Origin of the sequence: Ensifer adhaerens (assembly GCF_001270265.1) — a bacterium.
In the GTDB taxonomy this organism is placed as follows: domain Bacteria; phylum Pseudomonadota; class Alphaproteobacteria; order Rhizobiales; family Rhizobiaceae; genus Ensifer; species Ensifer adhaerens_B.
This window is the reverse complement of record NZ_LGAP01000010.1, coordinates 113,797-171,467: the sequence shown is the minus strand read 5'-3', so window position 1 is coordinate 171,467 and position 57,671 is coordinate 113,797. Positions and strand designations below refer to the sequence as shown.

The window sequence follows — 57,671 nt, the reverse complement described above, 5'->3', positions numbered from 1 at the left end:
GCCGAAAACATGGTCGGCATATCACGCCTCGTCTTCGGCCGCCGCGAACACGCCGTCATGCTGGAGCCGCGCGACGAAGGCATTATTCTCTGGACGCTGCGCTATGGCGACGAAGTGCGACCGGAGGCGGAATACTTCTCGGACATCAAAGCGGAGAAACCAGATCTCAGCCTCATGCCGTTGATGCGGCAGCTCATCAAACAGCACACGAAGAAGTGGTCGCCTGATCTCATCACCGATCCGGTTCAGGATCGGCTGCTCGAGCTCATCGCCCTCAAGAAGAAGTCGATCAAGAAGTCGGCTAGGGCCAAGGCAAAGGAAACGCCCGTCGGCGAGAAGGACAACGTCGTCGACCTCATGGCGGCGCTGAAAAAGAGCCTTGAGGCAAAGAAGCGCGCGCCTTAACTGCGGGAACAATACCGCGCTTTAACGATTATATTAGTGCACGCGCAAAAGCGATCCAGATGATGATCCGTCGGGATCGTGTGCAAGGATGGCCTCCGCCAAGGAGGTCATCCTTTTCGTTGCGCGTCCTGACGACGCTCGAAGGAGCAAGCCCTCCATGAGCACGATTGCTCCCACGCTCAGCTGAAAATGGAACTTCTGCGGGAAATCCCGCCAGTGGTAGGACCTTGGTCCGACACGGACCGGCAAAGGTCGTAGGTGCGTTGTCGAATCTCACGCCGCATGCATACTCGGGCAGGCAACGCGCCTACGGAACAACGGCCCGCCCCGCCGCCGTGAGCGCGAGTGGTCCCAGAGCGAGGCCCCCAAGCCCCAATCCCGCACCGCTCTGGGACCCGCCTGCCGTTGCAACTGACCTCTTTCGATACGCTGGAGGCTGTTTCTTTTCAGACCTTCCCCATGATGATGAACACGATCCGCCAGATCGCTTCGGCAAGACTCACTCCGAGCGCCATGGCGGCAATGCCTGCGACCCCGAGCGCGCTGTAGAGACTGCGCGCGGAGCCACTTCCGGCACGGTCGCCCAGCGGGCGGCCTCTCGAATTTAAACACAGATGCTCACCTGCCCGGCCTGACCAGCGACCTCGCGATATCGATGATGTCGTCGCGGGCTGCCGTTGGATCGCCCTTGCTCCAGGCGACCCCGAGCGATACCGAGACCGGCTGAAACCAGTGACACTAGATCAATTTCATTGTTTCATTGAAACAGTGAAATGATCTAACTCTTTGAAACTACGCAATTCCGGGCGGAAAACCGTTTCACACTTTTCCTGGAATTGCTCTAAAGAGAAGGTGTCGTCAGCGACCGCTAAGGTGCTCAAGCTTGGCTACTACCGGCTGTCGAGACGACTGGCTGGTCAAAATGATCCGTCGTAGCGCCGACGACATCAGTGATATCGGTAATTGCGGCGCAAAAGGCGGGAAACGCTCAACGTACGACGGTGCAAAAGGCCTTTCTGATGTCAGAGCCCCCGCAACCTTCAGCTCTGCTTGACAGGTTGCAGTTCCGGCGAAAGGCAAAAGAGTCTACTTCGTCCGGCTCGTGTTCGCACAACGCGGATTGCCTGCATTTCCGCATTGGACCATATACTGCCACTAACACAGCGGCTCAGTTTCCGGAGAATCGATGACCACCTTACGTACTGAAGCTTCCGAACCCCAGACGGACACGCGCAACTTCCTTGTCCTCCTCCTCGGCTGCGTCGGTGTCGTCTATGGCGACATCGGAACGAGCCCGCTCTACGCGTTTCGCGAGGCACTGCGCCCCTTCTCGGCTGACGGCGTACATCATGACGAGGTGATTGGCCTTATTTCCCTGATGGTCTGGACGCTGACGATCATCGTCACGTTCAAATACGTGCTCTTCCTGCTGCGCGCTGACAACGACGGGGAAGGCGGAACGCTGTCACTTCTCGCGCTCCTGATGAAGAAGACGGGCAGTTTCATGCCCGTGCTCTTCTTCGCGGGACTGATCGGGGCGGCGCTGTTCATCGGTGACGCGATGATCACCCCTGCCCTGTCGGTCATGTCGGCACTCGAAGGCATGAAGCTGGTAACTCCCGCCTTCTCCGGTTATGTGCTGCCGCTGTCTGCCGCCATCATGGTCGCGCTTTTCGCCGTTCAGTCGAAAGGCACCCAAGCGGTCGCCAGGTTCTTCGGGCCAATCACGGTGGTGTGGTTCCTCGCCATGGCGTGGGGCGGTCTCATCCACATTGGCGACGACTGGACGATCCTGCAGGCTCTCAATCCGATCAACGCGCTCTGGTTCATCACGCATGCGGGCTGGGCAGGCTTGGTCGTGCTCGGCGCGGTGTTCCTGACGGTCACAGGAGCGGAAGCGCTCTACGCCGACCTCGGCCACTTCGGACGGAAGCCAATCAGTACGGCGTGGTTCGCGCTCGTGTTCCCCGCATTGGCGCTCAACTACCTCGGCCAGGGAGCCCTCGTGCTCAGCCATCCGGACGCGGTGGAGAACCCCTTCTACCTGCTCTACCCCGACTGGGCTCTGCTGCCGATGGTGATCCTCGCCACCATGGCGACCATCATCGCGAGCCAGGCCGTCATCACGGGCGCGTTCTCGCTGGCCCGACAGGCTGTCCATCTCGGCTTCCTGCCGCGCCTGCTGATCAAGTTCACCTCCGAGACCACCACCGGACAAATCTACGTGCCCGCCGTGAACGTCATGCTGTTTGTCGGCGTGATCGTGCTGATCTTCTCGTTCGGAGACTCGGAGTCTCTCGCCACCGCCTATGGTATATCGGTGACAGGCGCGATGGTCGTGACAACGGTCATGGCTTTCCAGTTCCTCCGTTCTGTCTGGGGTTATTCCACGCTTCTGGCGGGTCTGCTTATATTGCCACTGCTGGTCATCGAGAGCGTCTTCCTGCTCGCCAACCTGCTGAAGATCCATGACGGCGGCTGGGTGCCGATCGCACTGGCGCTGGCCATCATGCTCATCATGTGGACCTGGACCCGCGGATCCCGCGTGCTCCGTGAGAAGACGGCGCGCCATGACATCCCGCTGGAGACGTTCATCCGTTCCATAGAGAAATCGACGCATGCACCCCAGATGGTCCGAGGGACGGCGGTCTTCCTGACAGGCGCGGGCGATAAGACTCCGGCAGTCCTCCTCCACAACATCAAGCACAATCACGTCCTTCACGAACACAACGTCATCCTTACAGTCCGCACCTCCGAGCACCCGTACGTCGCAGAGGAAGACCGAGTATCGCTGACAAGGCTTTCGGACAGGTTCGCAAGGCTGGAGCTCTGCTTCGGCTTCATGGACGAACCGAACGTTTCCAAGGCGCTCTCGCTCTGCAAGAAGGCAGGCTTTAAGTTCGAGATCATGCAGACCTCATTCTATCTCGGGCGCAGAACCCTCATCAGCGATCCGAACTCTGGCCTGCCCCGCTGGCAGGATCATCTCTATATCGCGCTCGCAGGACTCGGTATCGATCCGTCGTCGTATTTCAAGCTTCCCGCCAACAGGGTCGTCGAGATCGGCGAGCAAGTCACGATCTGACCGAGCGCCAGCGCCGAGATTTCTTCTGGCTGGCCCGACGCTCGCTTGACACGCATCACCAACTTCGGAATCCCAAATGACAGTCGTCGCCTCCTATTTATATCGTGCCGGCAAACGCGCCGTAGAGGTGCCGCTTACCGCCGAGCCGTTCCACGCCCAGGAAGGTGAGTTCGTCTGGATCGGGGTTAGTGATCCCACCCCGGACGAAATGACCAGTCTCCAGGAGATGTTCGGGCTTCATGCCCTGGCGGTCGAGGACGCACTGAACGGCATGCAGGTTCCCAAGGTCGACATCTATGGCGACCAATTGTTCGTCGTCATCAAGACTGCCCACCTGGAAGGCGAGAAGATCGCCTACGGCGAAACCTGCATGTTCGTGGGGAAGCACCACCTGATCTCCGTGCGCCATGGTTCTGCCCGTTCCCACAAGGAATTGCGTCAGCAACTCGAGCAGTCGCCGCAGCTGCTTGAACACGGACCCGATTATGTCCTCCACGGCATCATCGACTTCGTTGTCGACGGCTACCTGCCGATGGTCGAGACGCTTGAGGACAAGATCCTGGAGCTGGAAAAGCACGTGCTCATGTCCTTACTGCAGCCTGAGCAGATCAGGCGCGTCTTCCGTATGCGCCGTCATGTCATCCGATTCCAGCGCGTCCTGGGGCCGATGGGCGAAGTAGTGGGAAAGCTGAGCCACCTCGATCTCCCCTGCATTGACGACAACGCAAAACCCTTCTTCAAGGACGTCCATGACCATATCAGGCGCGTGGAGGGCTTGGTCAGCGGCCTTCGCGAGATAATGACGTCCGTCTTCGAAGCCTCGAACCTGCTCGAGCAGCAGCGCCAAGGGACCATCACCCGGCAGCTTGCCGCATGGGCGGCGATCCTCGCCGTGCCGACTGCGATTGCGGGCATCTACGGGATGAACTTCGAACATATGCCCGAGCTTGGAACGCGCTACGGCTACTTTGCCGTCCTCGGCGTCATCGCCACTCTTTGCGGCATCCTCTATTGGCGGTTCAAGAAGTCCGGCTGGCTCTAGGTGCTGAGATTGAGCGATACAATGTCCTTGTGGGCGTTGTTGTCGCAGACCGGCTTCGCCGAGCATGCCTCGGAAATACTGATGGTTGCAAAACCAGGCACTTCCCTATGCGTGTGGGGCAAATGCTTTTGCTCCATTTTGAACGGCTTAGTCGGCGCGGTCGACGTGTGCAGCCGTCGTCGGCCTTGCAAACAACGCGAGATTTCCATCGCAAATTGTAACTGGGCCACCACCTTAAACGAATTGTTTCCTATCGGCTGCAAGAATTAGATGCATGCGGCCACCGCGCGCGCATTGCGAAGCCGTGAATCGTTGGACCTAACTCATTGTATAATCTGCTTGCGATCATCCTGAAGAAGCGAATGGACCTCAAGTTCAAGACATCAGCCGATTTTCGCGCGCGGATTGTCGAGTTTCCCGGCCTCTGGATGTCAGCACCAGAAATCACCGCCTTGCGGCAAGATCTCCGGGCGGTTGCACGCCGGTCGGTTCCGGATGGAAGCCTGGATTACGGTGTCTTCTCGGACAGCGAGGATGTGCTTAATCGAACGATCGTCACGCTCGTCTACCGGATATCCGACGGACAGCCGATCGCGTTCAATGCGTTACCGGTGATAGGCCTCTCCCTATCGGGCAAGCCCGCCGACGTTCTCCACCTGGGACTTGTAATGGTCGATCCCGCGGTGCGCAGTCAGGGTCTGTCCTGGGTCCTCTACGGCCTTACCTGTTTCCTTCTCTTCCTGCGCAACCAGCTCCGCCCGCTGTGGATTTCCAACGTCACGCAGGTTCCGGCCGTCGCCGGCATGGTGGCCGAGACCTTCAGCAACGTTTTTCCGGCACCGACGCGTGGCGCACGACGCTCCTTGCGCCAGCATTTGATCGCAACCGAAATCATGGCGTCGCACCGTCATGTGTTCGGTGTCGGACCTGAGGCCGGCTTCGATGCAGACCGCTTCGTCATCACCAATGCCTATACCGGCGGTTCGGACAACCTGAAGAAGACGTTCGAGGTAGCGCCGAAACTCCGCAAGGAGGAGTACAACGATTTCTGCGCCGCCCAGCTCGACTATGAACGCGGCGACGACCTCATTCAGATCGGTCAACTCGATCTGAATGCCGCGCAGCGCTATCTCCTCGAAAGCGTGCCGCGCAACGCCCTTGGGAGGCTCGCGGTCGCGAGCTTCGTCATCCTCATGCAACGACTGATCCTACCGGTGCTGCATTGGGCCGACGGCAGGCGGCAATGGGGCATATTGAGGCCCTCCATCCGATGAGCGAAATGTCCTTCTACGAGACCTTCACGACGCGCAACATCGGCTTCGTCAGCGAAGCGGAACAGGAGCGCCTTTCAAAAGCGACGGTTTTCGTCTGCGGAACCGGCGGGATGGGCGGCGCCTGTATCCAGGCGCTCGTCCGCGCTGGCATCGGCCGCCTCGTGCTGGCCGACATCGATCGTTTCGAAACGTCCAACCTCAATCGCCAGGTCTTCTGCTTTGCCGATACAATAGGGCAAATGAAGGCAGAGGCGACCCGCGACCTGTGCCTCAAGATCAACCCTGGTCTGGCGGTAACCGTCTTCGGCCCGGAGTGGACGGACCACGTGGAGGATCTGGTCGCCGATGCGGACGTGCTGGTCAACGGGACGGACGATCTCGGCGCAAGTCTGCTTCTTTACCGGACGGCGCGAAAGCAAGGCACGACAATGATCGATGCCTATGCCTCCCCCCTACCCTCCGTCTACGTCACCCGTCCGAAGGACCCGATGCCGGAAGAGCGGCTGCGCTACCCGACGATGCAAACCGCCTGGCACGCCTTGACGACCGCCCAGCGGGCCGCTGCCTTCCAATGCGAGGCGGAATACGTGATGGTCCATTCGTCGTCCCGGCACTACATCGATCTGTCGCTCGCCGGCGAGGTGGTCGCCGGCAAGCGCAGCCGCATGTCCTTCGCTCCAATGGTGATCACCACGGGTATGCTGATGGCCTATGAAGGGATCCATGCGATCCTCGGCACGCCGCACGGCGCCGACCACCGCGGATGGTTTTTCAATCCGCATGCGGGTCGCGTCGAGCATCCACGCAATCCACTCGTTGCGGCGGTATTGCGCCCGATCGTGCGCCGCTATCTCTCGCAGATGACCGCTGCGGCGTCATAGCGGGCACACGGATCATGGCCCCTTCCCTCATCGCTGACAGTTTTGTCTCGCTCGCCGCCCTCGGCGGCTTGCTGATCCTGATCGGCGCCATTCGCGACTTCGACGCAGCAAGTCCGCTCACCCGCCGCTTCCTTTTCGGACTGCACGTGCTTTCCCTGTTGATGGTGAGCCGTGTCCTTTCCTGGTGGACGGGGCTTTTCATCTTCGAAGCTGCAACGGTAATGGCCGCCGGTCTGGTACCGCTGGCAACGGTCATCCTTGCCGAGGGCCTCCTCCGGCGCCATGCGCCGAAGGTAACGAAATGGATTGTCGCAGGCGGAGCCGCCACCTTCATTGTTCTTGCTCTGGTACCAGCCATCTTCGCCGAGCCCTGGCGCTCGGTCATGTTGTTTGCCTATCAGTTCGTAAGTTTCGCGCTCGCCGCGCACATGGCGGTTACGCGCGATCGGGCGAGCCTGTCGAAGGCTGAGAACCAAGCCGTCGACCGGGTGGCGCTGTCGCTGCTTCTGATCCTGCCGCTCTTCGTGACGGATTTCCGGTCGCCTTACATCGACATGCCGGTGCGGCTGGGTGGAGTCGCCGTCCTCTTCCTGTGCTGGCTGTTGATCAGCCTGGGTCAGCGTACCGTCAGCCATAGGGACACGCTCGCCTCCTTTGTCATCCTGCTCTCCGTCGCGCTTGTCGGGGCAGTCGCAATCGGCATCGAGAATGGGCTTGGCACTGCCGCCCTGGTGCGGACCGCAACCGTTGTCGTCTGCGCTTCGCTGCTCGGGGTCATTTGGAAGGACGGCATCACTCTGAGGGCCGAACAGCGTCGACAGAGCCTCATCCGCCATCTGGCTGAGGACCGGATCGATGACCCACTGGGCTTCCTGCGGGAGCTGCAGAACCACCCACTCGTTGAAGGCGCACTGCAGCTCGGGGAGCCGGAACTCGTCGATTTTGACCTACCTGCCCTCAAGGCACTCTTCATCGATCAACCGCTCCTGCGAACCGCACAGATCCAAGGCTTGACGGAAACCGATTCCGAACAGCTTGCCTGGCTGCTGGAGAAATACGAGGCAACGCATGTGATGCTCGTATCGCTTCACCCCTTCCGGTTGGTCGCCCTTAACATGCCCTCCGTCTCAGCAACGCCGGGTGCGGAGACGGAACTGAAGGTCGTCCAGCGCATGGCCCTTCTCATTTCGCAGAGGAGCGCAGGTCATGATTGAGATTCGCGAAGGCGACTTGGAAGCCTTCTTCTCGGCTCCCTTCGAGATCTACGGCGAGAGGGCGCCCTATGTCTCGCCGATGTTTGGCGACCTGAAACGGTTCCTGTCTGCCGGACAGAACCCGCTTTTCGACACGGCCGCAGACTTCGCCTTCTTCACCGCCCATGAAGGTGCGACGGTGCGTGGGCGGATCACGGCGCACGTCCATCGCGCCTCGAATGCCAGGTTCGGCCTGGCGCAGGGCTATTTCGGCTATTTCGATTGCACCGATGACGACCGCGTTGCAGCCGCCCTGCTCGAACAGGCGGAGGATTGGGCAAGAGCGCGGGGATTCACGGAACTGCTCGGCAATTTCAACCTGACCGCCATGCAGCAGGTCGGCATCATGACCGGCGGTTTCGAGAACGCACCCTATACCGACCAGATATGGGGCCCACCCTATCTCCCGCAACTCCTGGAGGCGCGAGGCTATTCGGCGACCTTCCCGATGACCACTTTCGAGATCGATGTCGGGACAGCGACAACAGGCGGGCTGCTGGCAAAGGGGCAGATGCAAGCCCTCCACGATGACGGATTTCGCTTCTCACCGATCCGTCGCGCCACGCTCGGCCAACGCCTGGAAGATTCGCGATTGATCCTCAATGAAAGCTTCTCGGACAATCCGATGTTCGTGCCCGTCACCCGCGCGGAGTACGAGTTTCAGGCCAAGGAGATGAAGTGGATCATGGACCCGCGCATTTCGGCTGTGGTCGAGAAAGATGGCGCGCCGGTCGGCTCGGTGATTGCCATCCCTGATGTCAACCCGATGCTGAAAGCGATGGGGTCGCGGCTGGGATTGAGTGCCCCCTGGCATCTCCTAAAGCACCGCCTGCAACGCCGGCGGGCCGTCGTCATCTTCCAGGGGGTGAAGCCGGAGCATCAGGGGCGCGGCCTCAATCCGCTCATGCTCGCCCACGTGCTCGGTCAAATGCGACAGGCCGGATATGAAACCGCCGGCGGCACGTGGATCGCCGACGCGAACGCGGCGAGCCTGCGGCAGGCCGAAAGAGCCGGCGCCCGCCCTTTGCACCGGCTGCACCTCTTCGGGAAAACCCTATGAAACGGATCGACGCTGCAGCCCTGGCCGATCTCGCCGCCTTAGCGAACCGCGCGCCATCCGTCCACAACACCCAGCCGGCCCGCTGGGCGTTGGACGATGAGGGGCGCATCCTGCTGGTCGCGGACCTGTCACGGCAACTGCTGATCGGCGATCCAAGCGGGCGCGACCTCGGTCTTTCCTGTGGCGCGTCGCTCGAAGGCATGGTGATGGCGCTTGCCGCACGAGGAACCGGCGCCGTGGTCGAGGACCTCTGGAACGACGATATCCGTTCGTGGCGGCACGGTTACCGGCTGGTGGCACGCCTCACCCCTGAGGGGGGCACGACTGCACCGGAACTCGGCGACTGGGTTGAAAAGCGCTTTACCTGGCGTGGACCTTTTGGGCCAGCGCCACCAGAGGCGATCGCTGCCGTCGAACGCTGGGCGGCAGATGCCGACGACGTCACCCGCGTCCATCGGCAAGACGACCTTTCCTTCCTTGCCACGCTCAACGATCAGGCAAGCCTCTCGATCATGCGGGATCCTGCCTTCCGCGACGAACTGGTCGCATGGATGCGCCTGTCGCCCTCGCATCCCGCTTACCGCTTCGACGGTCTCAATCTGGAGGCACTGCGCATGGGGCGGTTTGAGGGTGCCGTGGCCGGGCGCGTGCTTGGCTCACCACTTTTCGACCTCGCGGACAGGGTCGGGCTCGGCAAGGCTCTTGTGGCAGAAGCTGCAAAAACAATGACGGCGACGGCTTGTCTTTTCTTTCACCGGCCGGCTGAAGAGACACCGGTTGCGTCCGGGCGGGCCTTCTACCGTTTCTGGCTGGGCTTCACCCGCTTTGGCTTCGCAGCTTGGCCAATGGCGGCACTCGCCGATACCCCCTGGACCGCCGACATGCTGACGCAACGCTTCACGCTGCCTGTAGGTCACCGCCTTATCAATGTGCTGCGCGTCGGCCCTGCACCTTCCATCCTTCCCAAATTCCGCTTGCCGCCGCCTGTGCTTGTCGTAAACGCGAAGCCGGACTGAGCCGGCTCCGCCCGTTTCGCCTCAAGCCGCCTCTTGAGCTTTAGCCTGCTCGGCCAGCAGCCGATGAGCGCTGACGAAGTCGACCTTGCCGGAACCGAGCACAGGCACGGGCCCCACCTTCACCTCGGAGGGAACCATCATGTCCATGGCGCCCTTGCTCTTTGCAAAGCTCATGAAGGTGCTGCGCGTCGCGTCCGGCGCATCGGTCAGCATGACCAGTCGCTCGCCCTTCTTGGTGTCGGGAAGCGAGACGACGACCGTCAGGTTGCTGGGCCAGAGCTCGCCTGCCAGTGCCTCGACCGCCGCAAGCGAAACCATCTCGCCGCCGATCTTGGCAAAACGCTTGGCGCGTCCGCGAATGAAGATGAAGCCGTCTTCGTCGACCGTGACGATATCGCCGGTGTCGTGCCAGCCATCCGGCGTCGGCTCGAGTACGCCTGGGTTCTCCGCCCTCAGATAGCCGGCCATGACGTTCGCGCCACGAACGAACAGTCGCCCGCCGTCGATGACACCCGGCACGGGCTCCAGCCGGTACTCCATGCCGGGCATGATCTTGCCGACACTGCCCGCTTTGTTGAACATCGGCGTGTTGAGCGAGATGACCGGTGCGGCCTCGGTCACGCCATAGCCTTCGAGGATGCGCACGCCGAACTTCTCCATATAGAGAGCGCGTGTGGCAGCCTTGACCGGCTCGGCGCCGGCAAAGCAGTAGCGGATGGAACGGAAGTCGTAAGGATGAGCCGTGCGCGCATAGCCGTTCAGGAACGTGTCGGTACCAAAGATGATCGTGGCATTGGATGCGTAGATCAGCTCCGGAACGATGCGGTAATGCAGCGGCGAAGGATAGAAATAGACGGGCACCCCGGAAACGAGCGGCAGGATGGTGCCAGCCGTCAGGCCGAACGAATGGAACACCGGCAGGATGTTGAACACCTTGTCACCGGAATGGAAATCGATGCGTGAGGCAGCCTGGGCGGCATTGGAAAGGATGTTGCGGTGCGTCAGCACCACGCCTTTCGGCGTGCCTTCCGAGCCGGAGGTAAAAAGGATTACGGCTGGGTCGTCCGCGTTGCGTCGCGCCAGCGGCTTTCCTTTACGCAGGAGGCCCAGGAGCTTGTCGGCAAGCCCAATCGTCTGGCGCAGGTCATCAAGCCAGACGATCTCCACCGTCCTGGACAGTTCTTCGACCACCGGACCGAGCTTGGCCTGGGCCACGAAAGCGCGCGAGGTCAGGACGTGGCGCACCTTTGCCGCTTTGCAGGCTGCAAGGATGTTGGCCGCCCCGGCCGTGAAGTTCAACATGGCCGGTACCTTGCCCGCAGACATCACGCCGAGGATCGTTGCCACTGAGCCGTTGGCGTTGGGCAGCAGCACGCCGAGCGTCCTGGTCTCGGGGAACAGCGCCTGGAATTTCGCTCCGAGCACCGCCGTTCCGGTCAAGAGCTTGCCGTAGGAAAGCGAGCCCGTCAGAGGGTCCTGCACGGCAAGCCGGCGGAAGCCACGCTCGTGGGCCGTTTGGATCACTTTCGCAAGCACGGTCACATCTGTATCCGTCGTGCGGAACATCAGCATCGACATGATCTGGTAGAGCTCGGCTCCCGCAGCGATACGGCGCTTGCGGCCCTTCAGTCCCTCAGGCACGGAGAGGCGGACGGGTTCCAGGATGGTAACCTTCACCTTCGGGAACAGGCGACGGCGGACATGAAGGGAAGAAAGGCGCGAGAAGTAGCTTTTCTCCAACCCGTCGATCCGGACCGGAACGACCATCGAGCCGGTCTTGTCGGCGACCATGGCTGCACCGTCATAGACCTTCATCAGCGCGCCGGTGACCGTGATGCGGCCTTCCGGGAAGATGACGAGCGGATCACCGCCATTGACGGTCTTGATGAGGGTGCGCGTTGCCATCGGCTTCGAGGGATCAAGCGGCAGGAAGTTGCACATCTTCAGGAAGGGCTTCACCCACCAGGCCTTGGCAATGGCGTAGTCGACCGCGAAGGTCGGCTCCTCGTCGGTGAGTGCCAGCGCCAGTGCACCGTCGAGGAACGAGACATGGTTGAGCGCAATGATGGGCGCACGGCCCGCCTTCTTCAGATTGTCGAGGCCCTCGACCTCCAGGCGCAGGAAAGCGCGGAAAAGGATGGAGACGAAATCGCGGAAGGCATTGGTCGGCAGGGTCCGCAACATGACCCAAGCGGCGACGATATTCACCACGGCGAGGCCGAGGAAAAGCGTCGATATGGACGTGCCCGCCGCCTGCAACCCGGCGACGAGACCGCCGCCGATCGTCATGAAGCCGGCCGAGAGTACATTGGCGGCGGCGATCACACGCGAGCGCTGGTCTTCCTGAGCCCAGGCCTGCAGGGCGGCAAATGTCGGGACGACGAGGAACGCGCCGGCGATGGCCATGCCGGCGAGGTCGACAGCGATGCGAATGGTGTAGGGACCAGTGAAGAAGGCCGAGAGTGTTTCGGCTGTGCCGATTGCCTCGACATGGGCGACACTCCAGGCAAGATCAAAGCCGAACAATGCCATGATCAGCGTGCCTACGGGCGCCGGCAGGAGCACGATACGGCCGGCCGACATCCAGGCGGCAATCGCCGATCCAATGCCGACGGCAACCGCAAAGACGGCGAGATAGGCGGTAATCGCGGTTTCGCCGCCGCCCAGATGGTCCTTCACCAACGGCGGCAGCAGCGACAATACGATGGCGCCGGCCAGCCAGAACCAGGAGGCCATCAGGGCCGAACGCCAAAGGCGGGTATCACCGCGAAGCGCGTTGACGAGGCGGCCGGTCGATTTGAAGATGTTGCGCTCGACGACAAGCTGCGGTGCCTTTGCGCCGACGCGGGGAATGAAGCGGCTCGACATCCAACATGCAAGCGCGAGCCCGAGCATCATCGGCCCGAAGAGCCACGGATTGACGCCTTCCGCGGCGGCGAGCCCCGCCACGATCGTCCCGGCGAGGATGGCGATGAAGGTCGCGCCCTCGATCCAGGCATTGGCGCGCGGAAGCTCCTTGCGCTCCAGATGATCAGGCAGAATGCCGTATTTGACCGGCCCGAAGAGCGCCGAGATGACGCCGAAGAGAAAGAGTGCCACCATCAACACGGTGACTGAGGATAGCGCGATGCCGACGACGGCGACGGCCGCGGCCGCGAGCTCCACCCTTTTCAGCCGTTCAGCCATGATGGCCTTGTCGAACTTGTCTGCAAGCTCGCCGCCAAGGGCGGAAAAGAGCAGGAACGGCGCCATGAAGACGGCGCCGGCAAGCGTGACGAGTGACGCCGCCTCGTTTGCCGCCATCTGGGCGAGGATGAGGAAGACGAGCGTGTTCTTCAGGAAGTTGTCGTTGAAGGCCGACAGGAATTGGGTCCAGAAGAGCGGCGCAAAGCGCCGAGATGTCATGAGATTGTCTTTCACGGAACGTCCCCCTTTTTTTGAGCGTTCTAGATGAAGATCCTTGCTTGTTCGTTCACAGGTTGTGCCTTGCGAAGCCAAGGCTAATGAGCGGTTAAACGTCGTCGCTCTTGATACCCAGCAGCAGCTTCTCGGTCTTGGCGTCGTCGATCCTGCGGATGAGCTTTTCGGCTTCCTGGTTGTCGCGCAGGGTCTTGGTGATGTTCACCGTCGTCTGCACCAACATCAGGATACCCATGGCCAGGTAACCCTTCCCCCAGAGGTCGAGCGGCATCATGTAGATGCCGAGCGCCAGCATGAAGGCAGCGAGACCGAAGCTTGCATAGGAAAAGCTGGTCCAGGCGGGCGAGTGTTTCATCAAGCTGTCGTTCATCTTCGTTGTCCTTTGAGTTGTCGGGTTTCAATTGCCAGAGGTTGCTTTGCTGCGCAGGCGCTCGAGCACCTCGTCGGCACTCGTGACGAGAGGTCGACCGCAACCGGCTGCCGCCAGTTTCTCTGCAAGCGCGGCCGGGTCTTGGTCATCTTGAAGTTCTGTCAGCGCCGCGGCCGTCAGTTCAGCCTCGCGCTGGCGGTTTTCGAGCCGTGCGAGCGTCGCCTCGGCATCGGCGAGCGTTGCAAGTTCACGGCCCGGCACTTCGCTGGTAAGGCGCTGGGTGCGATCACGCGCCATGGCAAGACGCTCGCCGCGGCGGAGCGCTGCGAGGCGCATTTCGCTCTGTCGAACGGTCTGTCTTAGCCTGTCTATTCCACCGGAGAATTCCGCCTGGACCCGGTGAGCGTTCTGCAACTCCGTCTCCAGACGGGCGATCGTAGCGGCGGCCTCGGCGGCCAGATCCTCACGGTCCCTTTTGAGTGCAGCAATCGCCCGCGTTTCGAGATCGGCGATGCGGGCGGATAACCGCTCGGCGTTTTCCTTCTCCAGCCGGTTCTGCGCGATGGCGACTGCAACCGCCTTGCGAGCGGCCTCGACACCCCGCGCGGCGTCCCGGATCTGCTGGCCTAGTATGGGAAGAGCATGCCGATTGCCGAAGGTCTCCTGCGCCTCATATGCGCCACCCCGAATGAGTGTCAGGATTTGTTTGAACATTTCTCCACCTCCCTGTATGAACAGTGTTCAATTTTCTTATTACACAAAAATGAACGACGTTCAACGTAAAAATGAACATCGTTCAAAATCGAGGTTGAAATGGGCGATAAGCGGCCGACGAAGAAAGAAGAATTGAAGGTGAGGCTGATCGCAGCCGGCACGGAGCTCATCCGCGAGCAAGGGCTCAAAGGCCTGCGCGCCCGAGATATAGCCGAGCGCGCAGGCGCGGCACTCGGCGGACTCTACACGGTTTTCGACGATCTCGACGGACTCATCCTTCACGTCAATTCCGGCACGCTCAAGCGGCTGGAAACAGCCCTGAACGCCGCATCTTCATCATCGGCCGGATTAGAGGATACCTTCCTCAATCTGTCGCTTTCCTACCTGCATTTTGCGCTTGCAGAGCGGAACCTGTGGTCTGCACTTTTCGAGCATCGGATGCCCGAGGGTGTCCCTGTTCCCGACTGGCATCTTGCTGAACACGCCTTCCTGATCGGCCTGATCGCTGCACCGCTTGCACCGCACCTGCCGGCTGCCTCCGCCGAGGACGTGGCAATCCGCGCCCGCACGTTCTTTTCGGCCGTGCACGGCGTGATCTCGGTTAGCCTGGAAGGTCGCTTCGTGGGCATAACGCCCGAATTGCTGGAACGAGAAGTTAAGGTGCTTGCCCTCCTTCTCGCGCACAACGCCAGCTGAGACCGGATCCCGCAGGATGCTCTTCCCAGCAAGACTAAATCAGCTTGGTCGCGGCACGCTACGTCAAGAAGGATCACTTTTCAGGGGGCAGAAAACCCTTCCAGGCGCGCGCCTTCAAAACGCCCGATCATAGCGAGGATCGATCCTGCATCTGGCATCAGGCAAGCGGCTGTTGCCAGTGCGTCGGCTATGGCGGCAGAAGGGGCCGAGACTGAAATCGCGCGCCAGTTTGCTGGCGCCGGCATCCCGGTCGCAGGATCGAGGATATGACCGTCTCTTCCGGCCTGATCGAAGGTTGTGCCCAGGGGAGCGGAGGTGGCGAGCGCACGCTGGCGCAACGCCAGACGCCCGCCCGTTTCCAACCGCACCGGCCATTCGCCGCCCTCCGGCCGTCCGCCGAGAGCACGGAGCTCGCCGGTGTCGATCAGGATGTCGGTCAGGCCCTCAGCATCCAGAAGCACGGCGACCCGGTCAGCGACATAACCTTGACCGATCCCGTTCAGCGTCAGCGCCATGCCTGGGTACAAAGTGATCGCTGCTGCTTCAAGCTTCACCTTGCCCCAGCCAGTATTGGCCCGCGCTCGTTCGACAGCCTTCGCATCGGGCCGCCCGCCGCTTGCGGCGGATTCGGCCCAGAGTGTCCAGAGCGGCTGTACGGTCGGATCGAACCGCCCGCCGCTCGCCCGATGCACGGCACTGGCCAGTGACAGACATTCCAGCAGCTCGAAGGGCGGAGCATCAAGATGACCATCGCGGTTTAGCCGCGAAAGTGCGCTGTGCGGGCGGTAGAGACTGAGAGTGTTTTCCAGGCGGTCGATCTCGGCCATGACGCGGGTGACGATGGCCTCGGCATCAGGATGGTCAAGCCGGATCGAGGCGCGCGCGCCAAGAGCCTGGCCGGTCCAAAAACGGGACCTCGTATTGGCGTAGGCGGCGGCGGGCACAGCCGCCAGAACTGCGGAAATGGCGATCAGGCGGCGTCGGGTCAGCATCATGGGGTCAACCTCCGGCTGGATGGGGCAGAGTGCGCAGACGGCCGAGATAATCATCGTCGTCAGTTCCATGGTCCGCGCCGGCTTCCACCGGGGTCAAAACCATGGCATCAGTAATATCGGCGAGCGCCAGCACATGGCCGCCCTCCGCGAGGGCGAAGGCCGCAGCCCCCTCCCGGCTGGAAAACGGCACGGCTTCGGGCGCGCCCATGCCACCCCGCCGGGCGGAGCCAACGACATAAAAAGCCTTGTCGGCGGCAATCCAGTTGCCGTCACCGGGCTGGTCCCATGTCGCCCCTGCAGTACCCATGTCATTGACATAGATGGCGAGGATCGGCGCGACCTGCTCGGGCCCGCGAGCGTAGGCGATGGCGTCGCGCACCTGGCTGAAGAACAGCGGCGCAGGGCTTCCTTCAAGGAAAATCTGGGCCTTGGGGCCGGGATGCTCCAGAAGGTTCATCTGGCAGTAATGGCCGAGGGTCTCGGGCGTCATGTCCTGCGGCGCGGTGCTTTGGGCGATGTCCTCCTTGCAGGCAGAAAGCAGCGCCAGCGCGGCGGCGAGCAGCACGGGGCGAAGTCGGTTCCTCATGGCGTCACCTTTCGGAAGGCGGCGACGGCAAGTGCGATGGCGGCCAGAGGCCAGATGAGGAGCGAGGCAGCCGATTGCCAGAGCGGGATCGTGCCCGCCGCCCCGCCTATGCCGCCGGCGGCAGCAACGGCTTGCGCCGCCGAGAGATTGAAGACGCGAAAGGCGTCGGCCGGATTGGCGAGCAGGGCCATTGGCAACGCCTGCGTGGTGAAGGCTCCGCCTCCGTCCGTGACGATCAGTGCCAAGAGGGCGAGATCATAGAGCACTACCGCCAACAGCCAGAGGGCTATGGCCAACCCCGCGGCCCCGGACGGCCGCCGCGCCAGTGCGGAGAGCGCATAGCCCGCACCGAGAAAGGTCGCGCCGAGCAGGACCGAGGACCAGATCAGCCGCCACAGCGATCCGAGCCCCCCGATCGCACCGGGATCGGACCAGACGGCCACCACCGCTGCCGCACCATATCCGAGCGTCGCTGCAAGACCGAGGATCGCCAGATGCGCCAGCAGTTTACCCAGTAGAACCTGCAGGCGCGAGACGGGATAAGTGAGCAGAAGCGGCAACGTGCCGCGCTCCACCTCGCCCGCCACCGCGTCGAAACTCATCAACAATGCGAGCAACGGCACCAGATAGACCGCAAGCGACGTCAACGAAGCAACGGTCACCGAGAGCCGGTCCACGCCGACATCGCCCGTCGGGGCGGAGCCGGCGGCGGCCAGAACCAGTGCGAAAAGCACCATCATGCCGGTGGCGATAGAGACCCAACGATTGCGGCAAGCGATGCGGAATTCGCACACAGCGGTGGCGAGGATGCGGCTCATTGCCCGTCCCTCCGGCTGAAATGGCTGTAAATGTCTTCGAGACTCGGCGGGATCACGTCGAGATCGACAACGGCGTTCCCGAGCGCTGCGATGCGAGCAAGGAGCGGCAGTTTTTCCGGCTGCGAGCAGTAAAGGCGCAAGAGACCATCCTCGCCCTGCGCGCCTTCGGGAAAGGCCGCCGCCAGCGCCGCCGAATGGCCGGGCGCGGCGCGAACGGAAAAAGCGACCGGAAGCGCGGCGCGGGCCCGTAGATCGGGAAGCGTGCCTTCCGCCACCAGCTCCCCGCCGGAGAGAATGAGGATGCGGTCGGTGCGGGCCTCCACCTCGGTCAGCACATGGGAGGAGAGCAGGATGGCGGTTCCCTCAGCAGCAAGCCCGTCGAGCAGGTCGTAGAAGTCCCGTCGCGACACCGGGTCGAGACCCGAGGTCGGCTCGTCCAGCACCAGGAGGCGGGGACGGCCGATCAGGGTCTGGGCTAGACCCACGCGCTGGCGCATGCCCTTGGAATAGGTGCCGATCCGCCGCCGCGCGGCATGGGTCAGGCCGACGCGGGAAAGAAGCTCCATCGCCTGGCGCGGATTTTCGCCGCGCAGCGCGAGATAGTGGCGAAGCTGCTCCTCCCCGGTCAGGGCCGGGTGGAAGGCGGCGTTTTCCGGTAGATAGGCCACCTGCGCCCGCGCGGCAGGCGAGCCCGGGGCCACACCGCAAACCGCAACCTCGCCGCTGTCGTGGGGGATGAGGCCGAGCACGATCTTCATCATCGTCGACTTGCCCGCGCCGTTATGCCCGAGCAGCGCTGCGCGCCTTCCCGGCTCCAGCGTCAGGGAGACGGACTTCAGCGCTTCCACCGATTGGAAGTGCTTAGTGAGCCGAGAGATTGTCAGGGTCGGTGTCATCATAATTTCCTTCAGTCCAGCGCCCGGCGGCCTCTGCCTCATAGGCAAGGATTTCGAGCGGGACAGGGATGGTCAGGGGCCGCATAAGCGGTGCGCTGTCGCGCACGCCGCCGGGCAGAGTGGCGGGAAAGTCCCGCTGGCTCCAGCGTACGAGTTGAACGGCGGGCGAGCCGATGAGCAGGCTTGCCGCCGGCTGCGACCAGAGGATTTGGTCCATCAGGTCGTTGGGGCGGTAGAAACTGTCGGCGATGCCGTCGCCGTTGAGGTCGAAGGCCGGATGGTCGGACCAGAAATTGCCCCGACCCTCATGGCTCCATTCCATGTTGCGGGTGCCGACATATTTCACCTGCTCGCGATTGGCCATGAAGGCATTGTCGGTCAGGACGTTCTTCTCCGAGCCGGCGGTGAAATGAATGCCGATGCCGCAGCCCTCGAACCGGTTGTCCCAGATAAGGTTCTTGTGAGCGTTGTAGATGAAGAGGCATTTCTTCGTGCCTCCGCGCACAAGATTACCGGTGACGTCGGCATTGTTGGCATAATTCAGCATCAGCCCGTGCTCGCGGTCGCCGAGACTGAGATTGTTCAGGATCTTCGCCCGGTTGGAGAACATGATGGCGAAGCCGAGATGGTTGCCGATCGAGATGTTGCCGGAGACCTCGGTGTTGCGGGTGTACATGAAGTGCACGGCAAAGCGCAGGTCGCGCATGATGTTGCCGCGATAGACACTGTCGGCGCTTGCGTTGGAAAAGATACCGTCGCGGCCGTAGCGGATGACATTGCCCTCCAGCAGCGTGCCGGGGCTGTTCCAGACATAGATGCCATTGCCGCGCTCGTTCATGCGGGGACTGCGGGTGCCGACGATCTCGTTCGCCGTGACAGTGGCGTTGCGACCGCCGTGCACGTCTATGCCGTGCATATTGTCGATAACGAGCAGTTTTTCGATGCGGGCACGGTCGGCGCCTTGAAGAATTTTCACCCCGGCATCGAGATCCTGATTCACACGGCCCGAACCGGTGACGGTGAAGCCCGTGAAGGTCACATCCGGCACGGTGATCGTCATCACGCTGCCCTCCCCGAGCCCATCCACCACCGCCCCGCGCGGGCCAGTGATGGCGAGTGGCCGGTCGATGGTGACGGAGCCGGCATAGGCCCCGTCGGTCAGTGTCAGCACATCGCCGGGCGCTGCCTCGGCGATGGCCGCTGCGAGGCTGCCCGTACCCGGCGCGACCGCGCGCTCCGCCGCCGCGAGCGGCGAGGCGAGAAGAAAGCCGATAAGGAACACGGGCAGGCGCATCGATCAGGCGCCCTTCGGTTCCACGAACATGCGGCCGCGCATTTCCATGTGCAGGGCATGGCAGAACCACTGGCAATAGTACCAATAGACGCCAGGATTGGCCGCCACGAAAGTCACCGAGCTCGTCTGCTGCGGCCCGACCTCCATCGCCACGCCGTGATTGCCCATCGTGAAGCCATGGGTGAGGTCGTCGATCTCGTCGAGATTGGTGACGATGACCGTGACCTCGTCGCCCTCCTTCACCGTAAAGCTTTCCTGGCTGAAGCTGGGCGCGACCGACGTCATGTAGACGCGAACCTTATTGCCGTCGCGGATGACGGCATCGGTCCATTCGTCGATGTTGACCTCATCAGCCTCGGCCTGTTTGCGTGTTTCGGCCCATAGCGGGTCCTTCCTATCCCAGACCGAGCGGATGTTCGGCAGGATCGAGGGGGCGACGGCGATCGCATCATGCGGTTCGGCGAAGTTCGGGCCGTCGTGCACCAGCACCATCTTGTCACCGGAAATGTCGATCAACTGATCGTTTTCCGGCTTCAGCGGACCGACATTCAGGAAGCGGTCCTTGGAGAACTTGCAAAGGCACACCAGCCAGTCATTGGAGGCGTCCAGCGTCTCGCCCATCACCGTCTTCAGGTGGCCGGGCTGGTACTGAACGTCGAGTTTGTCCTTGATCGGGTTGATCTTTTCGCCGGCATAGGCGCGGATGGCCTCCTCGATGTTCCACTTCACCACCTGGCTGTCGAGGAAGAGCGAGGTATAGGCGTTGCCGCGCCCGTCAAAAGCGGTGTGCAACGGGCCGAGGCCAAGTTCCGGTTCCGCCACCACGGCGCTGCGCGGCTCGGCATTCTCGTAGAACAGGGCATCGAACTTCGTCACATCCAGCACGGTGACGGTAGGCGAGAGCTTGCCGGCAACGCACAGATGCTTCTTGTCCGGCGCCATGTTGCAGCCGTGCGGATTGTTGGCGATCGGGATGTAGCGGGTGAAAAGGGATTTGGCCTCCTTGCGCCCGTCCACCACCTTGACGCCATTGATCTCCTCATACTGACCGGCTGCGATGGCCTTCTCGATCTCGGCAATATTGAAGACGACGACGTGGTCCATCTCGGACTTGGTCATCTCCTCCAGCGTCATGCCCATTTCCGAGTTGTAGCTGGTCGAGAACGCCCACTTGCCTTCGTAGTCGGCATCGCAATTGTCGAGATTGCCCGAAACCTTCACCTGCCAGGCCACGTCCCATTTGTCAGCGTCGACGGCGGTGAAGACGTTCACATAGGTCGACACGTCCTTCATGGTCGAACCGTCATTGACGAGCGGCGCCTCGTCCTCGCCGTTGCAGAACACATAGTTCGAACGCGGCCATTTCTGCGGACGCATGCCATGGATGCCCTTGGCGTTGGGAATTTCCAGGATGGCGTCGGTCTTCATCACGTCGCAGCGCACGCGCGCCACGCGCGTATTGGCCTTATCGTTCATGAAGAGGTAGCGGCCGTCGTATTTGCCGTCGGTGAAAGACATATGGACGTGGTGCAGGTCGCCGTTATCGTGAATCTTCTTGCCGTTGGCGGCAAGCTGCTTCTTCGTCTTCTCCGTCATCGTGCGCTGATGGATGTGGATCGATTCATTGGTCTGGCCCCAGCCGGTGGCCGAGCAACGGTTGAACACCGGTACCCGCATCAGTTCACGCATCGAGGGGATGCCGAGAATGCGCATCTCGCCGGTCTGGCCAGAGGACCAGAAGCCATAGTAGTCGTCCAGCTTGCCGGGTGCGACCGAGCCGTCGGCCCCGGCGGCGGCACGGGCCGGGGTCGCCAGCCCGGCAGTGCCGAGGCCCAGTGCAGCCGGCCCCATCGTGCCGGCCAGAATGGCGCTGCCTGCCGTGGCGCTGAAGAGCGCTCGGCGGCTTAGTCCCTTGTTTTCCTTTGATTCCATGATCGGGTTCCTTTTTTTGTTTGAACCTTGGCTTCGATTAAACTTTGGCGGCAGGTTGGTGGATCGGGGCACCCCCCGGGCTTGCCGCAAGCTTCGCCCGCGACCTCATCTTCTTGATCACGACGGGGCAGACAGTTTCGGACTGATAGAGCACCTGGCAGTGCAGGCAGTTGATGCACTCGTTCGGATTGATCTCGCCGGTCCGGTGGATCGCCTGCACCGGACACTGGTTGGAGCAGGTCTGGCAGGGGTTTCCGCATTCGTGGTAGCGTTTGAGCCAGTCGAACATGCGCATCCGCGCGGGGATCGCCAGCGCCGCACCCAACGGGCAGAGGTAGCGGCAGTAGAACCGTTCGACGAAGAGCCCGGCGACCAGCAGCGCGACGGCATAGGCCACGAACGGCCAGGCGCGGATGAACTTCAGGATGATCGCGGTCTTGAACGGCTCGATCTCGGCCAGATGTTCGGCCTGCTCGACGCTGATCAACGAGACGCCAAAAAGGCCGAGGAAGATCATGTATTTGATTGGCCAGAGCCGCTCGTGCAGGCCCCAGGGCAATGTCCATTGCGGGATGTGCAGTTTGCGCGCGATCTGGTTGGTCAGTTCCTGCAGGGCGCCGAATGGGCAGAGCCAGCCGCAATACGCGCCCCGTCCCCAGAACAAGAGCGCTGCGGCCACGGCGAACCACAAGATGAAGGTGAGTGGGTCCAGCAGGAAGGCCTGCCAGCTGAAGCCGTTGACGAAACTCCCGAACAGCGCCATCAGGTTGACGACCGAAAGCTGTGCGTTGGCGTACCAGCCGAGGAAGACCAGCGTCACCGCCAGGAAGCTCATGCGGAAGATGTAGAAGGCCTTAGCGTTCCTGACCGCATAGGTCTGGAAGAAGAACACCCCCGTCAGCACCACGAGCATGGCGCCCAGCACGACAATCTTCAGCTTCGAGTCGTTCCAGATGCGTTTCCACAGGTCGGCCTGCGCGGTCCCCTCGTCACGATCAGCAACAGCGGGAACTTCCTTTGACGGCGGCACGACGGCGCGCAGATACTTCTGCGGCAGCTGGTAGCCGAGATCGAACGTGTGGAAGACCTTTTCGATCGGCCCGACCTCACGCTGCGCCAGAAGCTGGATGCGGAAGGGCTTTGCCGGATCGAAGCCGAGGCCAGCGGGAACGCGGAACAGGTCCATCTCCTTGAATTCCGGCGCGCCGGCAAGTGCGATCGCGCCAAGGCGACGATGGTCGCGGTCACGGAAGCGCACGGAAACGTCGTCTTGGATCAGCACGATGCGGTCGAAAATGCCGCCGCGCACATAGCCTGAGCCTTTAAAGGAATAGAGCCCGCGTCCCATCACGGCGATAGCGTTCTCGCCCTCGCCCAGCCAGCCCCGAAGGTTCGCCACCTCGGCCGGGCCGAGCACGGCCTTGCCGATGGACGGAACCGAGACCAGCGCCGCCTGCATGTCAATGAAGGTGGTTTCCGGCGCTTGCGTAATCGCGCGGTCGCGGGCGCGCGCATCGGGATGCTCGGCGAAAGCAGCGTTGACCTGCGCCACATCGAGTGACAGCCGGCGCAGCGTGCCGTCACCCTCAGCCTCGGCCCAGTCGGCCGGCGAGGCGGCAGCGGGATCGATCATGAAGCGCGGGCCGGCATTGTCCGTTTCCGGGGCCAGTCCGCCGAGGCCGAGCGCACGCGCGACCTTCAGCCCAGAGCGAACGATCGAATCGTCGATCACCATTACCGTCACGGTCGCGCCCGAGATGATATCCACCTCATGCGCCGTACCGCCGGACTTCGCCTCGGCGACCAGGTCGAGACCGGCATAGCCGGCCACCAGCGCCTTCACCTTCGCATCCGGAATGCCTATGAGGACGATGGGCTCGGAGTGTTTCACCAGCCGGACGCCGACGATCTTCGCATCCTTGCCCACCGCCACGAGGGTATGGATCGGCTTGCCGGAATAGCCGGTCGTTCCCACGAAATCCGAAGTGATAAAGACCCAAGCCACCGTCTGGCCGCCCTTCAGCACGGGGGCCACCGCCAGATCGTCGCGCACCGGGCCGAAACCGTCCGCGCCCGGTACAAGATCCGAGGCTGTCGCGGCGGGCAGATACTCCTGCAACATCGTAGCCGCGCTGGCGGAGACCGCGAAGCACAGGCTGGCGCAGAGCAGAAGGACAAGACGGAAGAGTTTCATTCCAAGGCATTCCCGCAAATCGTTGCCGGAGCATTGAAACGTTCGCGCAGGACGGTCGTTGACCTAGGTCAAACAAGCGATGATTGCCCAACCAAGGTCTCAGGTCAGCGCAGAATTCGGGTACGCAGAGATTCTCAGGCGGACTTGAGGAGGATTCTGGTCGCTGACCTTATGGCCGGCGCGAAGGCCTGCACTCCACTCCCCCGATGGCTGGTGCGCGATAATCGCAAATCCACCGACTACGACCGCTAAGCCCAGCGACGGGACGACACCATCCGTACCTCGAAGCCGGCCTCGGCCAACCGCCATGCGATCGGCCGACGATAGTTGCCCGTCGCCTCAAAGGCACGGATCACGGGCCGGCCATAATCAAAGTAAGCCTCTCAACGCGACGGATTCGCGCGGCTTAGTGTCGAATGGTGGACTTGGCGCCCCACAGCCTTCGGCGAAATCGAACAACGCAGCGAAGCCGCAGCGGCTCGCCGATCGAGCGCGTTGGCGCGGCCGAGCGCCGGGATGCCTCATGAAGAGGACAACCGGAAAATGGCGAAGTGAATTGAGAGACCCCGACGAACAAGCACGCGGCCTTAAAAACGGTTCGAGGCAGTCTCGCATCGCTCGTTGCCAAACCCTTGCACAGGCGGCTCATGACGACAAACTAAGGCACTTAGTCGCTACGAGCTAAGACCGCACAGTAGACGCCTATTCAGATCAAGCCTGGACCTTCTCCTTGCGCCACAGATAGATCTTCATTGCCCCGGTTTGCTCGCGCTCGACCACGACAAAGCAAGCCGTCCGCCCAGCTCTGGTCGCACGCCAGTCCCAAGCCGCCGGCTGTTCCGGTCGAGCGTTTCGCCGAGCCACTCGACGTCCTTTCTTGAGGGATAAGCGAGACTGAACCGATGGGCCTGCAGCGGGGCGATTTCAAGCGCCGAGAGCTCGCCATTCGCCGGGTTGACGCCGGCGAAATACATCAGACGCAGATCGCTCCGAAACTGCTCGTGCCCGGCAATCCCTTCATAGTCATTGAGGAAGTCACCGCAGCCATAAAGGATCAGGCGGTTGCGATAGACTTCGATCGCTTTGGCGTGGTGCGATGAGTGTCCGTGCACGATCGATACGTCGGCATCGTCAATAAGCGCATGCGCAAATTGCCGCTGAGCGGCGGGTATGTCATCCCCCCAGTTAGGCCCCCAATGAATCGATACGACCACTACATCCCGTGGCCGCCTCATCCTGACGATATGATCGGCAACGCGACTGGCACTGGTCGGGGTAAGATCCGGCAGAAAATTCACGCCTGCCTTGTTCCTTGTCGCGGCCCAGCTCCCTGGCGTCCCGGCTGTCGGCGTTGCAAGCGCAAACACGAGCGCGCGTCCTTTGTCACCCCTCTGAAAGACGGCCGGCGCGCTCGCTTCGGCCAAGTCATGCCCGACGCCGGCCGTCTTGATTTGGAGGCGCTCCAAGACCGCCAAAGTGTCGAATAGGCCGGCAGGTCCCCAATCAAGAACGTGGTTATTGGCAAGGACACAGCAGTCCACGCCGGCAGCGACAAGGCAGGAAGCGTTTTCGGGGCTCATCCGATAGTTGATGCCCTTCGGGACGTAATCGTTGCTGCGGGTTATGGCCGTTTCGAGATTGATGATGCGGACATCAGGGCGCGCACGATCGAGCTCATCCAATGCCACGCCCCAGATATAGGTTGGTCCCGCCGACCGCGGAATCGGCCCGTGCGCTTGCTCCGCCAGACGAACGTAGTCACGGGCTGATTGAAGATGGTCCTCATGCAGAACCGGGTTGGAGGGAACGGGCAGCACTTGATCGAGGCCCCGTCCGGTCATGACGTCACCGCAAAGGAAGAGCTGCATATGCGGATCGTGCTGGAGTGACCGTCCCATCAGATGCCCCGGGCTTTTGCCGCTGCTCTTCGCGCCTGCCCGCACAAGCCTCAGGCGCTCGCTCTCTCGGCTTCAGATCACCTGTGCGGTCACAGAGTGGATCGAGTTGTTACCGTAGCCCAGACGGTTCCACTCGGCGCGATCAGGCTGAGTCCGGCCCGCCATGTCGGTGGCGCGCGCCCGCACGGCGAGCGGCCCCGTCTGCTCAAGTCGCGTGATCAGCTCCCACCATTGCCAGGCAGAGCGCCGCCGTTCGCCGACGAGCCGCGCCTCGCGCCACGGGCCGTTGTTTAGGCTTACATCGACCCTGGATATGCTCTCGGCGCCAGACCACGCGACGCCACGGATCGCGGTCTCGCCGCGCGGCAGGCTCTCCCCCTGATCGGGCGAAGAGATCAGCGCCCGCACACTCATGAGCGTCACCGGTGCGCGCTCGTCGCGCCCGTTCCGCACCCACTGGTACCAGTACTTCTCCGTTTGATAGTGGGCCTCGCAGGGCTTGTCGGTGACGACGATCTCGGTCAGCCACTTGACGGACGCCACCGCATACCAGCCCGGCACGATCAGCCGCAACGGATAGCCGTGAGGTGACGACAGCGGCTCGCCGTTCATCTCGTAGGCGAGAAGCGCGTCCGCTTCGCGAAGCTGGTCGAAGCCGAGGCCACGCTCGAAACGAATCGGCGCATCGTGTCCCTCGACGAGCCCGCCGTCCGCACCGCGGAACGTGAGTTCCGTCGCGCCGGGTCGCAGGCCTGCCCGTTCGAGCACCTCGATCAAGGGAACGCCGGTCCATTCGGCGGTGCTGACGGCGCCCAGGCCCCAGGCTTCGCCGGGCACGGCCGGATCGAACAGGCTGCGGCCGTTGCCAGCGCATTCGAGGGTCACCACGCGGCTCTCAGTATGAAGATTGTGAAGGTCCCTCATGCTCAGACTCAGGGACCTTTCGACCAGCCCGCCGACCGAGAGCCGATAGCTCTCACCATCGAGGTTCGGAATATCGAAGTGGTTACGCAAGTAGAACCGACCATTGGGCACCACTGCCCCGCCCGCGAGGTCCCGCACCGACGTCTCGCCGTTCAGCGGATAGGCGCGATGAACGAGGAGCCCCGCCTCAACGGCGTCCTGGCAAGCGTCCGCGGGGTCGAGCAACGCGGCAGAAACGTCCGTCGGGCGTGCATCGCAGCCGCCGCTCGCCACCACCCCGGCGCAGGTCGACGCCGCCGTCACTTCGACCTCGCCGGCTTGACGGAACGGCGTCAAGAACGCTTGGAGGACGGCTTCATCCGCCGCTTCGGCGATGAAGAACAGTGAATGGGAGCCGCGAACGACGGCCTCGGCCTTGATGACCACGCCATGACGAGCGGCGCTAGGCCGGCTCAAATGGTTCAGCAGCATCGCGCCCTTGGCCGGATCGCGCGCGGGGCAGGTTTGTGGCGAATGCTGATGGTGCACAATGAACCGAGGCATTGGGAACCTCCATGCTAGGGCGGCGTCGCTCTAGTTGCAGTCTACAAGGCGATCGGTCCCGATCCTGACGACACATTGCTCCGCTAGCACTGCTCACGATCACTTCAGCACCTGCACGATGCGGAGATGGATCGCGCGCCTTCCTTCCGGCGAGACCAGACGAGCATTGGCCGCAATATATCACGCCCAGCCTTCGCTTTCGCCGGATATCGCTGGAGAAATCTCTACAGAGGTCGACGCAATTCCCGACGATACATTATGCGATCCTGCGGCCGCCGCATTCCTCGCCTTCAGAGAGACCCGTCCACAATGACGACAGGACGGCCCATCGAGCAGGCTTCGACACGGGCCTCCACACGGTAGACCGAGCGCAGCATATCCGCGGTGATGACCTCATGGGTCCGGCCGCTCGCCGCCACCGAACCACCACTGATGACGATCGTGTCGTCGCAATAGCGCAGCGCATGGTTCAGATCGTGCAGCGCGATCAGCACCGCCATTCCCGACTGCGCCGACAGGCGCTTCATGAAGCCGAGCACCTCGATCTGCCGGAAGAGATCGAGCGCCGAGGTCGGCTCGTCCATCAGCAGCACTTCCGGCCGACGCACCAGGGCCTGGGCGATTGAGACCAGCTGACGCTGGCCGCCGGAGAGTTCGCCGAGGTCGCGAAAGGCGAGATCAGCTATCCGGAGCTCGCCAAGCACCCGGTCGATCTCGGCGAGCTCGCCGTCCTTCACCTTCCAGCCGGATCCCTGCTTGGCCGACAGGAGCACCGACTCGTAGACGGTGAGCACGGCGTTGGCGCCGGTGTCCTGCGGCATGTAACAGATGCCTTCGGGCCCTTTGGCCGCGTCGGACAAATGGACGGTGCCAGGACCCGACGTCAGGCCCGCAATACGCTTGAACAGCGTCGACTTACCGGCGGCATTCGGGCCGATCACCGCCGTCAGGCCGCCGCCGCGCAGCAGCCCGGTGTTGACGTCCGACAGTACCGTGCGCCGGCCGTAGTTCGCGCCGACCTTTTCGAGCGTCAGGCTTACCATGCGCGCCTCCTGTTGGTGAAAATCAGCACGAAGAAGAAGGGCACGCCGACGAGCGCAGTGATGACGCCGATCGGGAGGACCGCGCCCGGGATCAGCATCTTGCTGACGACCGAGGTGACCGAAAGCAGTAGCGCGCCGCACAGCACGGAGGCCGGTAGGAAGAAGCGCTGATCCTCGCCGACCAGCATGCGGGCGATGTGCGGTCCGACGAGGCCGACGAAGCCGATTGTGCCGACGAAGGAGACCGGGATCGCCGCAAGCAGGCTCACCGTCATCATGGCTTCGAGCCGCAGGCGACGGACATTGATGCCGAAGCTCGCCGCCTTGTCGTCACCGAGCCGAAGCGCCGTCAGCGCCCAGGCGTGCCGGGCAAAGAGTGGAACGGCGAAAAGGAGCACGGCGCCGGTGATCCAGACCTTCGGCCAGGTCGCCTTGGTGAGGCTGCCCATCGTCCAGAACACGACGGCGGCGAGCGCCTGCTCGGAGGCGAGATATTCGAGCAGCGACAGCGCGGCGTTGAAGGTGAAGACCAACGCAATGCCGAGAAGCACGATGGTTTCAACCGTGACGCCGCGCATGGTGGAGGCGAAGTGGATGAAGAGCGCCGCCAGCATTGCCATCAGGAAGGCGTTGATCGGCACCATGTAGCTGACAGCGACGGGAAAGATCGCAATCCCGGCAACGAGGCCGAGGGCGGCACCGAAGCTGGCCGCGGCGGATATGCCGAGCGTGAACGGGCTTGCCAGCGGATTGGCGAGAATCGTCTGCATCTGCGCGCCGGCGACCGAGAGCGAGGCCCCGACCGTCACTGCCATCAGGGCGATCGGCATGCGAATGTCCCAGATCACCACCCGGAGCTGGTCGCTTACCGTTTCCGGGCGAGACAGCGCCGTCAGCACATCGGCGAGCGGATAGTTCGCGGGGCCGAGCGCCATGTCGACCGCGACCGACGCAAAGAGGGCGCCGAGCAGACAGAAGATCAACAGCAAACGGCGCAGAACGAGGGCACGGTAGCGCCCTCGTCCTTCAATTCCAGAAACCTGGTCGGTCATGGCAACCATCATTCACCATCCTTGGGAAGCGAGACGAAGTAACCCGGGCGGTAGGTTACGGGCAGGAACTTCTCGTGAAACTCGCGGAAGGTCCGATCCGGATCGATGTCGGCAAAAAGCTCCGGATGGAACCACTTGGCGAATTGCTGGATCGGCACAAATTCGTAGGGCGCGCCGTAGAACTGATGCCAGACCGCATGCACGTTGCCCTCTTTCACCGCCTTCAGGCCAGGGAAGCCCGGGCGCTGCATCAGGCCACGCAATCTATCCTGCGCCGGCGCCGCATCGGCGCCGCGGCCGACGCTGACGAACTGGTTGAGATCGGATTCCGCCGACCAGTTGCTGCCGGTGATGATCACATGATCGGGCTCGCTGACGATGAGCTGCTCGGGATTGAGGTCGCCGAAGGTGCCCTTGATGACGTCGGAGCCGATGTTGTGGCCGCCGGCCTTCTCCACCATCTCGCCGAAGTTTGCGGGGCCGAAAGTTCGGCAGCAGACGACATCGCCGGTAATGCCGGGAGAGCGCTCGATGAAGACCTTCGGACGGGTGATCACGCCGGCCTTCTTCAGGCGGTCGGTCACCAGTGCGATCTGAGCATTGCGATATTCGATGAATTCGCGCGCCTTCGCCTCGGCGCCGAAGAGTTGGCCAAGGATTTCAACGGATTTCTCGCTGTTGGCAGCCGGATCGACGCGGAAATCGAGATAGACGACGGCAATGCCGGCAGCCGCAGCCTTTTCGATGAAACCCGATTCCTCGACAGCCTTTTGCGCTTCGAGGTTCAGCGTCAGCACATCCGGCTTCAGCGCAATGGCCGCTTCAAGGCTGAAATCGCCTGACGGGATATAGCCGAAGCGCGGCAGCTTCTCGATCTCGGGGAAGCGCTCGACATAGGCCGCGTAGGAGTCCGGATCCTTCTTCAGCAGATCGTCGCGCCAGCCGACGATCGTATCGAAGACATGCTCGCCTTTCAGCGCCGCGGCCACATGGATCTGCCGGGCCTCGCCAAGCAATACGCGCTTGGCGGGCAAGGCTATTTCGACCCGGCGGCCGGTGACATCGACGATTTCCGCCGCCCCCACTGGCACCGCCGGCAGCACGATCGCGGCAAACAGCGCAACAGCGATTTTCCTGAAGATCGACATTCTCATTCCTTTCGATCGCGGCGCTGGAGGCCCCCCATCCCGCCGGCCGCCAATGCGTTTATTGGCTGACGTTCAGCGAGACGAAGTAACCGCTCTTGTAGGGAAGCGGTAGGAAGCGCTCGTGCAACTCGCTAAAGGTCGCCTCCGGATCGAGGTCAGCGAAGAGATCCGGGTGCAGCCACTTGGCGATCTGCTGAATCGCGACGAACTGATAGGGGTTGTTGTAGAACTGGTGCCAGATGGCATGCACGTTGCCGTCCTTGACCGCCTTGACGCCGGTGAAGGCCGGCCGCTTGGTCAGGTCTTCCAGCTTGCGCGCGGCTTCCTTTTCGTCGGCGCCGTAGCCGACGCCGACCCAGTTACCGCCCGGCACATAGCCCTGCCAGTTGCCGCCAGTAATGATGATCTGATCGGGGTTGGAGGCGATGATCTGCTCCGGGTTGACGGTGCCGAAGGTGCCGGGAATGATGTCCTTGGCCATGTTCACGCCACCGGCGAATTCGACCATCTTGCCGAAATTCTCGTTGCCGAAGGACATGCAGCAATCGTCGGAATAACCGCCGGCCCGCTCGACGAAAACGAGCGGCTTCTTCGGGTTGGCCTTCGCCAGCACGTCGGTCACCTTGGCGATGCTGTCAGCGCGGAACTTGATGAATTCCTCGGCCTTTTCTTCCTTGCCGAGCAGCTTGCCCATCAGCCGCATGCTCGGTTCGGTGTTTTCCATCGGCTTCTCGCGGAAGTCGACATAGACGAGCGGGATGCCGACTTTGGCGAGCTTCTCGATATAGCCCGCCTCTTCCGTCGCCGTCTTGGCGTCTATGTTCATCAGGACGACGTCCGGCTTCAGCGCCACCGCCTGCTCAATGTCGAAGGTTCCATCCTTCATGCCACCGAAGGTCGGCAGCTCGGCGATGTCAGGATATTCGGCGAGATAGGCGGCATAGCTTTCCGGATCGGCTTTCGCCAAGTCGTCGCGCCAGCCGACGACACGCTTGAACGGCGCGTCGCGGTCGAGCGCTCCGAGGAAGTAGATCTGGCGCCCCTCACCGAGGATCACATGCTCGACCGGTACATTGACCTCGACATCGCGGCCTGTGACGTCTTTCAATTTCACGACATCAGCGAAGGCTGTCGTTGAGAAAAGCACGCAAAGTCCCGTGGCGGCCGCAGCCACCCTGTTGAAAAGCCACATTGTTTTTTGCTCCGCTGGGAAAATCGACGCGATCTAATGTTTCATGACTTTATTAGTCAACATTTATCTTTTAGAACGCCTCCAAACAGAGACGAGCAGCACCAACATGAGCGACACCCTAGATCGGCAAAACTACAACCTGCGGGATGAAATCAAGGCCTATTGGTCGGAGCGCGCCGCAACCTTCGATCTTTCGCCGGGCCACGAGATCTTCTCGGAGGAAGAGCGTGCGGCGTGGCATAGGCTGTTTCTCAAGCATCTCGGACCGGGCGGCGGCCGCGCTGCCCTGGATCTCGCGAGCGGAACGGGCGTCATCTCGCATCTGCTCGACGATCTCGGCTTCAAGGTCCAAGGCCTCGACTGGGCCGAGCCGATGCTCGAGCGCGCCCGCGAGAAGGCGCGCAAGCGCGGTCGCGCCATCCGCTTCGGGCTCGGCGACGCCGAAAACACCATGGAGCCCGATGGCTACTACGATGTGGTCGTTACCCGACATCTGGTGTGGACGCTCGTCGATCCCGCAGCTGCCTTTGTGGAATGGCAGCGCGTCCTGAGGCCTGGCGGTACGCTGCTGGTCGTCGATGGGGACTTCGTCAATACAAGTACGCTCGAGCGGCTGTTCTCGAAACTCAGCGCCTGGGGCCAGCGCTTGGGGTTCCTCACGGCAGAAACGCCGACCGGAACATTGCAGATGATGGCGACCCATCGCAGCATTCTCTCGCGCGTGCACTTCTCCGCCGGCGCGCGGGCCGATGACGTCGCCAACCTGCTTGGCAAGGCCGGCTTCGTCGACATAGAGATCGACAGGGACCTCCGCGAGATCCATCGCACGCAGGCCAGGAACTGGAATTTCTTCAAGGGCCTGGCCAGACAATGCCAGCACCGTTATGCGATCCGCGCGAGGAAGCCGTAAGGCGCACACGGCCCCAAGCTTTGGGCGGCCCGTCACGACGCTGGAGCCGAGAACTGGGCGACCATCGCCTCGGTCGTTGAGACCTGCAAACTCAACGCCGTTGATCCGCTTGCCTATCTGACCGCCACGCTCACCGCCATCGTTAACGGTCACAAGCAGAGCCGGATCGATGACGCTGCTGCCATGGAAGCTGGCCCTACATAGCGATTCCCGCTCGTGACCGCAGTCGGCCCCAAGCGGACACCGCGCTACCACACGCCTGATGAGCATAGTTCAACGCGGTGCGATCTCTCCCAGTTAGACGTATTCGGTTAATTGCCAAGCAGAGCGACTGCTTCTTCCCAGTTGGCAACCCGGTGAGGATAGTCCACAGTCAGGTTATGCGGCGCTGAAAACAGGATGCCTTTTCCTTGGAAGCGAGCGAAATGGCGAACGTTATCATCGATCAGAAAGTCGGCAGCGAGGATGCTCTTATCGCCACAAAAGACGATGTTCAGCGCTGGGATGAAGGGAAAATGCTTCTGCAGCCATGCGAACTTCGGCGCACACGAGGCCGGATATTCCATGGCCGCCGTTGTGATGAAAACGTCGAACTTTTCCATCAGCTTCGATAGGGCCGCTTGGCTTCCAGGCATCACGTCGTAGACCCCAAAGACGTCGCCTTGGTGAAGCAACTCCTCCATAGCTTGGTCGTGTTCAGGGGCAACAAGCTTCCGCAACGAGTTGCTCTCGATATCGTCCGCCGACCATCGATAGCCGTAGGTCTCGACATACCAAGCTGCATGGTGCGCGTTAGCGTCGGCGATAACCTCATCCATATCGACAGCCAAGCGGGGCTTATGATTTTTCACGTTAATCTCCTAGCACGCTACAGCATCGCCGTAACACAACTGACGGCGCTACGGTACGGCAAAGGCGTGATGGGAAATTTTCAAATCTTCATGAATGGTCACAATGCCAAGCTTGGCACGAAGCAGCGAGGCTTTTACCGCCTTGGCAATGACCGCTAATGGCGCATAGTTGCCATGCCCATCAAGGCTCTTGGTCCTCCACACCGAATCGGGGATTTCCTGTCCAGCTGCGAGTGGCACACCGCTTACGGATGATCTGCATCCCAAACAATCGTCTGTCACTAAGGCGTTCCTCGAGGCTCCATGTCGAGGATGGCATCGGCGATAGGAAGCTTCGAGACCAGCGAACTCATCACGCCCTCCAGCCCTGCGCTCTGGGAGAAAGCCGAAGGGCTCATAGCGTCTGACAGAAATGAAGCGGGGGGCGAGCGGACTGATTGAAGCAATAACAATTTCAGTTATTTAGGTAGGCCAAAAGGTTGACGCTCCCATGCGCCGTCCTCCAGGCGCCGATCTTCGATAAGCTTACCGACCGGCAGCAGATCTGGCGCATCGGCAAGCGCCTGCGCCATGGCGTCATTCAGCGGATCCTTGCACCCGAAGTTGAAGGTGAGCTGGTCGGTACGACTGGCGTCGATCCACGTCACCGACACGGATGGGTGATCCGTGACCATCTGGGTGCAACGCGGATGCCCGGTGGTGATGTCTTCGGTTCCTTGGGGTCGATAGGGCGCGAGCGCTGACTGGAACGCGAGCCATTCCTTGGCCGTGATCGAGAAACTTTGCTCACCGTGCACGTCGGTAAAGCGCCGGCCCTCGAACACACCCTCGCCGGCTGCAGTCACCTTGAAACGGTATATTGGACATTCTCCGAGGCACGGCCCGCGTTCCACGATGATGCTCGGCACTTGGGCTTGTTCCACCAACGAGGCGACCAACGCGAATGCCACCCTCGCAGTCAACATCACCATGGTGAGTCTCCCTTCAGCAACAAAAAAGCCATCAGCCTTGCCACGGATCGATCACGAGGGCGCCGATGCCTTCGAAGGCCCTCATGCGCCTCACGGAGATCAAATCGTTGACCAGAGCGGTACAGTCAACGCGCGCCCCTAAACTCCTGTACGCACCTGCCTTCTACCGTCGTAATGGATTCGTCTCCAGCGACAAACTCGATATCTACTCCAAAGTGGCTTGAGTCCTGTTCAGACAAAAGCCTCATTGAACCTCCGAAATACGAGGCGGCAAGCCACTTCCAAGGCGTCATTAGCAGTAATCAGGAGCGAAGCGGAGTACGGCGCGCGTCCCTTCGCCACCTCCTTGCCGTCGATGCGGATGACGACGTTGAACCGCGCGCCGCGCTTGCTGCCTTCCTTGCGTGTTTCGCCTCTATGTTGACCTTGCCGCTCGGAAACGGTTCGGAGGGATCGACGCGCGTCCCCTCAATATCGAGCAGGTTGTACTCGTAATGCTTGCCGGGTGCGCACAACTGCAACGATCCAAGCCCGTTGCGGCTGCACGCACCCTCATACGAATCAACCCACCTTCTTCACAGCTGGTATCGTCCAAGAGCCATCAATGATCGAAGGATTGCTTTCGTTGGGCCAGTAAAGCCGCATCATGAGGATGAATTTCCCCTTGGGCGCCGGAAGCCAGTTCGATTCCTTGTCCGCTCCAGGCGATTCGTGCTGGATAAACAGGTCGATCGAACCATCGGGGTTTGCCTTGAGTGGCTGCCGTGCGCTGATTGAGTAGCGGTTCAAAGGATTGTCGACGAAGAAGTAGCCGGCGTCGTACATCGTCAGTGACCAGAAGCCCGAAACCGGCGGCGTAAGACCTTTCTTGAACGTCAGAACGTACTTCTCGGACCCATCATATGCCCGCTTGATCACTCCGCTGCCAGACTTCAGCGATGTTGGGTAGATCGCATCCTGCGGCCGGTTTGCTCCGAGACCGATCGCGGTGATCAGGGCACGCTGGATATAGTTGGTACCGTAGATGCCGGTCTTTGTCGTGAAGCCCCAACCGTCAATATCCTGCACATCGCCGTCGCTGAATTTGAAATGCATCATGATGCGTGCGAAGCCGAGCTGCGGAACGCGCTTCACAAACGCGGGATCGAACTTGGCTTTGTCGAAGTCCTGGCCGGGAACAATCCCCAGCTCGGCGAGCTTGGCCACCATGGGCGCATCGGCGTCGGTCGGCGGATTTCTTTTCAGGAGCTCAGCGAAGAGGGTGAAGTACTCGATGGCATCCATGCTGTTGACTTGTTCGCGAACGGCAGCCTCCATATCGATCGCCGCGTCGACCTTGCCTTTTGGCGGTGTCCAGTCCTTGCCCCACGCGCTCAAGGGATAGAGCTTCACTTCGTCCTGCAGTTTATGAACTTCGGCGTAGTCCTCCGCGGTGCCTGTGCAGTAGATACGTCCAAGCAGCCATACGATACTCGTTGGAGATTTATACTGGATCACGCCTTCCGGGAGCGTCCCTTCCCAACCGGGCCCGGTCACCACGAATGTCTGCGCGTCGGTGCCTGTAGTACGCTTTCCGGGGACGTCGAACACAGTTGTCCAGCCATCCAACATCGGAAACAAGGCATAGCGGTCTTTCAGGTCGGGCAAGCTAACCACCCAAGGTTCATCCCCCACGTCAAAAAACGCGGTGGTATAGAGGGTGTCGGCGTTGGGCGCGGTCACGTCTCGAAACTTGGCGTCTGGGTACTGACGCAGCTTGATCAAATGTCCCATGGGGCCCCGGGTTCCCTCGGGTTCGGCGACGTTGGTAATCACACGCCTAGTCATTTCCATCGTTACCAGGGGATATGCGTAAATATAGGCCTCGACGGCCAGGGCGAACTCGTCAAGCCCCTCCGGCAAATCGGCCACTAAACCATCTGCGGCCTTCGCCGGCATACCGAGAGAAGTAGCTGCCAGCCCCCCAAGACCGGCGGCCGTAAAGTCACGACGTGTAATATCCATTTTATCCCTCCGACAAAATTTGAGTTGCGACGCAATGCACTGAGTTCAGAAGATGTAAACGACGAGGCGTACCGTCTGGTTGGTAGAAACCGCTCCGCAACGCCACACCCCACGGCACTGTTCATTTTTTGCTGATGCAGCCGGTGGCAGCTTGGCGACACACGCTATGGAACGACGGCCCGACGAGCGCATGTGCCGACGAAGAGACGAGAGGGCGCGGTCCCGAGACTGTCCGCCGACTGCAACTGCCGGCATTTGTACGAGTCCGGCTGCGCCGCGCTAAACCACTGTGGTCAGCACGTCATTTGCTCACCTCGGAGACGCCTTTCTCTCGGAATATTGCGCATCGACGAGCACGCCGAATCCGTCCTGCTTCCGACGAAAATTTCAGGACAGCCCCCTTGATTGAGTATTTGCTTTAGTACTCAACTGTATATTGCTATGGTGCTCGCCATATGTCTTGCCTTTTCACGCCAACTTTGCTGCTCACATGCAAGATTCTGCACCCGCAATCAGAGTTAGGGCTTTCCTGCCGATGGCGCCCTATCTTGCCAAGCACGATGTCTCAGCCATCGAGTTCTGCGCTCGAGTCGGCATCTCTCCAAACGTGTTCCAAAACGCAGATGGTTGGCTCCCGCGCGCCAAGTGCTTCCACATGGCCAACGAACTGGCAGCCCTCCTGGGCGATCCATTCGCCGGCGCGCATGTCGGACGTTTGACCGAACTGCGTGATCTCGGCCAATGGGGACAGTCGATTCTGGCTGCAGAGAGCGTGGCTGATGCATGTGCTCTCGCGGCAGCCAACGCTTCATCAATCCACTTGGGATCAGACGTACGCCTCCAGGTGGAAGGTCAAACCTCCCGGATCATTTTCCGCTTCGCCGATCATCTCCAGTTCGATCCTCGGCAGTTCATCTTCGGCAGCCTCGCTGTACTGCGGAAGGTACCGTTGTTGGCGGGTGAACCCTCTGCAATACGAGTTCGACTGACAGCTTCGGCGGACCGTGGAACCGAGGCTCTGGAGGAGTGTTTGGGGGCCAATATCGAAACTGGATGCGACTACGACGTGATCGAGTTCGATCGGGCGTTGCTCGAGCTTTCTCTTAAAGCCTCCCGGAATCGGCCTTCAAAGGGGACAGAGGCGCTAGCCTCGACGGTGAAGACGGCGATGCTGCTCAAAGAAAGGCTCCCTGACGGTCACGCGTTGGGGCTGGCGGCTGCGGCAAGAAGCCTTGGCATGTCAACTCGGACTCTCCAGAGGCGCCTAAAGTTTTGCGGCGTTGATTTTGAGGAGTTGCTCGACGAAACGCGTCGTAGTGAAGCGATCCGGTTAATCTGCGAAGACGTCTACAGCATGACCGACATCGCTTTTCGAGTTGGCTATAGCGATTCCGCGCACTTCACGCGCGCGTTCAAACGCTGGACGGGAGTTCCGCCATCACGCTTTCAGATGGACCGGGAATGAAAATCGATCATTGGATCGCTCTAGAAAGTCAGGAAACCACATCACTGCTGGTCGACGAAGTGACCGCGGTAGTAGTCGTCGATCCGGGTGTGAGCGCGAACCCCGCTACCCAGGCTTGTGGCAAAGTCGATCGAGCACGTCGCGAAGCGCAGTCGCGGCTTCGTCTCGCTCGCCAGCAGACATCAACTCGGGTTCCGCTTCCAGTCTGAGATGCGGCAGCTCGGTTCGAACGGCGCTGCGTGCGGCGACCAGATTGGCCTTCAGATCGAGGACGCTATATGTGGCGACGGGATAGGCGATACCCTTGACCTGGACATGCCCCAGCTCGACACAAGCGATCGTGTCCTTCACTTGCGCAAAGGTCTCATAGGAAATGAGCACTGTCCCCGCCGGCGCCTCCTGCTCGAGGCGCGAGGCGAGATTCACGGCGCCGCCGATTATCGTGTAGTCCATGCGATCTTCACTGCCGAAGTTGCCGACCGTGCAGTAGTCGGTATGGATGCCGATGCGGCATCGCAGCGGCGTTTCAATGCCGATGTCGCGCCAGATTTCTGCAAGTTCGCTCATCCGTTTCTGCATGGCGAGAGCCATCTCAACACAGGCGAGCGCGTCCTCCTTGACGCCGCGGGTCTCCGGATCCCCGAAAAACATCAGGATCGCGTCGCCGACATACTTGTCGATGGTGGCGCCGTGTTCCAAAGCAATCTTCGACATTTCCGTCAGATAGTGATTGAGGAGCTGGGTGAGATCCTCGGACTCCATCTTGTCGGTGGTCTCGGTAAAGCCGGCGATGTCCGAAAAGCATATCGTCAGCTTCTTCCGCTGACTGGCGATCCTGACGTCCTGACGGCCGGTGAATATCGAGTTGTATACTTGCGGCGCCAGATATTTCGCCAGCTTGCTCGAGAGCGCCTCGAGGGCTGCGGATTTCACCGCGAGGTTCTCCTCCCGCTTTTTCAACTCCGTGATGTCCGAGTAAACGGCGACCGTGCCGCCGCCTGTGATGCGGCGCTCGCTTATCATGATCCATCGCTCGTCACCTCGCCGCTGCACCCACGGTTCGCCAGGATTGCGGTGCCGGGAGAGCCGCTCGGCGACCCATTCCTCGAGCCGCCCCTCGGCATCCTTGATGTAGCCGCGCTCGGCGGATCGGCGGATGATGTGCTCGAATGTAGTGCCGGGCGTCAATTCGATCGCAACATCGCTGTAGAGCAGTTCGCGGTAGCGGCTGTTGCTGAGGACGAGCCGGTCCTCCACGTCATAGAGAGCGAACCCCTCCGAGATGCTCTCGATGGCATCTACGAGCCGCTGGCGTGCTTCAGCAACCTCGCGCAGATTCTTTTCCTCGACCTCGACAGCCGTGTCCCGGAACAGCCTGAGCGCCTCGGCCATACGGCCGATTTCGTCGTGGCCAGCGGCAGGCAATGGCGCACAAAGATTGCCGCCGGCGATCGCGAGCATGCCCTGGCTCACGCTTCCCAAACGGGCGAGAAGGCTGCGGTCGACATAGAGCCAGACGATCAGAATCGAGCTCAACAGGCTGAGAACGGCCGAGCCAAGGACAACGCCGGTGCCGTAGCGCTGGACGACCGCAGCCTCGAGACCGGACGAGGCGATCTCACGGTTTGCCGCAGCGACAAGGCGATCGACCGCAGCGGTGAGACTGCGGGACAACCGATTGTTTTCGGCCAGAAGTTTTTCGCCCTCAGCCAGGACGGCAAACTCGTCCTGTCGCGCCTTCGGTATGCTGTTGCCACCATCGATCAGCGCCTTGAACTCGCCCACCCGCTGTTGGAAGCGGGACCGTAGCTTCTCGTCGATCTCGGTTGAAACCATTTCGAGGACGGCGAGCGACCGGCGCAGCGGAAAGAGCATCAATGCAAGATCGCCTGGCGTCGGTGCGTTCGCCAACTTAACCAGCGCGTCGTTGACGGCGGATATCTCCTGGTGTGCCCTCTGCTGGGGGATGTAGCCCGTAATCGCCTCGACCAGGTCGGAAGTCGCCGCCGCGCGTCGGTCTGAGGCGAGCGACGTGTCGGCCGCGACAGTTCTCCATTGCGCAAGCTTGGAATTCATCACCAGGATGCCGGCCGCCAGAAGGCGTTGGCCCGCAATTGTCGTAGCCGATAAGCGGCGTAACAACTCCTCCTTGCGTGCGACTACGGTGAGCCGGGCGGCGACAAGGTCGTCGAGTGCGTCGAGGTTGCGCCGCAGACCAAGCACCGCCGCCTCGATCTCGGCGACCGCCGCCGTGCCAAGCGTGCCTCCCTTGAGCGCGGCAAGCAGTTCCTCGAGGCGCGCCATCTCGACCCCGATCGCAGCCGAGACCTCGTTGTGCCGTACCTTGCTCGTTGAATTCAGTACAGACGGCGCAGTTGCCGCGACCCGCTCGGCTTGGCGCGACAGTTGGAGGGACGCCAGCGCCGACGGCACCCGATCCCTGGTTATGCTGTCCACGACCTCGCCGACCTGGAGGAAGGCATAAAGAGCAGCGGCCGTCGCGAGCACCGCGAAGGTGCTGATGCCGAAGAAAGCCAGCAACAGGCGGCCGCGTATGCCTAGGCGTTCAAGCATCGCGGCGACACTTAATCTGAACGATCGCGCTGGCTTGATCTGCATAAGATGCCCCAAGTGACGCGGCGGCGTGTGGCGGGCTGCTATTCAACCGGCACATACTCTCCACCCCGCCAGACGTACCACACCCAGCTTTGGTTCGTGAGGTCGCCCTTGTCGTCGAAATCGACCGGGCCGAGCACAGTGTCGAACTCCTGTCCGCGCAGTGTCGCGATGACCGCCGGCAGTTCGAGCGAGGCTGCCTTCTCGACCGCCTGCGCCCAAAGCTGGACGGCAGCGTAGCTCAGCAGTGTGTAACCTGCGGGCTCGAAGTTTTCGGCACGGAACCGCTCCACCACCGGGGCAGCGTCGGGGTTTCGCCGCGGGTCCGCGGAGAACGTAAAGAGGGTCCCCTCGGCTCCCGGGCCGGCGATCAGCGCAAACTCCTCGGTTGCCAGGGCGTCGCCGGAGATGATCTGAAGCGCGTAGGCGCGGTCGCGTGCAGCACGAACAATCAGCGCAACCTCGGCATGATACCCGCCGACATACAAAACGGCGATGCCAGCGGCCTGTAACGCAGCGATCTCCGCCGAATAGTCGTTCTTAGCAGGGGTGTATGCGTCGTAGACAGCTTCGGTTACGCCCCGCTTGTTCAACTGCTTTCTTGTCTCATCGGCGAGACCCTTGCCATAGGTCGTGCCGTCGTGAAGGATCGCGATTTTCTTTTCGCCCCATTCATCGGCTAGGTAGTTGCCGGCCACGATCCCCTGCTTATCGTCGCGACCTATGACCCGAAAAACGTTGTCACGGCCCTGTTCGGTCAACAGCGGATTGGTCGATCCTGGTGAAATCTGCAAAACCGCCGCCCCCTCGTAGACCTTTGATGCCGGGATCGAGGCCCCCGAGCAGTAATGTCCGACGACGAACACCACTCCGTCAGCCACCAGTTTCCGGGCTGCCGCCAGGGCCTGCTCGGGATCGCAGAAATCGTCGACGTTGATGACGCGCACCTGCTGGCCAAGGACGCCGCCCGCCGCATTGATGTCGGCTACGGCCATCTCTGCCCCACGCTGACCCTGCTCGCCGATCCAGGCGAGCCGTCCGGTCATCGCGGCCGAAACCCCGATCACTACCTCCGCCTGCGCGGGGCAGATGTAGATAGCCGCAAGCGCGGCAACAGCTATGGTGACCACGCGGTGCATCACTGTACCCCTAACGTTAGCTTACGCTAATCAAGTCGACACCGACAGTCCTTTGCGTAAGTGCGGATACCTCGGCTGTTTCCGCAACAGCCTCGTCTCGCGCGGTCAGCGTCGTCGGGCCGTCCGCACAGAATGCTTTCTTCGCTGAAACAGTCGCAGCACTGCAAGCCGAGCTCGGCAAGGAAGGACTGCAGGTTATACTGCGCCACTACAGCGAGCGGGAAGAGGAGAATCTGGTGTGCGTGGCACTCTCCCTGGGCGCGGCCCCTCTGGGCTCCCCGCCCTCTGTTCCTTGCCATTAATGGCCGAGACATGCCATTAAAGTCTGAGACGCAAAGCAGCCGCGAAGGACCGCTTTGCAGCGCAAGCAGACATTGCAAGATGCGCAGCAGGCAGCATGCTCCGGCTGCCTCTCCGTCAGGCAGGCCCACACACTTCAGGAGAACTCATGTTTGACCACGTCAAATTCGGAGTCAGCGACTATGCAGCGAGCAAAGCGTTCTTCCTCAAGGCACTCGAACCGCTCGGCGTAGCCGTTGTCTCGGAGGGGCCACCGACGTACGGTGTCGAGCTTAGCCCAAAGGGTAAGGCTTCATTGTGCCTGTACCAAACCGAGGAGAAGCCAGCGCATCTTCACTTGGCGTTCACGGCCGAGAATCACCAGCAAGTCGAAGCTTTCTATCGCGCGGCTCTGGAAGCAGGTGGTAAAGACAACGGTGCGCCTGGTCTGCGCCCGCACTACCACGCAAATTACTATGCAGCTTTCGTCATTGGTCCGGACGGGCACAACATCGAAGTGGTTTGCCACGAACCCGAGGCCTAAACCTTCCATCGAGGGGACGTCCACAAGCGGGCTTCGCCCACTTGTGGACGTCCTTGAAGTAAGGATCGAGGCAGGTTGGAGCAACGAACTTCACCTCAAAACCTTGTGTAATCAGGCTTCCTGTGCTGAGGATATGGAGCGAGCTGCAGGGTCCGTCCTGCCTACGGAAAGCGTGAACTGTCGCAAAGACAGGGTGCAATTCTCCGGTTTTTGCGGTGGATTTTTGCGACAGGCTTTCCCTTCGTGCTTCACGGATGCCGCGAAAGTCAGGATTTTCGCGACAAACGGAGCAGATACTCGCGATCGTTGAATGGATCGATACCGGAACGCTTGCGCAAGCGCTGCGAGTCGGCTGCCGGGGCATAGTGATGGAAGGATGTTTCCATAGTGCCCATGCCGCTCGTCAGTCCCGGCAATTGCTGCTGAATGCCTTGAACCCTCTCGGAGGCGACATGCCCTTCCAGCCGCACCACACCATCCGTAACAATCGATTCCTTGGTGACAGCGCCCGACTTGGCAAGCAAAGTCAGCAAGCGATTCAAATTCTCCGCGGGCGCTTCGAAGTAAAACTGGTCAAACGGTTCGCAGACAACGGTTTGTGCCGCCGATAGCGCCGTTGCGAGGACCCACGGCGTCAACTGCCGGAAGTCTGCAGCGGTGCTCGACGGGGAACTGTGCCGAGCAGCGGTCATGGCAACGTGGCAATCAATGACTTGCCAGCCGAAGATACCCTGTTTAAGCGTCTCGAATACGGTTTCCTCGACTGCCCGATAGAAGCTTGCCGGCATCTGGCCAACATCCACTTCCAGCGCGAAGCTGTTGCCCGCCCCTTCCGGTCGCGGTTCGACGCGCAAGCCAACGGTCGCCAAGAATGGGTTCGGCTCCTTGAAGATGATCTGAAGGCCCGTCCCGGCTCCGGCGAGCCTCTCGGCGCAGATGACTGTACTATCCTCAAACGCCACTTCGAGACTAAAATCCGTCAGCAAGGTCGATTGGATCACCTCCTTCTGCACCTCTCCATAGAGAGACACAAAGATGTCGTTCGTGTCCTCGTTCTTGCGCAGATCAATCAACGGGTCCTGTTCGGCCAACTGGTTCAGCGCCAGCCAGAGCGCCGCACTCTCGGAGGGACGCTGCGCTTGAACACGAGATTCCAGCGTTGGCGGCGCAAAATGATGTCGGACGTCTGCGAGGCGGTTGGTGCCAACCACGTCGCCGATACGGGCGCTGCTGAGGCCACTGACCCGAGCAATTTGACCTGCCCAGAAACTGGTTGCGCTGTGAACTTTGCCGGCGTCGAAAAGTTGGATTCCGGTCACCCTTGCCGGCCCCTGAGGCAGATTGAGATATTCCCGCAGCCGGACCGTTCCAGATGAGAGATAGAGATAGGACAGCTTCTCGCCGCCCCATCCGCGCTCGATCTTGAAGATCTTGCCGGTGACAGCAGCATGAGGATCGAGGTGATGGCCGGGCAGCAGGGTCGCAATTGCCGATGTCAGAGCTGGCAGGCCCACGCCGGTTACCGCCGCGCCAGCAAACGCCGGCTGCACCAGACCGCATGAAACCTGATCCCGCAGCGAGCGGTCAAGTCTTTCGCCGGTAAGACGATCCGGGGCTTGCAGATAGTCGTGCAGCAGCTCGTCATCGTTTTCCGCCAAGGTCTCGCACAGGGCGGTGAAAAGCGGTTCGCTTCCCGGATCGAAGGCTTTTACCTGAGCGAGTTTACTACCGGCATCAATTACGGCCGACATGGCGATGGGTCGAACCGGCAGTTGGCCGGCAATGGCTTGCAGCACTTCATTGTAGTGCGCACCGAGACGATCAACCTTGTTGATGAAGAATAGGAAGGGAACCCCAACACGCTGCAACGCCCGCACCAGCACTCGCGTCTGCGCTTGCACGCCTTCGACTGCAGAAACAACGACCACAGCAGCGTCCAGCAGCCCAAGCACGCGCTCGACCTCGGCGATGAAGTCGGGGTGACCGGGCGTATCGATGAGATTCACCACCGTGTCGCCGATCGTGAATGAAACTACGGCAGCCCGGATAGTGATGCCACGCTGCCGCTCCAGCGCGAGGCTATCCGTCTGCGTATTACCGGTATCGACACTGCCTAGCTTGTCGATGACACCAGCGTCAAAAAGGAGTCGTTCAGTAAGGCTGGTTTTGCCTGCATCCACATGGGCCAGGATGCCCAGATTTATAGTGCGCATGAATCCTCAACTTCTCAGAAATTCGGACGTGATTTTCGTGAGAAGGGACTCGGCGCATTGGGGCCTCTAAGAGCTGATGACTATGATTTTCGCAAGCCTCTGCTGCTTTGCAGAGCTGCCCGCAAACTTAAAGCCGTATCCAAACACATGTCAAGAACAGCTCAATCTAAGATTGAGATTGGAAAGCACAGGCAACGGTTGTTGCAAAACTCCCGATTAACGCGACGATTTCAAATCTAATTTCTGCGACGTTGAAAAACTGGGATTTTTGCAAGGCTCGCAAAGTCCATGCGGGGCTTCCTCGACCCAATGCTCTTTCGCATAGTCTGGTTGCTTATGCCGAATGCCGCATGGCCGACATGGCAGGTATCAGCCGCGGCCGTCCCTCATGTGAAACGTTGAACGTCTGCTACCAGCCCCAAAAGCCGACACCGGATCAACGCCTTGACTGGGTTCACCCAATTGCCCGGTCAAATCGAGTCTCGAATGAGGCCTCAAGTCAAAGCGTCGACGGGATTCGAGCCGCGGACCTTTGATTGATCATTTCAGCTAGGCGCCGCTGCCCCACGGTCCGTGATGGCTGTCGGCGCCATCGACGCGGTCGAAGCCGTGGGCACCGAAGAAGTCGCGCTGGGCCTGGATCACGTTGGCGGTGCCGCGGCCGCGGCGGTAGCTGTCGAAGTAGCCGAGGGCCGAGGCCAGTGCCGGTGCCGGCAGGCCGCCAAGGGCGGCCGCCGAAACGACGCGGCGCAGTGCTGCGTCGGTTTCCTTGACCATGGCGGCAAAGGCCGGCGTGACGATCAGGTTGGCGGCATCGGGCGCCTTGGTGAAGGCAGTGGTGATTTCATCCAAGAACTGCGAGCGGATGATGCAGCCGGCGCGCCAGATCTTGGCAATCGTTGGCATCGGCAGCGACCAGTCAAACTCCTTCGACGCAGCGGACATGACGGCAAAGCCTTGCGCATAGGCGCCGATCTTGGCGGCCAGCAGCGCGTTTTCCAGGTCCTTGATGAAGGCTGCCTTATCGGTGACCTCGAACGCGCCGACAGCCGGCAGGCCAAGAATCGTCTCGGCGGCTTCGCGCTCTGCCTTCGCCGACGAGATGCTGCGCGCGGCAACGGCCGCTTCGATCGCGGTTGCCGGCACGCCCATGGTCTGCGCCTCGATCACCGACCACTTGCCGGTGCCCTTCTGGCCGGCCTTGTCGAGGATCAGGTCGACGATCGGCTTGCCGGTCAGCGGGTCTGCCGCCTTCAAGACCTTCTCGGTGATCTCGATCAGGTAGGAGTTCAGCCGGCCCTTGTTCCAGGCGCCAAACACCTCGCCGATTTCGCCGGCCGTCATCTTCAGGCCGTCGCGCAGGATGCCGTAGATCTCGGCGATCATCTGCATGTCGGCATATTCGATGCCGTTGTGGATCGTCTTGACGAAGTGACCGGCGCCGTTTTCGCCGAGCCAGGCAACACACGGGTCGTTGTCGTATTTGGCGGCGATCGAGGTCAGCACCGTCTCGACGCGCTTCCAGGAGTCTTCCGTGCCGCCGACCATGATCGACGGGCCATGACGGGCGCCCTCTTCACCGCCGGAAACGCCCATGCCGATGAAGGTCAGGCCCGAATCCGTCAGCGCCTCGAAGCGGCGCATCGTGTCGCGGAAATTGGCATTGCCGGCATCGATCATGATGTCGCCCTTGGCGAGGTAGGGCTTGAGGATTTCCATCTGCTGGTCGACCGGCTCGCCGGCCTTGATCATGATGATGATCGGGCGCGGCGGGCGGATGGCGGCGACAAACGCTTCGATGGTGTCGCAGGGCACGATCTGGCCCTGAAGCTCGCCGGCTTCCGCGTAGAATTTGTGCGTCGCCTCGACGGTGCGGTTGAACACCGCGATCTTGTTGCCTTTTTCAGCGATGTTGAGCGCCAGGTTCGAGCCCATGACACCGAGACCGATAAGGCCGATTTCCGCCTGTGACACGTGATTGCCTCCTCAGGAGATTGGACGCTAGAGCATGTCGCGCAAAAGTGCGCAGCGGTTTTGCGATAACGACATGCGTAAAATCAAACAGTTAAAGCGCGTTGCACGACGCTGCTTAACCGCAACGCGCTTTAGGTGATGTTTCCGAGCGCTCGGGGTGAAGGCTCCAGGCGATCGTGGGATCCCGCGGTCGCCTGGAGCAATGGCGACTAGAAGGCGAGTTGCACTTTCATCGAACGACTGCGGTCGCCGGCAGTCTCGAAAGCACGCACCGCGTCTTCCAGGGGGAAGATCCCGGTCAACAATGGGGTCAAGTCCACCCGGCCGGCGTTGATGAGATCGACGGCCAGCCCGAACTCTTCATGGAACCGGAACGTGCCGCGCATCTCGATCTCTTTTGCCACCACGAGGTTTTGCGGGATGGCAACATCGCCGCCCAGCCCGAGCTGGACGAGCACCGATCGCGGCTTCAGGACGTCGAGACCGGAGCGCACCGCCTGCGCATTTCCCGAGGCCTCGAACTGGACATCGAAGGTGCCCTTGTTGGCGGCGTAGGCGGCGAGCTGATCGGGATTGTTGGCGACATTGATCACCCGATCGGCTCCGATCGATAGCGCCTTGTCAAGCACGCCGTCCATGACGTCGGTGGCGACGATCTCACGCGCACCGTGAACGCGCGCGGCGATGATCGCCAGTGCCCCGATCGGCCCACAGCCGGTGACGAGAACCCGCTTGCCAAGCAAAGAGCCCGCGCGCGCCACGGCGTGAAGGGTCACGGCAAAGGGTTCGGCGAGTGCCGCCTCGTTGCTCGAGACGCCATCAGCGACCTTGTGGCACTGCCACGCCTCGGCGACCAGGCGCTGCCGAAACGCTCCCTGGATATGCGACATCGGCATGGCGCTGCCGTAGAAGCGCATGTTCAGGCAATGGTTCTGCTGACCGCGCTGGCAATAGTCGCACGTCCCGCAGGGGCGGCTCGGCGACACGGCCACCCGGTCACCGATAGAGAGGCCGCGGACACCGTCACCGAGCGCCCTGATCGTGCCGGCGACCTCATGGCCGAGGATCATCGGCTCGCGCAGGCGCACCGTGCCGAAGCCGCCATGGTTGTAGTAGTGCAGGTCGGATCCGCAGATACCGCCGGCTTCGATCTGAACCTCGACCTGGCCCGGTCCCGGGGCCTCCGTCTCGCGATCCTCGATCCGCAAATCCTTGGCGGCGTGAATGACAACGGCTTTCATCTTATGGCCTCAGACGACAGGGGTTGGCAGTGCTTCGCCGGCAAAATGCGCGGCAAGATTGTCACGGACGAGCTTGCCCATCGCCTTGCGGGTCTCGATCGTGCCGGAGGCATGGTGGGGCTGTAGCAGGACGTTGTCGAGGTTCAGGAAGCGAGGATTGAGCATCGGTTCGCCCTCGAAGACATCGAGCGCTGCCGAACCGAGTGTCCCGCTTTCGAGCGCATCAAGGAGAGCGTCCTCGTCGATGTTGGAGGCCCGCGAGATGTTGATCAGCATCCCCTCCGGGCCGAGCGCCTCGATGACCTCCTTCGAGACGATGTGCCGCGTCGCGGCAGAGGCTGCGAGCGTCACAAACAAGACATCCGAGCGCTCTGCCAGAGCGACGGGATCAGCGACAAACGTCATGCCGTCCGCATAGGGCTTCTCAGTGACGTCGCTATAGGCGATGTCCATGTCGAAGCCGCTGAGGCGCTTGGCCACTTCAAAACCGATGCGGCCGAGGCCGAGCACGCCGGCCCTCTGCCCCCAGACCCGCCGCTTCAGCGGATAGAGGCCTTGTGTCCTCCAGCTTCCGTCCCTGACCCAGCTTTCCGCGCCGATCATGCCCCTCGACTGGCAGAGCATCATGGCGACGCCGAGATCGGCAACGTCATTGGTCAGCACGTCAGGGGTATTGGTGACGCGGATACCGCGCTCACGGCAGGCAGCGAGGTCGACGGCGTCGTAACCGACACCATAGACAGATACGATCTCCACCTGCGGGAGCTTGCCGATCAGGTCCGCCGATGCGCCGAGCTCGCCTCGAGTGGCGATCGCCCGGATGGTCGGCCCGTGCGTCGCAAGGAACGCATCCCGATCCTCGGCCTCATAGATCTTGTGGACCGCGTAACGCGCTTCGAGATCCACCAGGTCCCAATCCGGATAGGGTCCCATCAACAGGATGTCCGGTTTCGTCATGATTTTCCTCCCGTGGGTTCTTCACTGGCCGCGCGATCCGCGCGGATCGCCAGGGTGTTCATCGCCAGCGCCACGATGCGCTCCAGCGACTGATCGATTTCGATGGTCACGACGTCCGCCTCCCCTAAGGGCAGCTCGAGGATGGCAAGTTGGCTGTCGAGCAGCGACAGCGGCATGTAGTGGCCCTTTCGCTCTGCCAGGCGCGTCGCGAGCAACGCCCGGGTGCCCTGCAGGAAGACGAAGGTGATTGGCTGCCAGGCAACCTCCCGCAGCCGCTCGCGATAGGCTCGCTTCAAGGCCGAACACGACACGACGGTGGCCGCTGGGCTTGCCAGCCGCGCGCCGATCTCCTCGAGCCAGGGCCAGCGGTCGGCATCGGTCAGCGGGATGCCGCTGCGCATCTTCTCGACATTTTGAACCGAATGCAGGCTGTCGCCCTCGATGAAGCTCGCACCCAGATAGGTGGCGAGCCGTTCGCCAACCGCGGACTTACCGCAGCCGGACACGCCCATGACGACGACCGGGCCGAAGCCGCGGCGGATCTCAGAGGCTGGTAGTGATGCCGCCATCGACATAGAGCGTGTGTCCGTTGACAAAGGAGGAGGCGTTGCTCGCCAGGAAGACGGCCGCGCCCACCAATTCTTCGACCTCACCCCAGCGGGCCGCGGGCGTGCGCTTTTCCAGCCAGGAGGAAAACTCGACGCTATCGACCAGCGCCTGGTTCAGCGGCGTCTTGAAGTAGCCGGGCGCGATCGCATTCACCTGCAATCCGTATTTCGCCCAGTCCGTGCACATGCCGCGCGTCAGGTTCCTGACCGCACCCTTGGTCGCAGTGTAGGGGGCGATCGACGGGCGCGCGAGCTCGCTCTGCACCGAGGCGATGTTGATGATCTTGCCGCGACCGCGACCGATCATGTGTCGGGCAACCGCCTGACCGACGTAGAAGACGCTCGAAATATTCGTCTTTAGCAGTTGCTCGAAGCGCTCGACCGGAAAGTCCTCAAGCGGGGAGCGGAACTGCGTGCCGGCATTGTTGACGAGGATGTCGATGGCGCCGACATCCTGCTCGATCGCATCGACGCCACGCTTCACCGCTTCGGCGTCCGTGACGTCGAAATCCGCGACATCGACAGTGTGGTCGGCGTTCTTCAATGAGGCAGCGGCCGCCTCCAGCTTCGAGCGGTCGCGACCGTTCAGGACTAACGCCGCGCCGTGCTCGGCGAGACCACGCGCCAACGCGAGCCCGATGCCCTGCGACGAACCCGTCACCAAGGCGCGCCGGCCTTTGAGGTCGAAAAGTGGAAATGACAAACCTGTTCTCCTTCACCGTCGAGCGCCGCTGCGCAGGCGAGACATCTCGATCCCCGCGTCAGCCTTCGACCACGAGCCCTTTTGCCTTCAGCACCGGCTCAAGCTTGCTGACTTCGATGACCGATTTTCCAGCCTTGTATGCCGCAATGTACTCGGCTTCGGCCTCTTCGCGCGCTTGCGACAGCTTCGCGACTTCAAAGGCTTCTCCCCGCCGCACGACGACCAGGCCGTCGGCGTCGCCGACGATGATGTCGCCGGGGTGGACGAGCTCCCCGCCGATGACAATCGGATCGTTGGTGGAGGTCAGGGTTTCCTTGACCGTCCCCTTGATGCAGACGCTGAGCGAGAACACCGGGAAGCCCAGCTCTCGCAATTGCAGGGTGTCGCGCACGCCGCTGTCCGTCACAAGTCCGCCAATTCCCTTGGCAAGGCAGGCATTGGCGAGGACGTCGCCAAACGAGCCGGCCTCCTCATACTCGCCGGCCGAAACGACGATGATGTCGCCGGGCTGAGCGTAGTTGATTGCAAGCTGCAGCATGATGTTGTCGCGGGGGGCGCAACGAACCGTGAAGGCCGGACCGCAGAGCTTCATGCGGTAGTCGACAGGCTTGATGCGGGAGGACAATGCTCCCCGGCGCCCCTGCGCCTCATGGATCGTTGCCGGCGAAAACTTGGCCACCGCTTCCACTTCGGCGGCACTCGGGCGAACGGGCATTTTCTTGATATGCGTCATGATTTTTCCCACAGGTGGTCGCGGCGGGCGAGAAGCCCGCCGTTTGCGTTGTTCAAGACATTTCGGAAACAGGGGGTCGCTTACACGCGACCCGACCTAATCAGGGGATCGGGTCGAACTTCAACTCAGACAGCGGTGCAACCTTGTCGGTGCGAGCCATCTTGTATTCGGTGTTCGGGCCAAGCCACTTGTCCCAGATCTGGTTGAGCTCGCCGCTATCATCGAGCTTGCGCAGCACCTCGTTGATCTTGGTCGTCAGCGCCGGCTGATCCTTCGCCATGCCGATGCCGATCGGCTGGAACAGCATGGGCTCCGGGATCATGCGCATTTCCTTGCCACGGGTCTTCGATTCGTTGACCAGCTTGGTGGTCGTCATCGTGTTGGCGACCATGCCGCGCGCCTTGCCCTGCTGCACGGCGAGATAGGCCGAAGCCGTATCCTGGAAAGTCAACGGATCGGACTTATTGAGCTTGATCGACATTTCGGAGGTCGAGCCCTTGGTGGAGGCAAGGCGCTTGCCGACATAGTCAGTCTTTGCCTTGCCCGCATCGTCTGCCGGCACGATCAGCATTTCCTTGGCCAGATAGTAGGGATCGCTGAACTGGATCTGTTCGGCACGGCTTTGAGTATAGGCAAGGTTGGCGACGGTGATGTCGACACGGCCGAGCTTCACCTCCGGCACGCGGGCTTCCACCGAAACCGGCTTGATCTCTGCCTTCACGCCGAGTTCGCGGGCGATTGCGCCGCAAAGATCGACATCGAAGCCGACCATTTCACGGGTCTTGGAATCCGGAGCAGCAAAAGGCGGCACATCCGCAAAGGTCGCGCACCGCAACGTCTTGTTTGCGATGATGTCACCGAGCTGATCGGCCTTGGCCGGTCCCGCGAGCGCTACCGCCGCAACGGTCATTCCGAGGATAAGTTGGCTGCACTTCATGGCTGTTCTCCTTCGTTGGTTTTGCTTGTTCTAGTGGCGCAGGTCAGCGAGAAACCGCTGCGCACGCGGATGCCTGGGGTTTTTGAAGAACTCCTCAGGCGTCGCGGTCTCGATGATCTGACCTGCGTCGATGAACCAGATGCGGTCGGCGACATCACGGGCGAAGCCCATTTCGTGCGTGACGCACATCATGGTCATGCCTTCGGCGGCCAGGGACTTCATGACGTTCAGCACTTCACCGACCATTTCCGGGTCGAGCGCGCTGGTCGGTTCATCGAACAACATCACGGGCGGCTCCATGGCGAGCGCGCGAGCGATCGCCACGCGTTGCTGCTGTCCGCCGGACAATTGGCCCGGATAGGAGTTTGCCTTTTCGCGAAGGCCGACACGGTCGAGCAGCTTCAGCGCCTTCTCGTGGGCCTCCGCCGGCGCCACACCCTTCACCCGGATCGGGGACATCGCGACATTGTCCACCGCGGAGAGGTGCGGGAAGAGATTGAAGCTCTGGAACACGAAGCCGATGCGGCTACGCAGGCGGTTGAGTTCTCGCCCGCTCATCTGCGCGTGAACATCCTGCCCTTCGAAAAAGATCGAACCACTGTTGATCTCCTCAAGCCGGTTCACGGTGCGGATCAAGGTCGACTTTCCCGAGCCGGAGGGGCCGCAGATGACGACCACTTCGCCGCGCGCCACCGTCGCGTCGATTCCTTTCAATACGTCATAGTCGCCATAGCTCTTGCGGACATCGGCGAGGCGGATCGTCTGATCCTTCGCAAAGGAGGATATTGAAGCGGTCATGGCTGCTCCGTGGCGTTCGGTGTCAGGGAAGTCTGGAACTGCCCACGGCGTTTCGGGGCAATCAGGCCGGCGCGCCGGCGCGTGATTCGCCGCTCGACAACATTGGTGAGCCAGGTGAGCGACCAGCAGATCACGTAGTAGGTCAGCGCCAAGATGAGGAAGACCTGGAAGGGCTGCGTGAGGAGCTGATTATTGACCTGGCTGGCAGCGAATGTGAGGTCCGGCACGTTGATGACATAGCCGAGCGTCGTGTCCTTGATGGTCGCGACGAAGGTCGACAACATGCTGGGGATCATGTTGTAGAGCGCCTGCGGCAGGATCACGTAGCGCATCGCGCTGAAATAGCTGTGACCGAGCGCGCGAGCCGCATCCATCTGCCCCTGCCCCAACGCGACGATGCCGGCACGGATGATCTCGCTCAGGAAAGCGCCCTGATAGACGACCAAGGTCGTCAGCATGGTCAGGAAGCTTGGCACGTCGGCGCCGGTTAGCAGCGGCACGAGGAAATAGCTCCAGAGCACGAGCATCAAGAGCGGCACGCCGCGCGTAACATAGACCAACACCGTCACCGGCCAGCGCAGAACCCGGTACTTGGAAAGGCGCCCGAAGGCGAGAAGAATGGCGAACGGAAAGGCGAGCACGATGCTGAGTGCCGACAGTATCAGCGTATTTGCAAGGCCGCCCAGCGGACCGTTCGGGTATTGTCCGATGAGGAGCAGCAGCCAATATTCGTCGATGATGGCGATCAGGTCGTGGATCATCGTCTGGCTCCATTCGCCGGATCAGCACGCCACGTGAGATAGGCGCCAGCGGCCATGATCATCAGGGAGAAGAAGAGATAGAGGATCGTCCCGATCAGGTAGATCTCGAAGGTCCGGAAACTGAGGTTCTCGATTTCCTTGACGGCATGGCTGAGCTCCGGCGCGCCGATCACGATGGCAAGACTGCTGTTCTTGAAGAGCGAAACACTGTGGTTGACAAGCGCGGGCAAGGCATTGCGCACGCCCTGCGGGATGAGAACGAAGCGCATGGCGGAGACATAGCCGTGCCCCAAAGCGCGCGCTGCTTCCATCTGGCCGGGGCTCACCGAGCGCAGGCCAGAGCGAAGGTCTTCGCTGAAATAGGCCGCCTGACAAAGGCCGAGGCCGAGAACTGCGAAGATCATTTCCGCCGAGTGCGCGGAAAGCCAGTCAGACACTCCCGATGGAAGGATCGTGTAGATACCGAAGTACCAGAGCATAAGCTGTACGAGAGTGGGTACATTGCGGTGGTAGGAGACGTAGGCCGCAACGGCGGCGTTGCCGATCCGACCAGGCGAAAAGCGCACCGCAAGCAACAAAACCGCGAGGCTCATCGCCAGCAGCCATGAGAAAATGGCGATGATGAACGTCATCTCAATGCCATGCACAAGCATGGCCACGTATTCCGGGTTGCCCAAAATCACGGCGAGATCGAAGCCCTTCACGGCGGTCACTCCTTTGGTTCGCCGGAGCCGGTGGCTTGCGGCCGCGCCGTCTGGAGACCACCCATGACCTGAAGTGTCGGCGTAATCTCCATATGCCCGATATTCACGGCTATAGGCGCGGCGATCGCATAGGCGATGGCGTCGGCGATATCAGATGCCTGGGGCAACTCGAAACCGTCGATGAAGCGCTCTCGGATCGACGGATCGTCGCCGTGAACGTGAGCGAAGATATCCGTCGCGACCCGGCCCGGGCAGATCTCCGTCACACGCACGCGCTTGCCGAACGTGTCGATGCGCAGCTGGTTTGACAGCATGCTGACGCCAGCCTTGGTGGCGTGATAGGTGGAGTTGCCACCGAAATTGTAGTTGCCGGCAATCGAGGAGATGTTGATGACATGGCCGCGGTCGCGCGCAGCCATGCCAGGCACGATCAGCCGGCAGAGATGGAGGACGGCGCGCAGGTTGACATCGACGAGGAGATCAATGTCGCCATCCTCCGCCTCGAGGAACTTCTTCGGCCGGTCGACGCCGGCATTGTTCACCAGAATGTCGAATTCCACTTCACCGGCAAGCTTTGCCAAGGCGGCACGGTCCGTCACGTCGATAGCGTGGGGAATGCAGCCTGTACGCTCTGCGAGTGCCTTGAGCGCATCGATGCTGCGGGCGACCGCATGCACTTCGAGGCCCTCGCGGCGGAGCCGCTCGACGACCGCAGCACCGATCCCGGAGGATGCGCCCGTCACGAGCGCGGTTCTGTAATCGGAAAAGGACATTGTAGTTCCCCTGTTGTTGAAAGAGAGAGTAGCGAAGCTTTCCGGCTCTGGATAAGACCGTTTGAATCTGGATGGATAAGGAAGGCTTATGGACTTGCGGCGAGCCCGCTGCCCTGTAACATGCGGGCCGAACAGGCAGGCAGGGCATATGGATATCAGGCGTCTCAAATCCTTCATCGTCATCGTCGACACCGGCAGCATCACGCGCGCCGCTGACGTGCTCCACATCGCCCAGCCAGCCCTCAGCCAGCAGCTTGCTGCGCTGGAGGATCATTTCCGGCAGAAGCTTCTGATCCGCAGCCAGCAGGGGGTCTCGATGACGGAGGCTGGCAAGGCCGTCTATCGTCATGCTCAGATCATCCTGCGCCAGATGGACCAGGCACAGGCGGACGTAAAGGCAGCCGGCGACACGCTTGTCGGGCGCGTCTCGGTTGGTCTCGTGCCCTTTTCGAGTGCTGCAACGCTCTCCGTCGACCTGTTGACGGAAACCCGCAAGCGGCATCCCGGTATCTTGCTGCATCTTACGGAAAGTGTTGGCCAGACCTACAGCCAGATGATCATGAACGGTCGGCTGGAAATGGCGCTGATCCATGGCACGGGCCCCATCAAGGGCGTGCGGTTCGAGCCTGTCTTCGTGGAAGAATTTCATCTCGTGGCGCACCGAGATTTCGGCGTCGAACCGGGTGACGCGCCGCTGGCGTTGAGCGCGCTCAACGACGTTCCGCTCCTCCTGCCGCCGCCCTACAATTTCGTGCGCCGGGCAATCGACCTTGCCTTCACGCGCGCCCGCTTCTCGCTGAATGTCGTGGCCGAGGTCGAAATCGTCCGTACACTCGCGCGCGCGGTCAGCGGCGGGGTGGGCGCGACGATCATGCCACGCGCTATCGCCGAACGGATCATCGCGGAGTCCTCCGAGCCTCTGGTCTCGCGTATGGTCACGCCGAAGATCGAAGAGACCTTATCGCTCTGCGTTTCCGATCAGAGCGAATTATCGGAGCCGGCACTGGCGGTGAGATCGATCCTTATGGAACTCACCGCCCGCCTCAAGAGCTAAGCGCTTACCGCAGACCGGCGCAGAATTCGGCGATGCGGCCGCAGGCCTCATTCAGCTGTTCAATGCTGGTGGCATAGGAAATGCGGAAGAACGGGCTCATGCCGTAGGCCGCACCTTGCACGGTCGTGACATGATGCTCGTCGAGCAGCGCCAACACGAAATCCGTGTCGTTCTCGATCCTGCGACCCTTTTTGCTGGTCCGGCCGATGAGCTCAGCAATGTTTGGGAAAACGTAGAAGGCGCCTTCAGGCTTATGGCAGCGGATCCCTGCGATCGCGCTCAGCCGCTCAACCACGAAGTCACGCCGCTTTCTGTAGATCGCCGCCCGCTCTTTGAGGATCTTCTGCGGACCGTCCAGCACGGCGGCAACTGCGGCCTGCGTGATCGTCGACGTGCCCCCGCTGTTCTGACCATTGACGTTGCTGATCGCCTTGATCAGGTCCTTCGGGCCGCCGCAGAAGCCAAGGCGCCAGCCGGTCATCGCATAAGCCTTCGATGCACCGTTGACCGTCAGCACGCGATCCCTAAGGCGCGGCTCGACCTCGGCAATCGTGCAGAACTCGAAGTCGTCATAAATCAGGTGCTCGTACATGTCGTCGGTCATGATCCAGACATCCGGATGCTTGAGCATCACCTCGGCAATCGCCTTCATCTCGGCGCGCGAGCAGGCCGCGCCGGTCGGGTTGTTTGGGAAGTTCAGGAAGAGCCATTTGGTGCGGGGTGTTATGGCGGCATCGAGGTCCTCGGCTCTCAGTTTGAAACCGTTCTGTTGCGGGCAATCGACGGGAACCGGCGCTGCGCCGGCGAATTTCACGATATCCGCATAGCTGATCCAGGAAGGCGAAGGGATGACCACCTCGTCGCCGGGGTTGCAGGTGGCGAGGACAGCATTGAAGATGATCTGCTTGCCGCCGCCGGCCACGACGATCTCGGTGAGATCGTAATCGAGATTGTTATCCCGCTTGAACTTGCGGGCAATGGCCTGCCTGAGGGCCGGCGTTCCATCGAGCGGCGGATACTTCGTATCGCCGGCAAGAGCTGCGGCATGGGCCGCCTCAACGGCGTTTGCGGGCGTCGGGAAATCGGGCTCGCCCGAGGAGAGACTGATCACCTTGACGCCGTTCGCCGCAAGGTCGCGGGCACGCTGGCTCATGGCAGCAGAAGCGGAAACGGAAACGTTCTTCAGGCGGTCGGCAATAGCGGGCATGATCGTTGCTTTCGATAGGACGGACATAAGGTTTTGCGGTGTGCGAGGGCTCAGCCCAGAAGCTTGGAGACGGGCGTGACCACGCCGCCGGCCGTCTCGATTTCGTTGCGGACGGTGCGGGCGAGCTCGAGCGAGCCCGGCGTATCACTGTGAACGAGGATGGAACGAGCCCGCATGGGGATGACGGTCCCGTCGACGGCGGTTACGGTCCCCTCGATCAGAAACTGCCGCACCCGTGCGCGCACCAGGGCCTCCTCCTTGACGAGCGCGCCCGGCTTTCCACGGGGCACGAGCTTGCCTTCGGCGTCGTAGGCTCGGTCCGCAAGGAAGAGGGGCAGCGTCCTGAGCCCGGCCTCGAGCGCCGCGCGTTCAATGATGCTGCCGGCCGTGCCGAAGACGATGAGGTCTGGATCGACGGTGCGCATCGCGGCCATCATCGCGGCGGCCAAGGCGGGGTCACGATTGACCATGTTGCCCATTGCTGCGTGGAAGCTGACA

49 protein-coding genes and 2 pseudogenes (2 of these 51 only partly in view) are annotated in these 57,671 nt (G+C 61.6%); 14 read left to right on the top strand and 37 right to left on the bottom strand.

Translation table 11 applies throughout. The annotated features are described in order from the left end of the window. Nucleotides 1-405: the 3' portion of a Ku protein gene (locus AC244_RS17110; RefSeq protein ID WP_053250029.1), read on the top strand. Its footprint begins 402 nt before the window's first position; the window shows 405 of its 807 coding nt (coding positions 403-807); its start codon lies beyond the left edge, outside the window; it ends in the stop codon at nucleotides 403-405. A gap of 618 nt (nucleotides 406-1,023) precedes the next feature. On the opposite strand, the pseudogene AC244_RS38110 reads toward AC244_RS17110, so the two are convergent. After that, nucleotides 1,024-1,119, bottom strand: a pseudogene (locus AC244_RS38110) (LysR family transcriptional regulator); the annotation flags it as partial. A gap of 472 nt (nucleotides 1,120-1,591) precedes the next feature. Between AC244_RS38110 and AC244_RS17105 the strand changes: the two are divergent. From AC244_RS17105 to AC244_RS17075, 7 genes are all read left to right on the top strand, one after another. Further along, nucleotides 1,592-3,490, top strand: a complete 1,899-nt coding sequence (locus AC244_RS17105; protein WP_053250028.1) for a potassium transporter Kup — start codon at nucleotides 1,592-1,594, stop codon at nucleotides 3,488-3,490. Nucleotides 3,491-3,566: 76 nt separating this feature from the next. Then, nucleotides 3,567-4,532: a magnesium and cobalt transport protein CorA gene (locus AC244_RS17100; protein ID WP_053250027.1), complete on the top strand. Its 966-nt coding sequence runs from the start codon at nucleotides 3,567-3,569 to the stop codon at nucleotides 4,530-4,532. 326 nt (nucleotides 4,533-4,858) lie between these two features. Next, nucleotides 4,859-5,806: a hypothetical protein gene (locus AC244_RS17095; protein ID WP_234716955.1), complete on the top strand. Its 948-nt coding sequence runs from the start codon at nucleotides 4,859-4,861 to the stop codon at nucleotides 5,804-5,806. Beyond that, on the top strand, nucleotides 5,803-6,687 hold the full coding sequence (locus tag AC244_RS17090) for a HesA/MoeB/ThiF family protein (protein WP_053250025.1): 885 nt from the start codon (nucleotides 5,803-5,805) through the stop codon (nucleotides 6,685-6,687). Before AC244_RS17095 ends, AC244_RS17090 begins: the two co-directional genes overlap by 4 nt. A gap of 14 nt (nucleotides 6,688-6,701) precedes the next feature. After that, nucleotides 6,702-7,901: a hypothetical protein gene (locus AC244_RS17085; RefSeq protein ID WP_053250024.1), complete on the top strand. Its 1,200-nt coding sequence runs from the start codon at nucleotides 6,702-6,704 to the stop codon at nucleotides 7,899-7,901. Next, nucleotides 7,894-9,000, top strand: a complete 1,107-nt coding sequence (locus AC244_RS17080) for a GNAT family N-acetyltransferase (protein WP_053250023.1) — start codon at nucleotides 7,894-7,896, stop codon at nucleotides 8,998-9,000. The genes AC244_RS17085 and AC244_RS17080 overlap by 8 nt, the downstream gene beginning before the upstream one ends. Beyond that, on the top strand, nucleotides 8,997-10,016 hold the full coding sequence (locus tag AC244_RS17075) for a hypothetical protein (protein WP_053250022.1): 1,020 nt from the start codon (nucleotides 8,997-8,999) through the stop codon (nucleotides 10,014-10,016). Before AC244_RS17080 ends, AC244_RS17075 begins: the two co-directional genes overlap by 4 nt. A 21-nt stretch (nucleotides 10,017-10,037) precedes the next feature. On the opposite strand, the gene AC244_RS17070 is transcribed toward AC244_RS17075, so the two are convergent. The 3 genes from AC244_RS17070 to AC244_RS17060 form a co-directional block, all read right to left on the bottom strand. Then, the gene (locus AC244_RS17070) at nucleotides 10,038-13,436 is read right to left on the bottom strand and encodes an acyl-[ACP]--phospholipid O-acyltransferase (RefSeq protein ID WP_053250021.1); all 3,399 of its coding nucleotides are present in this window, start codon (nucleotides 13,434-13,436) and stop codon (nucleotides 10,038-10,040) included. Nucleotides 13,437-13,527: 91 nt separating this feature from the next. Then, a complete protein-coding gene (locus AC244_RS17065) occupies nucleotides 13,528-13,806 on the bottom strand; it encodes a YiaA/YiaB family inner membrane protein (protein ID WP_053250020.1) in 279 nt (92 codons plus the stop codon). 27 nt (nucleotides 13,807-13,833) lie between these two features. Continuing rightward, the gene (locus tag AC244_RS17060; protein ID WP_053250019.1) at nucleotides 13,834-14,520 is read right to left on the bottom strand and encodes a PspA/IM30 family protein; all 687 of its coding nucleotides are present in this window, start codon (nucleotides 14,518-14,520) and stop codon (nucleotides 13,834-13,836) included. Between the two features lie 99 nt (nucleotides 14,521-14,619). On the opposite strand from AC244_RS17060, the gene AC244_RS17055 reads away from it, so the two are divergent. Further along, nucleotides 14,620-15,216, top strand: a complete 597-nt coding sequence (locus tag AC244_RS17055) for a TetR/AcrR family transcriptional regulator (protein ID WP_053250018.1) — start codon at nucleotides 14,620-14,622, stop codon at nucleotides 15,214-15,216. An 80-nt stretch (nucleotides 15,217-15,296) separates the two neighbouring features. Here the strand turns inward: AC244_RS17055 and AC244_RS17050 are convergent, their stop codons facing one another. The 13 genes from AC244_RS17050 to AC244_RS16990 form a co-directional block, all read right to left on the bottom strand. Then, entirely contained in the window at nucleotides 15,297-16,280 is a 984-nt protein-coding gene (locus AC244_RS17050; protein WP_202596086.1) for an FAD:protein FMN transferase, read from the bottom strand. Then, on the bottom strand, nucleotides 16,216-16,776 hold the full coding sequence (locus tag AC244_RS17045; RefSeq protein ID WP_202596085.1) for a nitrous oxide reductase accessory protein NosL: 561 nt from the start codon (nucleotides 16,774-16,776) through the stop codon (nucleotides 16,216-16,218). Before AC244_RS17045 ends, AC244_RS17050 begins: the two co-directional genes overlap by 65 nt. Before the next feature lie 17 nt (nucleotides 16,777-16,793). Beyond that, nucleotides 16,794-17,615 carry an ABC transporter permease gene (locus tag AC244_RS17040; RefSeq protein WP_053250015.1) on the bottom strand — a complete coding sequence of 274 codons (822 nt, stop codon included), beginning with the start codon at nucleotides 17,613-17,615 and terminating at the stop codon, nucleotides 16,794-16,796. Next, on the bottom strand, nucleotides 17,612-18,511 hold the full coding sequence (locus AC244_RS17035) for an ABC transporter ATP-binding protein (protein WP_053250014.1): 900 nt from the start codon (nucleotides 18,509-18,511) through the stop codon (nucleotides 17,612-17,614). Before AC244_RS17035 ends, AC244_RS17040 begins: the two co-directional genes overlap by 4 nt. Then, nucleotides 18,477-19,805 carry a nitrous oxide reductase family maturation protein NosD gene (locus AC244_RS17030; RefSeq protein ID WP_053250013.1) on the bottom strand — a complete coding sequence of 443 codons (1,329 nt, stop codon included), beginning with the start codon at nucleotides 19,803-19,805 and terminating at the stop codon, nucleotides 18,477-18,479. Before AC244_RS17030 ends, AC244_RS17035 begins: the two co-directional genes overlap by 35 nt. A 3-nt stretch (nucleotides 19,806-19,808) precedes the next feature. Next, entirely contained in the window at nucleotides 19,809-21,737 is a 1,929-nt protein-coding gene (gene nosZ, locus AC244_RS17025; protein ID WP_053250012.1) for a TAT-dependent nitrous-oxide reductase, read from the bottom strand. Nucleotides 21,738-21,774: 37 nt separating this feature from the next. Further along, complete coding sequence (locus tag AC244_RS17020; RefSeq protein ID WP_053250011.1) at nucleotides 21,775-23,931, bottom strand: NosR/NirI family protein; 2,157 nt, start codon at nucleotides 23,929-23,931, stop codon at nucleotides 21,775-21,777. Between the two features lie 749 nt (nucleotides 23,932-24,680). Next, on the bottom strand, nucleotides 24,681-25,799 hold the full coding sequence (locus AC244_RS17015; protein WP_234716954.1) for a CapA family protein: 1,119 nt from the start codon (nucleotides 25,797-25,799) through the stop codon (nucleotides 24,681-24,683). A gap of 102 nt (nucleotides 25,800-25,901) precedes the next feature. Next, nucleotides 25,902-27,296, bottom strand: a complete 1,395-nt coding sequence (locus AC244_RS17010; protein ID WP_053250009.1) for a sulfite oxidase — start codon at nucleotides 27,294-27,296, stop codon at nucleotides 25,902-25,904. Between the two features lie 290 nt (nucleotides 27,297-27,586). Continuing rightward, nucleotides 27,587-28,339 (bottom strand): ABC transporter ATP-binding protein, encoded by a 753-nt coding sequence (locus tag AC244_RS17005; RefSeq protein ID WP_053250008.1) that lies wholly within the window; start codon nucleotides 28,337-28,339, stop codon nucleotides 27,587-27,589. Beyond that, nucleotides 28,333-29,403: a FecCD family ABC transporter permease gene (locus AC244_RS17000; protein ID WP_053250007.1), complete on the bottom strand. Its 1,071-nt coding sequence runs from the start codon at nucleotides 29,401-29,403 to the stop codon at nucleotides 28,333-28,335. Before AC244_RS17000 ends, AC244_RS17005 begins: the two co-directional genes overlap by 7 nt. Next, nucleotides 29,400-30,545 (bottom strand): ABC transporter substrate-binding protein, encoded by a 1,146-nt coding sequence (locus AC244_RS16995; RefSeq protein WP_053250006.1) that lies wholly within the window; start codon nucleotides 30,543-30,545, stop codon nucleotides 29,400-29,402. The genes AC244_RS17000 and AC244_RS16995 overlap by 4 nt, the downstream gene beginning before the upstream one ends. Nucleotides 30,546-30,597: 52 nt before the next feature. Further along, nucleotides 30,598-31,731 carry an ABC transporter substrate-binding protein gene (locus tag AC244_RS16990; RefSeq protein WP_053250005.1) on the bottom strand — a complete coding sequence of 378 codons (1,134 nt, stop codon included), beginning with the start codon at nucleotides 31,729-31,731 and terminating at the stop codon, nucleotides 30,598-30,600. Between the two features lie 106 nt (nucleotides 31,732-31,837). Here AC244_RS16990 and AC244_RS16985 point away from each other — a divergent pair, with 106 nt between their 5' ends. Both AC244_RS16985 and AC244_RS35355 read left to right on the top strand, forming a co-directional pair. Beyond that, nucleotides 31,838-32,641, top strand: coding sequence for a class I SAM-dependent methyltransferase (locus AC244_RS16985; protein WP_053250004.1), 804 nt, complete (start codon nucleotides 31,838-31,840; stop codon nucleotides 32,639-32,641). Nucleotides 32,642-32,668: 27 nt separating this feature from the next. After that, nucleotides 32,669-32,861 (top strand): annotated as a pseudogene (locus AC244_RS35355) (transposase domain-containing protein); the annotation flags it as partial. Between the two features lie 91 nt (nucleotides 32,862-32,952). On the opposite strand, the gene AC244_RS16980 reads toward AC244_RS35355, so the two are convergent. From AC244_RS16980 to AC244_RS16970, 4 genes are all read right to left on the bottom strand, one after another. Continuing rightward, entirely contained in the window at nucleotides 32,953-33,492 is a 540-nt protein-coding gene (locus tag AC244_RS16980) for a 5' nucleotidase, NT5C type (protein WP_053250003.1), read from the bottom strand. Between the two features lie 48 nt (nucleotides 33,493-33,540). Then, entirely contained in the window at nucleotides 33,541-33,774 is a 234-nt protein-coding gene (locus tag AC244_RS36500; RefSeq protein WP_152975984.1) for a hypothetical protein, read from the bottom strand. A gap of 176 nt (nucleotides 33,775-33,950) precedes the next feature. Further along, nucleotides 33,951-34,463 (bottom strand): DUF6438 domain-containing protein, encoded by a 513-nt coding sequence (locus AC244_RS38105; RefSeq protein WP_234716953.1) that lies wholly within the window; start codon nucleotides 34,461-34,463, stop codon nucleotides 33,951-33,953. A gap of 561 nt (nucleotides 34,464-35,024) precedes the next feature. Continuing rightward, nucleotides 35,025-36,467, bottom strand: a complete 1,443-nt coding sequence (locus AC244_RS16970; protein ID WP_053250002.1) for a DUF1254 domain-containing protein — start codon at nucleotides 36,465-36,467, stop codon at nucleotides 35,025-35,027. A 535-nt stretch (nucleotides 36,468-37,002) separates the two neighbouring features. On the opposite strand from AC244_RS16970, the gene AC244_RS16965 reads away from it, so the two are divergent. Then, the gene (locus tag AC244_RS16965; protein WP_082366883.1) at nucleotides 37,003-37,932 is read left to right on the top strand and encodes an AraC family transcriptional regulator; all 930 of its coding nucleotides are present in this window, start codon (nucleotides 37,003-37,005) and stop codon (nucleotides 37,930-37,932) included. Between the two features lie 105 nt (nucleotides 37,933-38,037). Here AC244_RS16965 and AC244_RS16960 read toward each other — a convergent pair whose 3' ends face one another. Both AC244_RS16960 and AC244_RS16955 read right to left on the bottom strand, forming a co-directional pair. Next, on the bottom strand, nucleotides 38,038-40,506 hold the full coding sequence (locus tag AC244_RS16960; RefSeq protein WP_053250000.1) for an adenylate/guanylate cyclase domain-containing protein: 2,469 nt from the start codon (nucleotides 40,504-40,506) through the stop codon (nucleotides 38,038-38,040). Nucleotides 40,507-40,589: 83 nt separating this feature from the next. Next, entirely contained in the window at nucleotides 40,590-41,687 is a 1,098-nt protein-coding gene (locus AC244_RS16955; RefSeq protein WP_053249999.1) for a branched-chain amino acid ABC transporter substrate-binding protein, read from the bottom strand. Between the two features lie 448 nt (nucleotides 41,688-42,135). Here AC244_RS16955 and AC244_RS16950 point away from each other — a divergent pair, with 448 nt between their 5' ends. Further along, the gene (locus AC244_RS16950) at nucleotides 42,136-42,510 is read left to right on the top strand and encodes a VOC family protein (RefSeq protein WP_053249998.1); all 375 of its coding nucleotides are present in this window, start codon (nucleotides 42,136-42,138) and stop codon (nucleotides 42,508-42,510) included. A 266-nt stretch (nucleotides 42,511-42,776) separates the two neighbouring features. Here AC244_RS16950 and AC244_RS16945 read toward each other — a convergent pair whose 3' ends face one another. From AC244_RS16945 to AC244_RS16890, 12 genes are all read right to left on the bottom strand, one after another. Then, nucleotides 42,777-44,723 carry an elongation factor G gene (locus AC244_RS16945; RefSeq protein WP_053249997.1) on the bottom strand — a complete coding sequence of 649 codons (1,947 nt, stop codon included), beginning with the start codon at nucleotides 44,721-44,723 and terminating at the stop codon, nucleotides 42,777-42,779. Between the two features lie 549 nt (nucleotides 44,724-45,272). Next, a complete protein-coding gene (gene gndA / locus AC244_RS16940) occupies nucleotides 45,273-46,697 on the bottom strand; it encodes an NADP-dependent phosphogluconate dehydrogenase (protein ID WP_053249996.1) in 1,425 nt (474 codons plus the stop codon). Nucleotides 46,698-46,906: 209 nt separating this feature from the next. Beyond that, nucleotides 46,907-47,938 carry an L-idonate 5-dehydrogenase gene (locus tag AC244_RS16935; protein WP_053249995.1) on the bottom strand — a complete coding sequence of 344 codons (1,032 nt, stop codon included), beginning with the start codon at nucleotides 47,936-47,938 and terminating at the stop codon, nucleotides 46,907-46,909. 9 nt (nucleotides 47,939-47,947) lie between these two features. Beyond that, on the bottom strand, nucleotides 47,948-48,895 hold the full coding sequence (locus AC244_RS16930; protein ID WP_053249994.1) for a 2-hydroxyacid dehydrogenase: 948 nt from the start codon (nucleotides 48,893-48,895) through the stop codon (nucleotides 47,948-47,950). Further along, nucleotides 48,892-49,470, bottom strand: a complete 579-nt coding sequence (locus AC244_RS16925; RefSeq protein WP_082366882.1) for a gluconokinase — start codon at nucleotides 49,468-49,470, stop codon at nucleotides 48,892-48,894. Before AC244_RS16925 ends, AC244_RS16930 begins: the two co-directional genes overlap by 4 nt. Beyond that, nucleotides 49,439-50,206, bottom strand: coding sequence for an SDR family oxidoreductase (locus AC244_RS16920; protein ID WP_053249993.1), 768 nt, complete (start codon nucleotides 50,204-50,206; stop codon nucleotides 49,439-49,441). The genes AC244_RS16925 and AC244_RS16920 overlap by 32 nt, the downstream gene beginning before the upstream one ends. A 58-nt stretch (nucleotides 50,207-50,264) precedes the next feature. Continuing rightward, a complete protein-coding gene (locus tag AC244_RS16915; protein ID WP_053249992.1) occupies nucleotides 50,265-50,939 on the bottom strand; it encodes a 4-carboxy-4-hydroxy-2-oxoadipate aldolase/oxaloacetate decarboxylase in 675 nt (224 codons plus the stop codon). Nucleotides 50,940-51,039: 100 nt separating this feature from the next. Then, nucleotides 51,040-51,876, bottom strand: coding sequence for an ABC transporter substrate-binding protein (locus AC244_RS16910; protein ID WP_053249991.1), 837 nt, complete (start codon nucleotides 51,874-51,876; stop codon nucleotides 51,040-51,042). A 30-nt stretch (nucleotides 51,877-51,906) separates the two neighbouring features. Continuing rightward, complete coding sequence (locus tag AC244_RS16905) at nucleotides 51,907-52,674, bottom strand: amino acid ABC transporter ATP-binding protein (protein ID WP_053249990.1); 768 nt, start codon at nucleotides 52,672-52,674, stop codon at nucleotides 51,907-51,909. Continuing rightward, entirely contained in the window at nucleotides 52,671-53,435 is a 765-nt protein-coding gene (locus AC244_RS16900; protein ID WP_053249989.1) for an amino acid ABC transporter permease, read from the bottom strand. The genes AC244_RS16905 and AC244_RS16900 overlap by 4 nt, the downstream gene beginning before the upstream one ends. After that, nucleotides 53,432-54,139 (bottom strand): amino acid ABC transporter permease, encoded by a 708-nt coding sequence (locus AC244_RS16895; RefSeq protein ID WP_053250047.1) that lies wholly within the window; start codon nucleotides 54,137-54,139, stop codon nucleotides 53,432-53,434. Before AC244_RS16895 ends, AC244_RS16900 begins: the two co-directional genes overlap by 4 nt. Nucleotides 54,140-54,144: 5 nt before the next feature. Next, nucleotides 54,145-54,912 carry an SDR family oxidoreductase gene (locus AC244_RS16890; protein WP_053249988.1) on the bottom strand — a complete coding sequence of 256 codons (768 nt, stop codon included), beginning with the start codon at nucleotides 54,910-54,912 and terminating at the stop codon, nucleotides 54,145-54,147. 148 nt (nucleotides 54,913-55,060) lie between these two features. On the opposite strand from AC244_RS16890, the gene nac reads away from it, so the two are divergent. Next, nucleotides 55,061-55,966 (top strand): nitrogen assimilation transcriptional regulator NAC, encoded by a 906-nt coding sequence (gene nac / locus AC244_RS16885; protein WP_053249987.1) that lies wholly within the window; start codon nucleotides 55,061-55,063, stop codon nucleotides 55,964-55,966. Between the two features lie 4 nt (nucleotides 55,967-55,970). Here the strand turns inward: nac and AC244_RS16880 are convergent, their stop codons facing one another. Then, the gene (locus AC244_RS16880) at nucleotides 55,971-57,173 is read right to left on the bottom strand and encodes a pyridoxal phosphate-dependent aminotransferase (RefSeq protein WP_053250046.1); all 1,203 of its coding nucleotides are present in this window, start codon (nucleotides 57,171-57,173) and stop codon (nucleotides 55,971-55,973) included. Nucleotides 57,174-57,223: 50 nt separating this feature from the next. Next, nucleotides 57,224-57,671 carry the 3' portion of a LamB/YcsF family protein gene (locus AC244_RS16875; RefSeq protein ID WP_053249986.1) on the bottom strand. 320 nt of this gene lie beyond the right edge of the window, so only the last 448 of its 768 coding nucleotides appear in the window; its start codon lies off the right edge, out of view — the gene reads right to left on this strand; its stop codon occupies nucleotides 57,224-57,226.

Coding starts and splice junctions, on each gene's coding strand:
- AC244_RS16965 (WP_082366883.1), top strand. CDS start 37,003: ATGGCGCCCTATCTTGCCAAGCACGATGTCTCAGCCATCGAGTTCTGC.
- AC244_RS16955 (WP_053249999.1), bottom strand. CDS start 41,687: ATGCACCGCGTGGTCACCATAGCTGTTGCCGCGCTTGCGGCTATCTAC.
- AC244_RS16935 (WP_053249995.1), bottom strand. CDS start 47,938: ATGAAAGCCGTTGTCATTCACGCCGCCAAGGATTTGCGGATCGAGGAT.
- AC244_RS16905 (WP_053249990.1), bottom strand. CDS start 52,674: ATGACCGCTTCAATATCCTCCTTTGCGAAGGATCAGACGATCCGCCTC.
- nosZ (WP_053250012.1), bottom strand. CDS start 21,737: ATGGAATCAAAGGAAAACAAGGGACTAAGCCGCCGAGCGCTCTTCAGC.
- AC244_RS17010 (WP_053250009.1), bottom strand. CDS start 27,296: ATGCCTCGGTTCATTGTGCACCATCAGCATTCGCCACAAACCTGCCCC.
- AC244_RS17055 (WP_053250018.1), top strand. CDS start 14,620: ATGGGCGATAAGCGGCCGACGAAGAAAGAAGAATTGAAGGTGAGGCTG.
- AC244_RS17030 (WP_053250013.1), bottom strand. CDS start 19,805: ATGCGCCTGCCCGTGTTCCTTATCGGCTTTCTTCTCGCCTCGCCGCTC.
- AC244_RS17005 (WP_053250008.1), bottom strand. CDS start 28,339: ATGGTAAGCCTGACGCTCGAAAAGGTCGGCGCGAACTACGGCCGGCGC.
- AC244_RS16890 (WP_053249988.1), bottom strand. CDS start 54,912: ATGTCCTTTTCCGATTACAGAACCGCGCTCGTGACGGGCGCATCCTCC.
- AC244_RS38105 (WP_234716953.1), bottom strand. CDS start 34,463: ATGGTGATGTTGACTGCGAGGGTGGCATTCGCGTTGGTCGCCTCGTTG.
- AC244_RS17085 (WP_053250024.1), top strand. CDS start 6,702: ATGGCCCCTTCCCTCATCGCTGACAGTTTTGTCTCGCTCGCCGCCCTC.
- AC244_RS17040 (WP_053250015.1), bottom strand. CDS start 17,615: ATGAGCCGCATCCTCGCCACCGCTGTGTGCGAATTCCGCATCGCTTGC.
- AC244_RS16910 (WP_053249991.1), bottom strand. CDS start 51,876: ATGAAGTGCAGCCAACTTATCCTCGGAATGACCGTTGCGGCGGTAGCG.
- AC244_RS17050 (WP_202596086.1), bottom strand. CDS start 16,280: ATGGAACTGACGACGATGATTATCTCGGCCGTCTGCGCACTCTGCCCC.
- AC244_RS17020 (WP_053250011.1), bottom strand. CDS start 23,931: ATGAAACTCTTCCGTCTTGTCCTTCTGCTCTGCGCCAGCCTGTGCTTC.
- AC244_RS17090 (WP_053250025.1), top strand. CDS start 5,803: ATGAGCGAAATGTCCTTCTACGAGACCTTCACGACGCGCAACATCGGC.
- AC244_RS16915 (WP_053249992.1), bottom strand. CDS start 50,939: ATGACGCATATCAAGAAAATGCCCGTTCGCCCGAGTGCCGCCGAAGTG.
- AC244_RS17075 (WP_053250022.1), top strand. CDS start 8,997: ATGAAACGGATCGACGCTGCAGCCCTGGCCGATCTCGCCGCCTTAGCG.
- AC244_RS16900 (WP_053249989.1), bottom strand. CDS start 53,435: ATGATCCACGACCTGATCGCCATCATCGACGAATATTGGCTGCTGCTC.
- AC244_RS16945 (WP_053249997.1), bottom strand. CDS start 44,723: ATGCGCACTATAAATCTGGGCATCCTGGCCCATGTGGATGCAGGCAAA.
- nac (WP_053249987.1), top strand. CDS start 55,061: ATGGATATCAGGCGTCTCAAATCCTTCATCGTCATCGTCGACACCGGC.
- AC244_RS16880 (WP_053250046.1), bottom strand. CDS start 57,173: ATGCCCGCTATTGCCGACCGCCTGAAGAACGTTTCCGTTTCCGCTTCT.
- AC244_RS16960 (WP_053250000.1), bottom strand. CDS start 40,506: ATGCTTGAACGCCTAGGCATACGCGGCCGCCTGTTGCTGGCTTTCTTC.
- AC244_RS17000 (WP_053250007.1), bottom strand. CDS start 29,403: ATGATGGTTGCCATGACCGACCAGGTTTCTGGAATTGAAGGACGAGGG.
- AC244_RS17080 (WP_053250023.1), top strand. CDS start 7,894: ATGATTGAGATTCGCGAAGGCGACTTGGAAGCCTTCTTCTCGGCTCCC.
- AC244_RS16985 (WP_053250004.1), top strand. CDS start 31,838: ATGAGCGACACCCTAGATCGGCAAAACTACAACCTGCGGGATGAAATC.
- AC244_RS16990 (WP_053250005.1), bottom strand. CDS start 31,731: ATGTGGCTTTTCAACAGGGTGGCTGCGGCCGCCACGGGACTTTGCGTG.
- AC244_RS16950 (WP_053249998.1), top strand. CDS start 42,136: ATGTTTGACCACGTCAAATTCGGAGTCAGCGACTATGCAGCGAGCAAA.
- AC244_RS16930 (WP_053249994.1), bottom strand. CDS start 48,895: ATGACGAAACCGGACATCCTGTTGATGGGACCCTATCCGGATTGGGAC.
- AC244_RS16995 (WP_053250006.1), bottom strand. CDS start 30,545: ATGAGAATGTCGATCTTCAGGAAAATCGCTGTTGCGCTGTTTGCCGCG.
- AC244_RS16970 (WP_053250002.1), bottom strand. CDS start 36,467: ATGGATATTACACGTCGTGACTTTACGGCCGCCGGTCTTGGGGGGCTG.
- AC244_RS16925 (WP_082366882.1), bottom strand. CDS start 49,470: ATGTCGATGGCGGCATCACTACCAGCCTCTGAGATCCGCCGCGGCTTC.
- AC244_RS17065 (WP_053250020.1), bottom strand. CDS start 13,806: ATGAACGACAGCTTGATGAAACACTCGCCCGCCTGGACCAGCTTTTCC.
- AC244_RS17105 (WP_053250028.1), top strand. CDS start 1,592: ATGACCACCTTACGTACTGAAGCTTCCGAACCCCAGACGGACACGCGC.
- AC244_RS17100 (WP_053250027.1), top strand. CDS start 3,567: ATGACAGTCGTCGCCTCCTATTTATATCGTGCCGGCAAACGCGCCGTA.
- AC244_RS17060 (WP_053250019.1), bottom strand. CDS start 14,520: ATGTTCAAACAAATCCTGACACTCATTCGGGGTGGCGCATATGAGGCG.
- AC244_RS17035 (WP_053250014.1), bottom strand. CDS start 18,511: ATGACACCGACCCTGACAATCTCTCGGCTCACTAAGCACTTCCAATCG.
- AC244_RS17015 (WP_234716954.1), bottom strand. CDS start 25,799: ATGCAGCTCTTCCTTTGCGGTGACGTCATGACCGGACGGGGCCTCGAT.